This window comes from Acidovorax sp. YS12 (assembly GCA_021496925.1).
In the GTDB taxonomy this organism is placed as follows: Bacteria; Pseudomonadota; Gammaproteobacteria; order Burkholderiales; family Burkholderiaceae_C; genus Paenacidovorax.
Map to the genome: position 1 here is coordinate 4,132,960 of CP053915.1, position 56,387 is coordinate 4,189,346.

At 70.5% G+C, this 56,387-nt stretch carries 50 protein-coding genes and 1 pseudogene (2 of these 51 only partly in view); 27 read left to right on the plus strand and 24 right to left on the minus strand.

Going from position 1 to position 56,387, the window contains the following annotated elements; all coding sequences use genetic code 11:
- A protein-coding gene (locus YS110_18505; protein ID UJB66609.1) for a LysE family translocator crosses the window boundary here: on the minus strand, nt 1-231 show its 5' portion. The gene continues 369 nt to the left of window position 1, outside the view; only the first 231 of its 600 coding nucleotides appear in the window; its start codon is at nt 229-231; its stop codon lies beyond the left edge, outside the window.
- Between the two features lie 128 nt (nt 232-359).
- On the opposite strand from YS110_18505, the gene YS110_18510 reads away from it, so the two are divergent.
- Nucleotides 360-1,829 (plus strand): PLP-dependent aminotransferase family protein, encoded by a 1,470-nt coding sequence (locus YS110_18510; GenBank protein ID UJB66610.1) that lies wholly within the window; start codon nt 360-362, stop codon nt 1,827-1,829.
- A gap of 42 nt (nt 1,830-1,871) precedes the next feature.
- Here YS110_18510 and YS110_18515 read toward each other — a convergent pair whose 3' ends face one another.
- Genes YS110_18515 through YS110_18535 form a run of 5 tightly spaced genes read right to left on the minus strand, consistent with a single transcriptional unit; the run spans nt 1,872 to nt 8,536 of the window.
- Nucleotides 1,872-3,128 carry a histidine kinase gene (locus YS110_18515; protein ID UJB66611.1) on the minus strand — a complete coding sequence of 419 codons (1,257 nt, stop codon included), beginning with the start codon at nt 3,126-3,128 and terminating at the stop codon, nt 1,872-1,874.
- 21 nt (nt 3,129-3,149) lie between these two features.
- Nucleotides 3,150-4,493 carry a flagellar hook-associated protein FlgL gene (gene flgL, locus YS110_18520; GenBank protein ID UJB66612.1) on the minus strand — a complete coding sequence of 448 codons (1,344 nt, stop codon included), beginning with the start codon at nt 4,491-4,493 and terminating at the stop codon, nt 3,150-3,152.
- A gap of 20 nt (nt 4,494-4,513) precedes the next feature.
- Nucleotides 4,514-6,490, minus strand: a complete 1,977-nt coding sequence (flgK, locus tag YS110_18525; protein UJB66613.1) for a flagellar hook-associated protein FlgK — start codon at nt 6,488-6,490, stop codon at nt 4,514-4,516.
- Nucleotides 6,491-6,509: 19 nt separating this feature from the next.
- The gene (gene flgJ, locus YS110_18530; GenBank protein ID UJB66614.1) at nt 6,510-7,409 is read right to left on the minus strand and encodes a flagellar assembly peptidoglycan hydrolase FlgJ; all 900 of its coding nucleotides are present in this window, start codon (nt 7,407-7,409) and stop codon (nt 6,510-6,512) included.
- Between the two features lie 2 nt (nt 7,410-7,411).
- On the minus strand, nt 7,412-8,536 hold the full coding sequence (locus tag YS110_18535) for a flagellar basal body P-ring protein FlgI (GenBank protein ID UJB66615.1): 1,125 nt from the start codon (nt 8,534-8,536) through the stop codon (nt 7,412-7,414).
- On the opposite strand from YS110_18535, the pseudogene YS110_18540 reads away from it, so the two are divergent.
- Both YS110_18540 and YS110_18545 read left to right on the plus strand, forming a co-directional pair.
- Nucleotides 8,445-8,750 (plus strand): annotated as a pseudogene (locus YS110_18540) (DUF1010 domain-containing protein). The gene YS110_18535 and the pseudogene YS110_18540 overlap by 92 nt on opposite strands.
- Nucleotides 8,725-9,696, plus strand: a complete 972-nt coding sequence (locus tag YS110_18545) for a tyrosine-type recombinase/integrase (GenBank protein ID UJB66616.1) — start codon at nt 8,725-8,727, stop codon at nt 9,694-9,696. Before YS110_18540 ends, YS110_18545 begins: the two are co-directional and overlap by 26 nt.
- Before the next feature lie 185 nt (nt 9,697-9,881).
- On the opposite strand, the gene YS110_18550 is transcribed toward YS110_18545, so the two are convergent.
- On the minus strand, nt 9,882-11,348 hold the full coding sequence (locus YS110_18550) for a hypothetical protein (protein UJB66617.1): 1,467 nt from the start codon (nt 11,346-11,348) through the stop codon (nt 9,882-9,884).
- Nucleotides 11,349-11,456: 108 nt separating this feature from the next.
- Between YS110_18550 and YS110_18555 the strand changes: the two genes are divergently transcribed.
- The 5 genes from YS110_18555 (at nt 11,457) to hslU (ending at nt 17,122) form a co-directional block, all read left to right on the plus strand.
- Complete coding sequence (locus YS110_18555; GenBank protein UJB66618.1) at nt 11,457-12,536, plus strand: GTP-binding protein; 1,080 nt, start codon at nt 11,457-11,459, stop codon at nt 12,534-12,536.
- A 220-nt stretch (nt 12,537-12,756) separates the two neighbouring features.
- Nucleotides 12,757-13,248 carry an RNA polymerase-binding protein DksA gene (gene dksA / locus YS110_18560; protein UJB66619.1) on the plus strand — a complete coding sequence of 164 codons (492 nt, stop codon included), beginning with the start codon at nt 12,757-12,759 and terminating at the stop codon, nt 13,246-13,248.
- A gap of 49 nt (nt 13,249-13,297) precedes the next feature.
- The gene (locus tag YS110_18565; GenBank protein UJB66620.1) at nt 13,298-14,986 is read left to right on the plus strand and encodes an STAS domain-containing protein; all 1,689 of its coding nucleotides are present in this window, start codon (nt 13,298-13,300) and stop codon (nt 14,984-14,986) included.
- 190 nt (nt 14,987-15,176) lie between these two features.
- Complete coding sequence (hslV, locus tag YS110_18570; GenBank protein UJB66621.1) at nt 15,177-15,725, plus strand: ATP-dependent protease subunit HslV; 549 nt, start codon at nt 15,177-15,179, stop codon at nt 15,723-15,725.
- Between the two features lie 56 nt (nt 15,726-15,781).
- On the plus strand, nt 15,782-17,122 hold the full coding sequence (hslU, locus tag YS110_18575) for an ATP-dependent protease ATPase subunit HslU (GenBank protein ID UJB66622.1): 1,341 nt from the start codon (nt 15,782-15,784) through the stop codon (nt 17,120-17,122).
- A 96-nt stretch (nt 17,123-17,218) separates the two neighbouring features.
- Here hslU and YS110_18580 read toward each other — a convergent pair whose 3' ends face one another.
- The 17 genes from YS110_18580 to YS110_18660 form a co-directional block, all read right to left on the minus strand.
- Nucleotides 17,219-18,304, minus strand: coding sequence for a sigma-54-dependent Fis family transcriptional regulator (locus tag YS110_18580; protein ID UJB66623.1), 1,086 nt, complete (start codon nt 18,302-18,304; stop codon nt 17,219-17,221).
- Nucleotides 18,305-18,326: 22 nt separating this feature from the next.
- Nucleotides 18,327-19,502, minus strand: a complete 1,176-nt coding sequence (locus YS110_18585; GenBank protein ID UJB66624.1) for an acyl-CoA dehydrogenase family protein — start codon at nt 19,500-19,502, stop codon at nt 18,327-18,329.
- 26 nt (nt 19,503-19,528) lie between these two features.
- Nucleotides 19,529-20,869 (minus strand): ABC transporter substrate-binding protein, encoded by a 1,341-nt coding sequence (locus YS110_18590; protein ID UJB66625.1) that lies wholly within the window; start codon nt 20,867-20,869, stop codon nt 19,529-19,531.
- A gap of 34 nt (nt 20,870-20,903) precedes the next feature.
- Nucleotides 20,904-21,965, minus strand: coding sequence for a branched-chain amino acid ABC transporter permease (locus YS110_18595; GenBank protein ID UJB66626.1), 1,062 nt, complete (start codon nt 21,963-21,965; stop codon nt 20,904-20,906).
- A 3-nt stretch (nt 21,966-21,968) separates the two neighbouring features.
- On the minus strand, nt 21,969-22,850 hold the full coding sequence (locus tag YS110_18600) for a branched-chain amino acid ABC transporter permease (GenBank protein UJB66627.1): 882 nt from the start codon (nt 22,848-22,850) through the stop codon (nt 21,969-21,971).
- Nucleotides 22,847-23,665, minus strand: a complete 819-nt coding sequence (locus tag YS110_18605) for an ABC transporter ATP-binding protein (protein ID UJB66628.1) — start codon at nt 23,663-23,665, stop codon at nt 22,847-22,849. The genes YS110_18600 and YS110_18605 overlap by 4 nt, the downstream gene beginning before the upstream one ends.
- Before the next feature lies 1 nt (nt 23,666).
- Nucleotides 23,667-25,070, minus strand: a complete 1,404-nt coding sequence (locus YS110_18610; protein UJB66629.1) for an LLM class flavin-dependent oxidoreductase — start codon at nt 25,068-25,070, stop codon at nt 23,667-23,669.
- A 22-nt stretch (nt 25,071-25,092) separates the two neighbouring features.
- Nucleotides 25,093-26,343, minus strand: a complete 1,251-nt coding sequence (locus tag YS110_18615) for an SfnB family sulfur acquisition oxidoreductase (GenBank protein UJB66630.1) — start codon at nt 26,341-26,343, stop codon at nt 25,093-25,095.
- A 112-nt stretch (nt 26,344-26,455) separates the two neighbouring features.
- Nucleotides 26,456-27,268 (minus strand): ABC transporter ATP-binding protein, encoded by an 813-nt coding sequence (locus YS110_18620; protein ID UJB66631.1) that lies wholly within the window; start codon nt 27,266-27,268, stop codon nt 26,456-26,458.
- Between the two features lie 20 nt (nt 27,269-27,288).
- Nucleotides 27,289-28,554, minus strand: coding sequence for a monooxygenase (locus tag YS110_18625; protein UJB66632.1), 1,266 nt, complete (start codon nt 28,552-28,554; stop codon nt 27,289-27,291).
- A 12-nt stretch (nt 28,555-28,566) separates the two neighbouring features.
- Nucleotides 28,567-29,883, minus strand: coding sequence for an ABC transporter substrate-binding protein (locus YS110_18630; GenBank protein UJB66633.1), 1,317 nt, complete (start codon nt 29,881-29,883; stop codon nt 28,567-28,569).
- Nucleotides 29,880-30,938, minus strand: coding sequence for a branched-chain amino acid ABC transporter permease (locus YS110_18635; protein ID UJB66634.1), 1,059 nt, complete (start codon nt 30,936-30,938; stop codon nt 29,880-29,882). The genes YS110_18630 and YS110_18635 overlap by 4 nt, the downstream gene beginning before the upstream one ends.
- A 5-nt stretch (nt 30,939-30,943) precedes the next feature.
- Nucleotides 30,944-31,840: a branched-chain amino acid ABC transporter permease gene (locus YS110_18640; GenBank protein UJB66635.1), complete on the minus strand. Its 897-nt coding sequence runs from the start codon at nt 31,838-31,840 to the stop codon at nt 30,944-30,946.
- Nucleotides 31,840-32,679 carry an ABC transporter ATP-binding protein gene (locus YS110_18645; GenBank protein ID UJB66636.1) on the minus strand — a complete coding sequence of 280 codons (840 nt, stop codon included), beginning with the start codon at nt 32,677-32,679 and terminating at the stop codon, nt 31,840-31,842. The genes YS110_18640 and YS110_18645 overlap by 1 nt, the downstream gene beginning before the upstream one ends.
- Before the next feature lie 12 nt (nt 32,680-32,691).
- Entirely contained in the window at nt 32,692-34,110 is a 1,419-nt protein-coding gene (locus tag YS110_18650) for an LLM class flavin-dependent oxidoreductase (GenBank protein UJB66637.1), read from the minus strand.
- 28 nt (nt 34,111-34,138) lie between these two features.
- Complete coding sequence (gene msuE / locus YS110_18655) at nt 34,139-34,717, minus strand: FMN reductase (GenBank protein ID UJB66638.1); 579 nt, start codon at nt 34,715-34,717, stop codon at nt 34,139-34,141.
- Between the two features lie 192 nt (nt 34,718-34,909).
- Entirely contained in the window at nt 34,910-35,272 is a 363-nt protein-coding gene (locus YS110_18660) for a hypothetical protein (protein UJB66639.1), read from the minus strand.
- On the opposite strand from YS110_18660, the gene YS110_18665 reads away from it, so the two are divergent.
- The 19 genes from YS110_18665 to YS110_18755 form a co-directional block, all read left to right on the plus strand.
- Nucleotides 35,271-36,227 (plus strand): sulfurtransferase, encoded by a 957-nt coding sequence (locus YS110_18665; GenBank protein UJB66640.1) that lies wholly within the window; start codon nt 35,271-35,273, stop codon nt 36,225-36,227. The two genes, YS110_18660 and YS110_18665, sit on opposite strands and share 2 nt — an antisense overlap.
- Before the next feature lie 86 nt (nt 36,228-36,313).
- Entirely contained in the window at nt 36,314-37,507 is a 1,194-nt protein-coding gene (locus tag YS110_18670; GenBank protein ID UJB66641.1) for a YeeE/YedE family protein, read from the plus strand.
- A gap of 302 nt (nt 37,508-37,809) precedes the next feature.
- On the plus strand, nt 37,810-38,238 hold the full coding sequence (gene mraZ, locus YS110_18675) for a division/cell wall cluster transcriptional repressor MraZ (GenBank protein ID UJB66642.1): 429 nt from the start codon (nt 37,810-37,812) through the stop codon (nt 38,236-38,238).
- A 9-nt stretch (nt 38,239-38,247) separates the two neighbouring features.
- Nucleotides 38,248-39,177, plus strand: a complete 930-nt coding sequence (rsmH, locus tag YS110_18680; protein UJB66643.1) for a 16S rRNA (cytosine(1402)-N(4))-methyltransferase RsmH — start codon at nt 38,248-38,250, stop codon at nt 39,175-39,177.
- On the plus strand, nt 39,174-39,467 hold the full coding sequence (gene ftsL, locus YS110_18685) for a cell division protein FtsL (protein UJB66644.1): 294 nt from the start codon (nt 39,174-39,176) through the stop codon (nt 39,465-39,467). Before rsmH ends, ftsL begins: the two co-directional genes overlap by 4 nt.
- Entirely contained in the window at nt 39,464-41,209 is a 1,746-nt protein-coding gene (locus tag YS110_18690) for a penicillin-binding protein 2 (protein UJB66645.1), read from the plus strand. The genes ftsL and YS110_18690 overlap by 4 nt, the downstream gene beginning before the upstream one ends.
- Nucleotides 41,210-41,211: 2 nt before the next feature.
- On the plus strand, nt 41,212-42,705 hold the full coding sequence (locus tag YS110_18695; GenBank protein UJB66646.1) for a UDP-N-acetylmuramoyl-L-alanyl-D-glutamate--2,6-diaminopimelate ligase: 1,494 nt from the start codon (nt 41,212-41,214) through the stop codon (nt 42,703-42,705).
- Nucleotides 42,702-44,084 (plus strand): UDP-N-acetylmuramoyl-tripeptide--D-alanyl-D-alanine ligase, encoded by a 1,383-nt coding sequence (gene murF / locus YS110_18700; protein ID UJB66647.1) that lies wholly within the window; start codon nt 42,702-42,704, stop codon nt 44,082-44,084. Before YS110_18695 ends, murF begins: the two co-directional genes overlap by 4 nt.
- Nucleotides 44,075-45,253 carry a phospho-N-acetylmuramoyl-pentapeptide-transferase gene (locus tag YS110_18705; GenBank protein ID UJB66648.1) on the plus strand — a complete coding sequence of 393 codons (1,179 nt, stop codon included), beginning with the start codon at nt 44,075-44,077 and terminating at the stop codon, nt 45,251-45,253. Before murF ends, YS110_18705 begins: the two co-directional genes overlap by 10 nt.
- Nucleotides 45,250-47,016: a UDP-N-acetylmuramoyl-L-alanine--D-glutamate ligase gene (locus tag YS110_18710; protein UJB66649.1), complete on the plus strand. Its 1,767-nt coding sequence runs from the start codon at nt 45,250-45,252 to the stop codon at nt 47,014-47,016. Before YS110_18705 ends, YS110_18710 begins: the two co-directional genes overlap by 4 nt.
- Entirely contained in the window at nt 47,013-48,284 is a 1,272-nt protein-coding gene (gene ftsW / locus YS110_18715) for a putative lipid II flippase FtsW (GenBank protein UJB66650.1), read from the plus strand. Before YS110_18710 ends, ftsW begins: the two co-directional genes overlap by 4 nt.
- A complete protein-coding gene (murG, locus tag YS110_18720; protein UJB66651.1) occupies nt 48,281-49,345 on the plus strand; it encodes an undecaprenyldiphospho-muramoylpentapeptide beta-N-acetylglucosaminyltransferase in 1,065 nt (354 codons plus the stop codon). Before ftsW ends, murG begins: the two co-directional genes overlap by 4 nt.
- A complete protein-coding gene (locus YS110_18725) occupies nt 49,342-50,784 on the plus strand; it encodes a UDP-N-acetylmuramate--L-alanine ligase (GenBank protein UJB66652.1) in 1,443 nt (480 codons plus the stop codon). Before murG ends, YS110_18725 begins: the two co-directional genes overlap by 4 nt.
- Entirely contained in the window at nt 50,781-51,785 is a 1,005-nt protein-coding gene (locus tag YS110_18730; protein ID UJB66653.1) for a D-alanine--D-alanine ligase, read from the plus strand. Before YS110_18725 ends, YS110_18730 begins: the two co-directional genes overlap by 4 nt.
- Nucleotides 51,782-52,576, plus strand: a complete 795-nt coding sequence (locus tag YS110_18735; GenBank protein UJB66654.1) for an FtsQ-type POTRA domain-containing protein — start codon at nt 51,782-51,784, stop codon at nt 52,574-52,576. The genes YS110_18730 and YS110_18735 overlap by 4 nt, the downstream gene beginning before the upstream one ends.
- A gap of 38 nt (nt 52,577-52,614) precedes the next feature.
- Nucleotides 52,615-53,844: a cell division protein FtsA gene (gene ftsA, locus YS110_18740; GenBank protein ID UJB66655.1), complete on the plus strand. Its 1,230-nt coding sequence runs from the start codon at nt 52,615-52,617 to the stop codon at nt 53,842-53,844.
- A 153-nt stretch (nt 53,845-53,997) separates the two neighbouring features.
- Nucleotides 53,998-55,224 (plus strand): cell division protein FtsZ, encoded by a 1,227-nt coding sequence (ftsZ, locus tag YS110_18745; protein ID UJB66656.1) that lies wholly within the window; start codon nt 53,998-54,000, stop codon nt 55,222-55,224.
- A 173-nt stretch (nt 55,225-55,397) separates the two neighbouring features.
- Complete coding sequence (locus tag YS110_18750; GenBank protein ID UJB66657.1) at nt 55,398-56,321, plus strand: UDP-3-O-acyl-N-acetylglucosamine deacetylase; 924 nt, start codon at nt 55,398-55,400, stop codon at nt 56,319-56,321.
- Between the two features lie 6 nt (nt 56,322-56,327).
- On the plus strand, nt 56,328-56,387 hold the 5' end (the start) of the coding sequence (locus tag YS110_18755; protein UJB66658.1) for a hypothetical protein. The gene runs 117 nt beyond the window's last position; 60 of the gene's 177 nt are visible here — the first part of the coding sequence; it begins with the start codon at nt 56,328-56,330; its stop codon lies beyond the right edge, outside the window.

The window sequence follows — 56,387 nt, forward strand, 5'->3', positions numbered from 1 at the left end:
GCCCTTGATGGCCCAGCGCAGCGCGGGCGCGGCCACCACCAGCGCGCCCACGCCGCCCGCGCACAGCAGCAGCAAGGCGCTCCAGCCCACCGGCACCGAGAGCACGAAGCGCAGCGCATGGCGCAGCCCGTGGTTGGCCGCCAGGGCCGTGGACAGCGTGGTGTTCGGCCCGGGGCTGAAGCTCATGGCGGTGGCCAGGAGCAGCAGGGCGGTGAATTCGGCAGTGGGCATGTTGATTTTTGGGGTGCGTGGGCGTTCAATGTAGGGCTTTCACCATTACAGTGCCAATACAGTTTGACTGACAAAAACAACCGCTGTATTGGCCGCCGCATCACTACAGGCCCCGGAGCCTCGCCGCCATGCTGAAACGATCCGCCCAGTCGTCCCTGACCGAACAGCTCGCCGAGCGCTTTGCCGAGCGCATCCGCAACCGGCTGCTGCCCGCGGGCGCGCGCTTGCCCTCGGTGCGCGAGTGCGCGCGCCAGCAGGGCGTGAGCCCGTACACCGTGGTGGCGGCCTACGACCAGCTGCTGGCCCAGGGGCTGGTGGAGGCGCGGCCGCAGCGCGGCTTCTTCGTGCGCGATGCAGCGCAAAAAATGCCCGCAGCGCCCGTCGATCAAGCGCCAGCAGCTCTTAAAAGCATAGTGCGCGAGGCGCCGGGGGCGCAGCCGCAGGCGCCGTCGGGCGCGCGCTTCAACGCCACGGTGCTGATCCGGGGCATGTTCCACCAGGGCTCGAACACGCCGCAGCCGGGCTCGGGCGTGCTGCCCATGGACTGGCTGCAAACCAGCTTTTTGCCCGCCGCCGTGCGCAAGGTCATGGCCGAAGGGGCGCTGCAGGACAGCCTGCTGGGCTACGGCGACCCGCTCGGCACGCCCGCGCTGCGCGCCGCGCTGTCGCACCGCCTGCAGGACCTGGGCGTGCCCGCATCGCCCGCACAGGTGATGACCACGGTGGGCGCCACGCAGGCGCTGGACATCGTCAGCCGCACCCTGCTCAAGGCAGGCGACCCGGTGATGGTCGAGGAGCCGGGCTGGTCGGTCGAGTTCGCCCGGCTCGACGCGCTGGGCATGCGCGTGCTGCCCGTGCCGCGCCGCGCCGAAGGCCCCGACCTGGAGGTGATGGCGCGCTACTGCGAGCTGCACGCGCCCAAGCTGTTCGTCAGCGTGAGCGTGCTGCACAACCCCACGGGCTACAGCCTCGCGCCCGGGCGGGCGCACCAGGTGCTGCAACTGGCGCAGCGCCACGGCTTTCATGTGGTGGAAGACGACACCTACAGCCACATCGCCCCCGGGCACGCCACGCGCCTGACGGTGCTCGACGGCCTGTCACGCAGCATCTACGTGGGCGGCTTCGCCAAGATCCTGGCGCCCGCCTGGCGCATCGGCTACCTGGCCGCGCCCGTGGCGCTGATGGAGCGCCTGCTCGACACCAAGCTGCTGTCCACGCTCACCACGCCGTCGCTGCTGGAAAAGGCGCTGGCCCTGTGCATCGAGCAGGGCCAGCTGCGCCGCCATGGCGAGCGCATGCGCCAGCGCCTGGCCCAGGCGCGCGCGCGCAGCGTGCAACTGGCGCTGGAGGCGGGCTGCACCTTCGCCGCCGAGCCGGGCGGCATGTTCGGCTGGGTCGAAACCGGGGTGGACACCGACGTGCTGGCCCAGCGCATGCTGGACGAGGGCTACCTGCTCGCGCCCGGCGCGCTGTTCCACGCCAGCCGCCAGCCCAGCACGCTGATGCGCATCAACTTCTCCACCACGCAGGACGCGCAGTTCTGGCGCGTATTCCAGCGCGTGCGCGCGCAAACGCTGGAGAAGGTGCAAAAAAGATAGCTGCCAGCGCTTTCCTGGCAAGGGCTGGAGCCTTGTTTGGCTTCAATCCCTGTGCGCGCCGGGCCGTTCCACCTGCAGGTCGCTCAGCACGCGCAGCAGCGCGCGGTTCACGCTCTCCGGATCCATCTCGTGCGTTTCGCACAGGGTGCGCACGACCTTGGCGTCGTCGTGTTCGAGGGCGCAGGCCATCTGCAGCGCGGGCGCGTAGGGGCCGGTCTGCAGCACGATGGCGTCGGCAATGCGGTCCGACAGCGGCAGGCGCCGCAGGATGGTGCCCATGGGCTCGTTCAGCAGTTCGTCGAGCTGCGAGAACAGGCCGGTGAGGTAGACCTCGCGGCGCAGGTTGTGCTCGATGCCGGCTTCCACCAGGCGCTCGGTGAGCCGGGCGCGCAGCACCATGGCTTCGCGGATGGGCTGCAGGTTCGGGTCCTGGCTGGCGTGGGGCAACTGGTTCGCCAGCCAGCGCTGCAGCGTGCCGTAGCCCATCATGACCAGGCCGCGGCGCAGCGAATCGACGCCGGTGCGCAGGCCCAGCGCGGCCGAGTTGGTGTAGACCATGAAGCGGTAGGCCAGCAGCGGCTCCTCGCCCAGGATGTGCTCGAAGGCTTCGAGCGACTGCTCGGCGTCGATGGCCTTCATCAGGCGCAGCACGCTCTCGCGCGCGGGCTGCAGGGGCTGGTGGCGCAGGCCGTAGAGCACGTCTTCGACGGGCCAGCCGGCCACGGCCACGGCGCGGTGCCGGTCCAGGCACAGCGAGGCCAGGGCGAGGTTGGGCAGGTTCTCGTACATCTGCCCGTCGATCAGCGGGCTGGGGCGTGGCGGGGTGGCCGGGCGCTGCACGCCGGTGCCCGGGGTGCGCGGGGCCACCGACTGCAGCGCGGTCACCACGTCCTGCGGCGACAGGTTCAACAGGCTGTTGTCGAAGCAGGTGGCGATGTCGGCGGGCGGCAGCTGCGCCAGCTCGCCGCGCCACACCAGCTTGAGGCCGCGCTGGTGGCCGGCCTGCACGGCGGCGAACAGCGTGGAGTCGGCGAGCCAGTCGCCGCGCACCTCGATCCACGGGCTGCCGCGCGGCGCCTGCTGCAGCAGTTGCAGCAGCAGCTGGCGCGACTGCGGCGAGAGCAGCAGCGGGGGGGAGCTGGCCGACCACAGCTCCTGCAGCGTGCGCAGCAGGTGCGGGGCATCCACGGTGATGGCAGGATCGTCCTGGACATAAAGCTGGACGCCGGCCAGGTGGCGGCTGGCGTTCCACAACGGGCGGTAGCCTAGCGTGAGGCTGCCGAGGACGGATTGCACCATGGAGGGATTGCGCTGGGCGTTTTAGCTGATGTAGTTGAACAGGCTCAGCTTCTGTACCTGGGCGTAGGACTGGAGGGCGGCCTGGTATCCGACCTGGGCGTTCTGGAAGTCGGAAATGCCTTTGATCATATCCAGATCCTCGGCGCGCGAACGGTCGGCTTCGAGCTGGAGCGAGCGGTTTTCCTGGTCGCCGGTGATGCGGTCGGCGCGGTTGAGCAACTCGCCCGCGTAGCCGCGTATGTTGTGCAGGCGCTCCAGGCCCTTGTCGATGTTGGCCAGCGCCTGGCCCACGGCCTGGCTGGCGGCGTTGTTGTTGGCGGCGCCGCCGATGTCGCGGATGGCCGTGTCGATGACGCTGGCGATGCTGGGACTGGTGGTGAGCGTCACGGTGTCGCCCGGGGCGGGCGAGAGCACCAGGTTGCCGTCCTTGTCCTTGGCGGGCGTGGCGCTGATGTTGAACTTGAGCGTGGCGCCGCCGGGGTCGTCGATGCTGACGGGGATGGCGGTCAGCTGGTCGGCCTTCAGCCCGGCCACGGTCTGCGGGCCGGGCGAGGTGTAGTTGGGGTTGTCGCTGCTGATGTCGTAGGTGGCGTCGTAGGTGCCGTCGGGGTTCATCGTCACGCCGGTGAATGTGACGGAGTAGGTGTACGGGTTGGCCGGCGGCGCGGGCTGCTGCAGCAGGTGCGCGTTGGTGACCTGCACGGCGTCGGTGCCGAAGCGGCGCCCGTCTTGCGGGTAGGCCGGGTTGGCGTTGGAGAGGCTGGCGTTGTATACGCCGTCGCGCTGCGGGTCGAACATGAAGGCCGAGTGGCCGTCGAGCGTGAGCGGCACGGTCACGCCGGTGCTGGCGTTCTGGCCAGGCAGGCCGTCGAACTGGTAGTCGGGGTTGCCCGTGAGCGGCCCGAGGAAGGGCGTGAGCGCGCTGCCGAGCGCGCCCAGCAGCGGAATGCCGTTGGTGTCCTTGCGGTTGACCACATCGGTGAGTTGCTCGCGCAGGCTCTGCAGCTGGTTGGCGTAGGTCTTGCGGTCCTCGGGCTTGAGCGTGCCGCCGCCCGCGGCCACCATGATCTCGCGCATGTTCTGCACCAGCTTCACGGCGTCGCCCAGCGTCGATTCGGCCTGGGCCACGGCGTTGCGCTGCACTTCAAGCGCGCGCTGCTCGGTCTGGATGCGGTTGATGCGCGTGAGCGCGCGCTCGGCCTGCGCGGCGGCCACGGGGTCGTCGCTGGGGCGCACCACGCGCTTGCCGGCCGTGAGGTTCTCCTGCAGGCCCGACAGGATGTTCTGGCGCACGTTCAGGTTCTGGCGCGCGTTGTCGTACGTGTTGGCCGTGCCCATGCGGTAGATGGTGAGGCTGTTGCTCATGGTGGTCTCCTGGGGGCGGATCAGCGGCTGACGGTCTGCAGCAGGCTGTCGAAGATGCTCTGGGCAATTTGCAGCATTTTGGCCGATGCCTGGTACGCCTGCTGGTACTGGATCAGCTTGGCCGCTTCCTCGTCGAGGTTGACGCCGGACACCGCCACGCGCTGGCTTTCCAGGCTGTCGGCGATGCTGGTGGACATGTTGGCGGCGTACTGCGCGCTCTGCGTGCGCGTGCCGACCTGCGACATGGCGCTGGCCCAGCCATCCTGCAGCGTGGCGTTGTCGAACATCTGCGCATCGCGCAGGTTCATCAGCGCGCCGGCGTTGCCGGCATTGCGCTTGTAGGCGTCGCCGTACTGCGGGTCCAGCGCGTTGCCGACGTTCACCGTGTCGCCGGTCTTCGGTGTGCCCTGCAGCGTGATCTGCCAGCCGTTGAAGTTGATGGGCTGGCCCGAGACGTAGGGCTGGGCCGTGGCCAGCGTGGTCGGCGGGTTGCTGCCGCGGTTGAGCACGTCGTAGGTGGCCGGCGGCCCGGCATTGAACTGCAGCTGGATGCCGCCGGGGAAGGCGGGCGGCGTGGCCGTGTCGCCATTGGGCGGCAGCACCAGGCCGGGCGGGTTGGGCTGGCCCGTGGCCTTGAGTCCGGCCAATTGCAGCGAGCCCGCGTTGGCCGTGCCCATGGCGGCGTTGATGGGGTTGGCGGCGGCCAGTTCGCTGGGGGCGTTGACCAGCGCCTGGACGTTGGCTGCGGTGTTGGCGAACGGCTTGAACAGGATGCGTTCGCCCGCGTTGCCGGCGGTGGTGACGTTGAAGGTCAGGCCGTCGATCTGCTGGCTGGCCAGGTCGGTCAGGTCGGTGAAGGCGGTGGCCTTGCCGTCCGACAGGCGCACCACCTGGCCTGCGGGCGGGGTGGTGAAGCGCACTTCGTAGTCCGAGGCGGCGAACTGGGTCGGGCTGCTGAAGGCGACGCTGCCCACGCCCGCGCCGCTGCTGTAGCCGGGCGCGCTGGTGGGTACGGCGAACAGGTCCTTGCCGAACTGGCCGTCGAGCGTGAGGCCGAGCTTGTTCTGCTCGTTCATGCTCATGCCGATGGCCTGCGCCATGCGCCCGAGCAGGTTGCGGCCCTCGGCCAGGTCGTTGTTGGCGAAGCGCAGCAGGCCGGTCACTTCGCCGCCGCCGAGCATGCTCTCGTTCAGCTCCAGCGGCGAGGCGCCGGGGCGGTTGAAGTACAAGGCCATCTTGCCGCTGCCGGGGAATTCGCTGGCCTCGCTCACCGACATCGGCGTGGCCGTGGTGCCCAGCACCAGCGGCTGGCTGCCGGCGATGAACAGGCCCACGGTGCCGTCGTCGGCGGGAATCTGCGTGGTCTGGATGTACTGGTTGAGCTCGCGGATGAGCTGGTCGCGCTTGTCCAGCAGGTCGTTGGGCACCTGGCCGTTGCCGGTGGCCGAGGCGATCTGCTCGTTCACGTCGGCAATGTTCTTGGCCAGGCTGTTGATCTTGGTGACGTTGTTCTTGAGCTGCTCGTTGACCGTGTTCTCGATGTCGTAGAGGCGGTCCGCGGCGGAGCGGAAGCGCGCAGCCGTCTCGCCCATGCGCGTCAGCGTCACGGTGCGCGCGGTCATGTCGGTGGGCGAGTTCAGGATGTCCGACAGCGAGCCCAGCATGTCGGAAAGGGCTGTGCCCAGGCCGTCCTTGCCGCCCGAGAACACGTCCTGCATCTGCTCCAGGCGCTGCGCGCGCACCACGTCGGACGACTGCGCCGAGCCCGCCATGGCGGCCTGGCGCGTCAGCAGCTCGTTGTGGTTGCGCAGGATGGTCTGCACGTCCACGCCCTGGCCCACGTAGCCGTTGCCGGTGAACTGGCCCTGCACGGTGACCATCTGCGCCGACTGGCGCGAATAGCCGGGGGTGCTGACGTTGGCGATGTTGTGGCCGGTGGTCTGCAGGGCCACCTGGTTGGCTATCAGGGCGCGGGCGCCGACGTTCAAGAGGCTCATGGTTCAGGTCCTTGGCGTTTCAGGCTTGCGCGCGGCCCACCCGCAGGGTGCTCTGGATGGCGCGGCTGAGCTTGCTGGCGTATTCGGGGTCGGTGGCGTAGCCGGCCTTCTGCAGCTCGGTGGCGTAGGCCACGGCGGAGCCGACCTTGCCGCGCGCCTTCTCGTAGCGCGGGTTGTCGTTGATGAGGCGGGCGTAGTCGCGGAACGAGTCCTCGTAGGAGTCGTAGGCGCGGAACTTGGCCGTGACCTTGCGCGCCACGCCGTTGATGTATTCGGTGGTGGTGACCTCGGCCACCTTGCCGGTCCAGCTCTTGCCGGCCTTGATGCCGAACAGGTTGTAGGCGGCGCTGCCGTCCTTGTGGCGGATCTCGCCCTTGCCCCAGCCGGTCTCGTGGCCGGCCTGGCCGAGCATGAAGCTGGCGGGAATGCCGCTGTCCTGCGCCACGCGCTCGGCCGTGGCGCGGTGGTGCTGCACGAAGGCGTCCAGCCCCTTGGGCGAGGGCGTGGTGCTGTTCTTCGTGCTGGCCGTGCGGCGCAGCGCGCTCGTGTCCAGGCTCAGCGTGGAGGGCACCGACAGCTCGGCCTCGGCGCCGCCCATCTGGCGCGTGAGCTGGCGCTGGATGGCTTCGGTCAGGCCGCCGGGCAGGCCCGACATCTGCACCGACAGCTGCTGGTCGTACAGGTCGTTGGCCAGGTTGCCCTCGGCGCCGTCGAGCAGGCCGGACTTCATCGTCGCCTCGCGCATGCTCTTGATCATTTCGCGCATGAACAGCGATTCGAACTGCTTCGCGGCTTCGCGCGCTGCCTCGGGGCTGTTCTGGCCGGCCTGCACCTTGAGCGCGTTGAGCGCGCGTCCGTCGGCCGCCAGGGCCTGGCTGGCCATGGTGTTGCCGGCAGGCAGGGTGCTGGTGTAGGCCATGGCTAGATCACCTCCAGCTCGGCGTTGAGCGCGCCGGCGGCCTTGATGGCCTGCAGGATGGCCAGCAGGTCCTGCGGCGTGGCGCCCAGGGTGTTGATGGCGCGCACCACGTCGGCCAGTTGCGGCGAGGGCGGCAGCGTCATCATGATGCCGGGCTCCTGCTTGATCTGGATGTCGCTCTTCTGCGCCACCACGGTCTGGCCTTGCGACAGCGGGTTGGGCTGGCTGATGACCGGCGTGCTGCTGATGGTGATGGCCAGGTTGCCGTGCGCGATGGCGCAGGGGCCCAGCGTCACGGCCTGGTTGAGCACGATGGAGCCGGTGCGCGCGTTGATGACCACCTTGGCGGCGGGCGTGGCGTCGGCCACCTGCAGCTCCTCCAGCTCGGCGATGAAGTTGACGCGCGCGCCCGGCTCCAGCGGGGCGTTGACCTGCACGGTGCGCCCGTCCAGCGCCGTGGCCGTGCCCGCGCCCGCGCGGTTGTTGATGGCCTGGGCCACCTTGCGCGCGGTCTGGAAGTCCGAGGCGTTCAGCCCCAGCGTGATGGTGCTGCCCTCGTGCAGCGGCGTGGGCACAGCGCGCTCCACCTGCGCGCCCTCGGGCACGCGGCCCGCGCTCAGGTGGTTGATCTGCACCTTGCTGCCGCCGGCCGACGCGCCCGCGCCGCCCACCACCACGTTGCCCTGGGCCAGGGCGTAGATCTCGCCGTCGGCGCCGCGCAGCGGCGTGGCGATCAGCGTGCCGCCGCGCAGCGACTTGGCGTTGCCGATGGAGGAGACGTTGATGTCGATGAACTGCCCCGGCTGCGCGAACGCCGGCAGCTGCGCCGTGACGATCACCGTGGCCACGTTCTTGAGCTGCGGCGCCGTGGTGCCCGGCGGCAGCGTGATGCCCATCTGCTGCAGGTAGTTCTGCACCGCCTGGGTGGTGATGGGCATCTGCGTGGTCTGGTCGCCCGTGCCATCCAGGCCCACCACCAGGCCATAGCCCGTGAGCTGGTTGCTGCGCACGCCTTGCACGGCAGCCACTTCCTTGATGCGCAGGGCGTGCGCGGGCAGGCTCCAGGCACTGGCCAGCAGTGCCAGCAGCAGCCAGGGGGCGAGACGTGGGAAGGGCAAGGCTCTCATGGCGTTTGATTGTGGTCAGGCAGCGCTTTGGCAAAGCGGCGAAAAGAGGGGGCGAGGGGGCGCTTATCGGCGGGATCGGGCGCGCGGCGGGCTTCACGCCGGGCCCCAGGCATGCCGGCGTGGCTTTCAAGCCTTTTTGGCCTCCGGCGCGCACCAGGCAAGCGCTATCAGCTATCATTTTTTCAACCATGCCGCCGCCAAACACCCCCCCGGAATTGCCCGACGAAGCCCTGCGCTACCTGGCGCACGTGCGCGTGGAAAAGCGCCTGGCCGCGCGCACGCTGGCGCTGTACACGCAGGACCTGCTGCGCCTGCAGCAGTACGCGCAGGCGGCGGGCCTGCCGCTGCTGCAGCTCACCAGCGGGCACCTGCGCCGCTTCATCGCGCAGATGCACGGCGGCGGGCGCAGCGCGCGCGGCATCGCGCTCATCCTCTCGGGCTGGCGCGGCTTCTACCGCTGGGCGGCGCGCCAGGGGCTGGCCGAGCACAACCCTGCGCAGGGCCTGCGCGCGCCCAAGGCGCCCAAGCCCTTGCCCAAGGCCCTGGCGGTGGACGACGCCGTGCGCCTGGCGGATTTCGCGCAGCCCGGCGAAGACCCGTGGGCCGAGGCGCGCGACGCCGCCATGGTGGAGCTGCTGTACGGCTGCGGCCTGCGCGTGGGCGAGCTGGTGGGCCTGGACGTGGCCGCCAGCCCCGCCGCGCACCAGCAGGGGCGCGGCTGGATCGACCTCGACGCGGCCGAGGCCCACGTCTTCGGCAAGGGCAGCAAGCGCCGCAGCCTGCCCGTGGGCCGCGCCGCGCTGGCGGCGCTGCGCGCCTGGCTGGCGCTGCGCGAACAGCCCTTCGGCGCGCGGCTGGCGGACGGCGCGCTGTTCGTGGGCCGGCGCGGCGCGCGCCTGTCAGCCGCGTCAGTGTGGGCGCGCCTGCGCCAGCGCGGCCAGCAGGCCGGGCTGAGCACGCCCGTGCATCCGCACATGCTGCGCCACTCGTTCGCCAGCCACCTGCTGCAGTCCAGCGGCGACCTGCGCGCGGTGCAGGAACTGCTGGGCCACGCCAGCATCACCACCACGCAGGCCTATACCCGGCTCGACTTTCAGCACCTGGCCCGGGTGTACGACCAGGCGCACCCCCGCGCAAAAAAGAAGCCCTCACCCCCCTGAGCGGCTGCGCCGCTTCCCCCCGCTCTCGCGCTTCGCGCGGGCAGGGGGACGATGCCCGCGTGGCGGGGCGGCCCTTGCGCGGCGTCCGCTGGCTTGGGCCGCGTCAGTTTCAGGTGCCGTGCTTTTGCTCCTGTTTCAGGAGCTGCTTGCGCTTTCCTGGCGGGCGTTAGGGTCCGATTTGGTCTTTAATCCGCGGCGGCGCCGGGCAGGCGCACGTGGAATACCGTGCCGCCCTCCGCATCCCCTGCTGCGTCGATGCTGCCGCCCTGGGCCTGCAGCGCCTGGTCGGCCTCGCGCAGGGCCTGGGCGTGCGCCGTGGGCCCGGTGGCCGGGCCGTGGGTGTGGATGGCGATGTGCAGGGCCTGGGGCGCATCGGCGTCGGCGGCGATGCGCAGGGTCTGCCCTTTGGGCGCGCTGGCGATGGCATGGGCCAGCACCTGGCGCAGCGCCTGGGCCAGCGGTTCGGCGGGTGCGGCCAGGGGCAGCGGGGCGGCGCCCAGTTGCAGCTTGAGCGGCAGGCGCTTGCGTTCGAGCTGGGGGCTGAGTTCGGCCGCCAGGTCTTCCAGCAGGTCGCGCACGTCCACGGTGGCGGGCGGCGCGGGGGCGGCGGGCGCGGGCAGGGCCGGGGCGGGAGGCTCCGGCGCGGCGGCCTGTGGTGGTGCGGGTGGCGCGGGTGGCGGTTCTTGCCATGCACCGGGGGCAGGCTGCGCCATGGGGCGCCGCCGCGCACTGCGCCAGGCGATGGCAATCGCCAGGGCCAGCAGCGCCAGCCCCGCGCCGAGGCCGGCCAGCGGCTGGCGCTGGGCGGCGAGCCAGCGCTGCAGGCGCTGCGCGCCAGGCTGCGCCGCCAGGGCCACCACGGGGTGGGCGGGCGCGCTCTGCCAGGCCACCCATTGGACGGCGGTGGGGCCGGGGATCTCTGCCACGCCCTGCGCGGCCGCGGGCTGCGCGGCCAGGTAGGGGGCGAACAGCGCGTGGCCGTGCAGGCTGCCGCCGGGGGGCAGCGCGGCGGCGCCCGCCTGCGCCAGCAGGCTGCCGTCCGGGCGCGCCAGCAGCACCTGGGTGCCCGGGGCGCTGGCCTCCAGCAGCGCGGGCGGCGGGGCGAACGCGCCGGGGTCGAGCTGGGCGATGAGCAGGGCGTAGGCCTGCGGCGCCAGCCGCACGCGCCGCACCAGGGTCAGATGGTCCGCGCTGCTGGCCGTCAGGGTCGTGCGCCCGTCCTGCAGGGGCTGCGCCAGCAGCGGGCGCAGATCGATGCGGCGGCCCAGGTCGGCCGGGGCGGTCGTGGCCAGCACCAGGCCCTGCATGTCCACCAGGGCCAGGCCGCGCAGCGCGGGCTGGCCGCGCAGCGCCTGGTACTGCACGGCCTGGAGGCTGCTCCAGGCGTCGGGGGCCTGCACCAGGTCGGTGGCCAGCTGGTCCAGCGTGCGTTCGCTGGCTTCGAGCACGGCCGAGGCATGGGCCTGGGCCAGGCGCGCCAGCAGGGCCAGTTGCTGGCGCTCGCGCAGCTCCAGCTGGGCCTGGGCATGCCACAGCAGCGCCAGGCCGCCCGCGCCCACGGCCAGGAGCAGCGCCAGGCCGCAGGCCAGGATGCGGGCGCTGGCGGCGTGGATGGCATGGGGGCGGGCGGGGGCGTGCGAGGGGGCGTTCACGTCGGCGGGCCGTCGAAGAGGGAAGGCGCAGTGTAGGGCTTGACAGCTCCGCTACAGTTATTCCATTCCCTGATCCATTCCCCGATCCATCGACTGACAAGGCTTTCCATGTCCCTGATTCCTACCACCATCCTGACCGGTTTCCTGGGCTCGGGCAAGACGACGCTGCTCAAGCGCGTGCTCTCCGAGGCCCATGGCCAGAAGATCGCCGTGATCGAGAACGAGTTCGGCGAGGAGAACATCGACAACGACATCCTCGTGACCGAGTCGAAGGAGCAGATCGTGCAGATGAGCAACGGCTGCATCTGCTGCACCATCCGCGAAGACCTGCGCGAGACGCTGCAGCTGCTGGCGGCCAAGCGGCGCAAGGGCCTGCTGGATTTCGAGCGCGTGGTGATCGAGACCACCGGCCTGGCCGACCCGGGGCCGGTAGTGCAGACCTTCTTCATGGACGACGAGATCGCCGAGTGCTACCTCGTGGACTCCATCATCACGCTGGTGGACGCCAAGCACGCCAGCCAGCAGCTCGACGACCGCCAGGAGGCGCGCCGCCAGGTGGGCTTCGCCGACCAGATCTTCCTCTCCAAGACCGACCTGGTGAGCGCGGCCGAGCAGGAGGCGCTGGTGCACCGCCTCAGGCACATGAACCCGCGCGCGCCCATCGAGGCCGTGCATTTCGGCGAGGTGCCGCTGGCCAAGGTGCTCGACCTACGCGGCTTCAACCTCAATGCCAAGCTCGACATCGACCCCGGCTTCCTCCAGGAAAGCGACCACGACCACGATCACTGCGGCCACGACCACGGGCATTGCACCCATGAACACCACGGCCATGCGCACGGCGCGCATTGCGACCACCCCGCGCACCAGCATGGCCATCACCACCACCATGACGACGACGTGAAGAGCTTCGTCTACCGCGCCGAGCGGCCGTTCGACCCCGCCAAGCTGGAGGATTTTCTCGGCGCGATTGTCAACATTTATGGCCCGCGCATGCTGCGCTACAAGGGCGTGCTGCACATGCAGGGCACCGAGCGCAAGGTGATTTTCCAGGGCGTGCACCAGCTCATGGGCAGCGACCTGGGCCCGCAGTGGGCCGAGGGCGAGGCGCGGCAGAGCCGCATGGTGTTCATCGGCATCGACCTGCCGCAGGACATTCTGCGCCAGGGCCTGGAGCAATGCCTAGTGTGATGACACGGCGCGTGTGTCGCATATCCGACAGCCGGGCCGGGGCCGCGCGGCGGGGTGGCTACAATCGCGCCGCCGCGCACTTACCCGGCGCCCCAGACAGGCTGGGCCGGGTACTTGTGCGCAACGCCCGGGCTTCTTCACGTTTGGCCCGATTGAACGTACCATGCTTGGCCCAGGGGGCGCCCCACGCCTTCCGCCAACGTCAGTGATCCCGAAGACCATGCCTACGACCCTGCAAGCGAAGCCCTCCCCCGCCAAGCGCGACCCCAAGCTGGCGAACAACTGGAAGACCAAGCCCGCCGAGGAGCTGACGGACGAAGAAGTGCTCGCCATGCCCGACAGCGAGTACATGAACGACAAGCAAATGGCGTTCTTCCGCCACAAGCTGGCGCTGCTCAAGCAGGACATGCACCACAACGCCGGCGAAACCACCGAGCACCTGCGTGAGGACACCGTGGTCGTGCCCGACCCGGCCGACCGCGCCACCATCGAGGAAGAGCACGCGCTGGAGCTGCGCACGCGCGACCGCGAGCGCAAGCTGCTCAAGAAGATCGAGCAGTCGATCGCGCGCATCGACGCGGGCGACTACGGCTACTGCGACGAGACCGGCGAGCCCATCGGCGTGGGCCGCCTGCTGGCGCGCCCCACGGCCACGCTGTCGCTGGAGGCGCAGCAGCGCCGCGAGCTCAAGCAGAAGATGTTCGGGGATTGAGCCCGCTGCTGGACCACACAAGGGCCGCAGCACGGAGCGCCACCGCGTCATGAGCAAGGAAGAAACCTCCCCCGGTTTGCTGTCGAAGATGGTGCGCTTCGTGCGCAACCCCACCGTCAACTGGACCGACCTCGACAACCTCGAGGCCGAGCGCGAGAGCCAGTACAGCAAGCAGATGCTCAAGGAGATGATCGAGCGCAAGCGGCGCAACGACTTCGTGCGCCGCCGCGAGTTCGACCAGCTGCGCAAGCTGCGCCAGCGCGACGCCCTCACCGGCCAGCGCACCGAGGACCCCACGGCGCGCCCCTCGTTCTTCCACAGCAGCATGACCTCGCCCGATGACCGGGCCGTGACGCTGAAGAAGATCGACGAGATCGAGGCGCAGATGTCCCAGCAATGGTGGAAGAACAAGCCCGCCCATGGCGCGGCCGCTGCTTCCGCCGCGGGCGATAGGGAGGCGGCCGCGTTCGCGCCCACGGCGCCGCTGACCCTGCCCGGCGCGCTGCCCACCGTGGCGCCGGCTTCGGTCGAGCCGCTGTTCGCCGAGGACGGCGCGCTGTCGGGCGGGCTGTCCGACAGCCTGCCGGCCGCCGCACCGCCGCCGGTGGAAGACATGCTGGCCGATCCGGCGCCAGCGCCCCAGGCACACCAAGAACCGGAGGTATTCGTGCACGAACCCGATCTGGAAGAGGCCGCCATCCGCTTCGCCAGCGGCGACAGCGCCGGAGCCGAGGCCGGGCTGCGCGACGTGCTGGCCCAGCATGCGCAGGACGACCCGCAGCAGCAGTTCGAGATCTGGATGACCCTGTTCGACCTGTACCGGGCGACGGGCCAGCGCGAGAGCTTCGATGCCCTGTCGCTCGACTTCGCCGCGCGCTTCAGCCGCTCGGCGCCGCTGTGGTTCGCCATCTGCGAGCAGCCGGACGCGGCCGAGAGCGCCGATGCGGGCGCTGCCGCGCCGCGCGGCTTCGCCTGGACCGCGCCGGGCACGCTCTCGGCGCAGTCCGTGGCCGCGCTGCAGGCGGCGCTCGGCCGTGCCGTGGCGCCGTGGAACTTTGCCTGGGCGCGGCTCATGACCATCGAGGAAGCGGCGCTGCCCGCCCTCGCCAAGCTGTTCGACCAGTGGGCCGACCAGAACGTGCAGATCCATTTCGCCGGCGTGGAGGCGCTGCACAGCCTGCTGCAGGCCAAGACGCCGTCGGGCGACCGCGCCATCAGCCCGGAATGGTGGCGCCTGCGCATGGCGGCGCTGCGGCTCATGGGGCGCCTGGACGAATTCGAGCTGGTGGCGCTGGACTACTGCGTGACCTACGAGGTCTCCCCTCCGTCATGGGTCGTGCCGCGCTGCAGCTACACGGCGGACGATGGCTCGGTATCGGGCGCGGCCGCGAAGGCGGCGCCCGAGAGCGACTTCATGGCATCCAACTTCGGCCTGCCGTCGCAGATCATGGAGGCCGAGGCGCCGCGCCCGCGCCTGTCGGGCACCATCGACGGCGACGCCGGGCCGCTGCTGGCGCCGCTGGCCGAGATGGCGCGCCCCGGCCAGCCCCTGGTCATCGGCTGCGAACACCTGGTGCGCGTGGACTTTCCCGCCGCCGGCTCGGTGCTCAACTGGGCCGCCGCACAGCAGGCCCAGGGGCAGGCGGTGCAGTTCGTGAACCTGCACCGCCTGGTGGCGGTGCTGTTCAACGTGATCGGCATCAACGAGCACGCCTGGGTTGTCCCCAGAAAAAATTAGGGCATCCCCCTGAGCGGCTTACGCCGCTTCCCCCTTCTTTCTACGCGCTGCGCGCTCCGGGAAGGGGGACGACGCCAGCGCGGCGCGGCCGGCTGAGGCCCTTGCGCGGCGTCCGCTGGCTTGGGGCGCGCCAGTTCATGTGCCGTGCCCTGTCTTGCAATGGGGCGCGGCGCCCCTATCTAGATCGGTTATGGAACAGTTTCACGGCACCACCATCCTCAGCGTGCGCCGCCAGCGGGCGGACGGCAGCATCGACGTCGCCATCGGTGGCGACGGCCAGGTCACCCTGGGCAACATCGTCGTCAAGGGCACGGCGCGCAAGGTGCGCAAGCTCTACCACGGCAAGGTGCTCGCGGGCTTCGCGGGGGCCACGGCCGATGCGTTCACGCTGTTCGAGCGCTTCGAGGCCAAGCTGGAAAAGCACCAGGGCCACCTGACGCGCGCCGCCATCGAGCTCACCAAGGACTGGCGCACCGACCGCGTGCTGCGCCGCCTCGAAGCCATGCTGGCCGTGGCCGACCACAGCGCCTCGCTCATCATCACCGGCAACGGCGACGTGCTCGAGCCCGAGCAGGGCATCGTCGCCATCGGCTCGGGCGGCGCCTACGCGCACTCGGCCGCCAAGGCGCTGCTGGCCAACACCGAACTCGGCGCCGAGGACATCGTGCGCAAGTCGCTGGCCATCGCGGGCGAGCTGTGCATCTACACCAACATGCACCACACCGTCGAAACACTTTGAATTTGATAGCTGCTGGCGCTTTCTGCATAAGCGCTGGAGCCTGATTTGGCTTGAATATGTCCTCCATGACCCCCCAGGAAATCGTCTCGGAACTCGACCGCCACATCGTCGGCCAGGCCGGCGCCAAGCGCGCCGTGGCGATTGCGCTGCGCAACCGCTGGCGCCGCCAGCAGGTCGATGCCAGCCTGCGCGCCGAGATCACGCCGAAGAACATCCTGATGATCGGCCCCACCGGCGTGGGCAAGACCGAGATCGCGCGCCGTCTGGCGCGCCTGGCCGATGCGCCGTTCATCAAGGTCGAGGCGACCAAGTTCACCGAGGTGGGCTACGTCGGCAAGGACGTGGACGCGATCATCCGCGACCTGATCGAGGTGGCCGTGAAGCAGACGCGCGAGGCCGACATGAAGAAGGTGCGCGCGCGCGCCGAGGACGCGGCCGAGGAGCGCATCCTCGACGTGCTGATCCCCCCGGCGCGCAGCGCCGGCTTCGATGCCGCGCGCACCAGCGAGCCCGCGGCCGACAGCACCGCGCGCCAGGTGTTCCGCAAGAAGCTGCGCGAGGGCCAGCTCGGCGACAAGGAGATCGAGATCGACCTCGCCGAGGCGCGCCCGCAGCTCGAAATCATGGGCCCGGCGGGCATGGAGGACATGGCCGAGCAGCTGCGCGGCATGTTCAGCCAGATGGGCCAGGAGCGGCGCAAGACGCGCAAGCTGAAGATCGCCGAGGCGCTCAAGCTGCTGGCCGAGGAAGAGGCCGCCAAGCTGGTCAACGAGGACGAAATCAAGACGCGCGCGCTGCAAAACGCAGAGCAGAACGGCATCGTCTTCATCGACGAGATCGACAAGGTGGCCGCGCGCCAGGAGGCCAGCGGCGCCGACGTGTCGCGCCAGGGCGTGCAGCGCGATTTGCTGCCGCTGGTCGAGGGCACCACGGTGTCCACCAAGTACGGCATGGTCAAGACCGACCACATCCTGTTCATCGCCTCGGGCGCGTTCCACCTGGCCAAGCCCAGCGACCTGATCCCCGAGCTGCAGGGGCGCTTTCCGATCCGCGTCGAGCTGGGCTCGCTCTCGGTGCAGGATTTCGAGGCCATCCTCACGCAGACGCATGCCTCGCTGGTCAAGCAGTACCAGGCGCTGCTGGCGACCGAGGGCGTGGCGCTGGAGTTCACGCCCGAGGGCATCACGCGGCTGGCGCACATCGCCTTCGACGTGAACGAGCGCACCGAGAACATCGGCGCGCGCCGCCTTTCCACGGTCATGGAGCGCCTGCTCGACGAAGTCAGCTTCGACGCCGCCAACCGCGCCGGGCAGACGGTGGCCATCGACGCCGCCTACGTGAACGAGCGCCTGCAGTCGCTGAGCCAGGACGAGGACCTTTCGCGCTTCATCCTGTAGGCGCATCTGCATCTAATTCGATAGCTGCCAGCGCTTGCCAGTAAACGGTTTGGCACTGAAAAGTGCCGCAAACCCTTTGCAGGAAAGCGCGAGAAGCTATGCTTTTTGAGATTGGCGCGGCGGCCCGATCTCGCCCAGGCGGATCAGGCGCGCGCGCACGATGTTGCGGCTCACGCCCAGCAGGCGCGCCACCTCGCTCTGGCTGTAGTGGGCGTAGCGGAAGACCTCGCGGTACAGCGCGTCCTCCACCGCCTGGTGCAGCCCGGGCACGCCCGCCTCGCACAGCCGCCGTATGGCCTGGCGCAGCATCTGCTCGTCGTGCCCGTCCAGGGCGGCGGGCGTGCTGGCGGGCAGCACCACCGGGGCGCGCGTGCCCGCGGCCGGCAGGCGCAGGCTGGCGGCGTCGATGTGCGGGCCGTCGCACAGCAGCAGCGTGCGGTGGATGGCGTTCTCCAGCTCGCGCACGTTGCCCTCCCAGGGCGCGGCCATCAGCAGTTGCTGCGCCTGCGGCGTGAGTTCGGGGCGCGGGTGGCCCAGGCGGCGGCAGTAGGCGTCGATGAAGTAGCGCGCCAGCGGCACGATGTCGCCGGGGCGCTCGCGCAGCGTCAGCACGTTCAGGTGCACCACGTTGAGGCGGTAGTACAGGTCCTTGCGAAAGCGCTTCTCGCGCACCAGCGCCGCCAGGTCCACCGTGGTGGCGGCGACGATGCGCAGGTCCACCGCGATCGCCTGGCTGCCGCCCAGGCGCACCACGGTGCGCTCCTGCAGCACGCGCAGCAGCTTGTTCTGCACCGGCAGCGGCAGGTCGTTCACCTCGTCGAGGAAGATGGTGCCGCCGTGCGCCTTCTCGAACCAGCCGGCCTGCGCGCCGAACGCGCCCGCGAAGGCGCCGCTCTCGTGGCCGAACAGCTCGGCATCGACCAGCGCCTCGGAGAACGCGCCGCAGCTCACGATGACGAACGGCCCGCCGCTGCGCGCGCTGCGCTGGTGCAGGTGGCGCGCGATCAGTTCCTTGCCGGTGCCCGTCTCGCCGCTGATGAGCACGCTGGCGTCGCTGGGCGCCACCTGCGCCACCTCGGCCAGCAGCGCGCGCGAGCGCGGATCCTCGAAGATCCAGTCCAGCGCCGGCCGCTCGGCGGCCGAGGCGGAGGGGGATGGGGGCCAGTGGGGCAGCGTGGCCATGCGTGCGCCTTTCCCGGCCCGCTCAGGAATAGAACGACGGCGCCGGCGCCTCGCCGTTCAGCGCCCAGTCGCCCAGCTCCTGCAGCTTGTAGTCCACCGGGTCGTGCAGCGTCTGCACGCGCAGGTTGCGCCAGAAGCGGTCCAGGCGCAGCGCGCCGTGCGTGGCGCGCGCGCCGGTGGTCTCGAACAGGCGCGCGGCCACGTCCAGCCCGGCGCGCGTGGAGGCGACCTTGGCCGTGGCCACGGCCACCGCTACCTGGCCGCGCTCGGCGGCGGTGAGTGCCGCGCCGCGCTGCCAGGCCAGGTCGAACTGCTGCGCCGCGTGGCGCGCCAGCAGGCGCACGCCCTCCAGCGCCACGTGGAATTCGCCGTAGTGGCGCAGCGTGTACGGGTCCTTGCTGGCCTGCGCGGCGCTGGAGCGGTGCCAGACGCGCGCCTCGTGCAGCGTGTAGTGGCGCGCCTGCGCCAGCGCGCCTTCGGCCAGGCCGAGGAACAGGTGCACGAACACCAGCTGCGCCAGCAGCGGGCGCAGCGCCGAGAACGGGGTGGACAGCGGGCCGGGGTCGAGCAGCAGCTCGCCCTCTTCCACGCGCACCTTCTCGAACAGGGCGCTGCCGCTGTCGGTCTGGCGCTGGCCGAAGCAGTTCCAGTCGCCGTTGAGCGTGATGCCCGCGCGCGCCGTGGGAATGGCGGCGATCAGCAGCTTGCGGCTGGTTTCGTCCAGGCCCGAGGCGACGAGCATCTCCGAGTCCAGCGCGCCGGAGCAGAAGCTTTTCTTGCCCGAGAACTCGACCCAGCCGTCGAAGCGGCGCACGGTGGTGCGGTCGTCCAGCGGGTTCAGCGCGTTGCCCCAGAACCAGTGCTTGCGCGCCGTCTGCTCCAGCCAGGGCTGCCACTGCGCGGGCCGCGCGAACAGCTGCACCGTGGCCAGCAGCAGGTGGTGGAAGCCGTAGACGTGGGCGATGGAGCTGTCGGCCTGCGCGAAGGTGCGCACGGTGTCCAGCACCGTGGCCCAGTCGGCGCCCTGGCCGCCCAGCGCGCGCGGGATGGACAGGGTCAGCAGGCCGCTGGCGCGCAGCGCGTCGCGCTCGGCCTTGGGCGTGCCGCCCTGCGCGTCGCGCGCGATGGCGGTCTCGGCGAACTGGCGCGCCAGGGCTTGCACGGTGTCGTGGGTGGTCGTGGGAAGGGGGGATGTCACGGTGTCTCCGTCAGTGGGAAGGGGGTTCAGTCGTCCTTGCCGTGCGCGCGCGGCGTGATGCCGTGCTCCTTGGCGTAGGCGGCGGACTTTTCCAGGATCAGCGGGCGCAGCAGCGCGTGGTCGGCCTTGATCCAGTCGGTGCGCAGCACCCATTGGCTGCCGTCCCACTGCTGGATGCGCGCGGCGCCGCCGCCCTCGTGGTCCTGCGGCGTGATGTTCAGCGGCTGCAGCAGGCCGTGGAAGCCGATCTCCTTCAGGCGCGCATCGTTCACCACCAGATGCTCCCAGGCCCAGCGGCCCTCCTCGCCGTTGAGCGGGCGCTTGCCGAACTTGCGGTAACCGGTGCGCAGGGCCTCCACCGCCAGCGCGGCGTTGACCAGGCCGATGTTGTAGTTGACCGCGCCGAAGTACCGGGTGTCGCGCAGGTCGCTCTTGCCCTTGTCGAGGATGTGCGTCTTCAGCCGCTTGTGGATGTCGAAGCCGGTGCCGCCGGGGTAGGGCGCCAGCGCCTGGTAGCCCTTGGCGGCCTCGCCCGCCGGGATCACGTCGGACTCCGACCCGGCCCAGACGTCGCCGATGATGCGGTGGGCCGGGAAGCCGAAGCGCTGCGCGGTCTTGATCGCCACCACGGTGGAGACGCCCCAGGTGCGCAGGAAGATCCAGTCCGGCTTGATCTCGCGCACGCGGCGCCACTGCGGCGACTGCTCGTTGCCCGGGTCGGCCACCGGAATCTGGATGTTCTCGAAGCCGTACTTCTTCGCCAGCAGCTCCACGGCGGGCTGGGTGGCGCGGCCATAGGCCGAGTCGTGGTACACGGTGACGATCTTCTTGCCTTTGAGCTTGTCGAGCCCGCCCTCCTTCTGCGCGATGAAGTTGATGCCGGTCGAGGCCTGGCTGTAGTAGCTGAACAGCAGCGGGAAGGCGTAGGGGAACACCGTGCCGTCGATGGATTCGGTGCGCCCGCCCGCCGGGTCGATGAGCGGAATCCTGTCGGCCGCGGCCTTCTCGATCAGCGCGTAGGTGGCGGGCGTGCCGTGGGTGAAGAAGAAGGCCAGCGGCGAGCCGTCCTTGCCCTTCTTCACGCGCTCGTAGACCTCCACCGTGCGGTCGGGGCTCCACTCGGTCTCGAACTCCTCGTACTTGATCTTCACGCCGTCGATGCCGCCCTCCACCTCGTTGATGTAGCGGAAGTAGTCGATGGTGCCGGCCCACCAGAGCGCGCCGCTGGAGGCATACGGCCCGACGCGGTAGGTGGGCAGCGGCACGTACTGCTCGGCGGCGTGCAGCGGCGTGGACGCGAGGCCCAGGCCCAGCGTGGCGGCGAGCGCCAGGGCCAGGGCCTTGCGTGGCAGGAAGAGGTGTTTCATGGCAGGGATTCCTTGGGTTGAAAGGGGAAACGGTTCAATGGGGCGGGGTGGAGAGCCGCGGCGCGCGGGCGCGCCAGGCCGACAGGCGCGCGCGCCAGGGGACGATGCGGTGGCGGTGGAAGTCGGCGGCGAGGCGCGCCATGCCTTCCGGCTCCTTGATGAGAAAGCCGATGATCAGCACGCCGAAGACCACCTTCTGCACGTTCTGCAGCAGCCCGGCGTCGAGCCGCCCGGCGAACAGGCCCTGCGAGACGAAGTCCAGCGCCAGCGGCAGCAGGCAGATGAAGGCAGCGCCGATGAAGTTGCCGCCGATGCTGCCGAGCCCGCCGATGATGGCGATGAACAGGATCTGGAACGAGCGCGTCAGCCCAAAGCTCTGCACGCCCGCCGAGCCCAGGTAGGCGAAGGCCCACAGCGCCCCGGCGACGCCCAGGAAGAACGCGCTCACGGCGAAGGCCAGCACCTTGCCGCGGTGCACGCGGATGCCCGCCACGGCGGCGGCCGTGTCCATGTCGCGGATCGCCATCCAGTCGCGGCCGGTCTGGCTGCGCACCAGGTTCAGCGCCACCCAGGTCAGCAGCGCCACGGTGGCCAGCACCAGGTAGTACCGGCCCAGCGGGTGGTTCAGCTCGAAGCCGAGGAAGCCCAGCCGGGGCGCCGAGATGGTGGCCGAGGAGCTGTGGTTGTAGAACCACGGGAACTTGAGGAACAGCCACTCCAGGAAGAACTGCGCGGCCAGGCTGGTGACCATCAGGTAGAAGCCCTTGATGCGCGCGCTGGGCAGGCCGAACAGCAGCCCGGCCAGCGCCGCCACGAGGCCGCCGCACAGCATCGCCGGCACGAAGTCCAGCCCGGCGCGCAGCACGAAGGCATAGGTGGCGAAGGCGCCCACCGCCATGAAGCCGCCCGAGCCGAGCGAGACCTGGCCCGCGTAGCCGGTCAGCAGGTTCAGGCCGATGCCCGCCAGCGCCAGCACCAGGAACGGCACGAGGATGGCGCTGAGCCAGTATTCGCCGCCCAGCCAGGGCGCGGCGATGAAGGCCGCGGCCAGCCACAGCGGCGCGGGCATGCGGGAGGGGTGTCGTTGTCGCTGCATGGGTCAGACCCTCTCGATGGCGCGCTGGCCGAAGATCCCGGCCGGGCGCACGTAGACGAACGCCAGGGCCAGCGCGTAGGCGAACCAGGCGGAGATGCCGCCGCCGATGTGCGGGCCGATGTAGGCCTCGGCCAGGCTCTCGGCCGCGCCCACGATCAGCCCGCCGGCGATGGCGCCGCCGATCGAGGTGAAGCCGCCGATGATGAGCACCGGCAGCGCCTTGAGCACCACCAGCGAGAGCGAGAACTGCACGCCCTGGCGCGCGCCCCACAGCAGCCCGGCCACCAGGCCGGTGACGCCGGCGACAGCCCAGACGATCTGCCAGATGCGGCGCAGGTCGATGCCGATGGACAGCGCCGCGCGCGTGTCGTCGGCCACGGCGCGCAGCGCGATGCCGGTGCGCGTGCCGTTGAACAGCAGCGCCAGCACGCCCACCAGCGCCACGGCGGCGAGGGCGGCGGCCAGGTCGAACTGGCTGATGAGCAGGCCGCCGATGAACAGCGGCACGTCGTCGATGCCCAGGTCCAGCGCATGCACGTCGGCGCCCATGGCGCCCTGGGCCACGCCCTCGATCACGTAGGACAGGCCCAGCGTCGCCATGAACAGCGTCATCGGGCTGCGGTGCGTCAGCGGCCGCAGCACCAGCCGCTCGATCAGCACCGCCAGCGCCACCAGCGCGGCCACGGTCAGCACCAGCGCCAGCGCGAAGGGCAGGCCCGCCTCCAGCAGCGTGACGAACAGCAGCGCCGCGAACAGCAGGATGGCCCCCTGCGCGAAGTTGAACACGCCGCTGGCCTTGTAGATCAGCACGAAGCCGATGGCCACCAGCGAATACATGGTGCCCGCGAGCAGGCCGCCGATCAGGGTTTCGAGGAACAGGGTCATGGCGATCCTTGCGCGTGCGCCAGGCCCAGGTAGGCGGCGATCACGTCCGGGTTGGCCTGCACTTGGGTCGGCGTGCCGTCGCCCACCTTGCGGCCGTAGTCCAGCACCACGACGTGGTGCGACAGGTTCATGACGATACCGATGTCGTGCTCGATCAGCACCACGGTGGCGCCCAGGTCGCGGTGCAGGCGCGCGATGCAGCGGCCCATCTCCTGCTTCTCGGCCGCGTTCATGCCGGCCATCGGCTCGTCGAGCAGCAGCAGGCGCGGCCCCGACACCAGCGCGCGCGCCAGCTCCACGCGCTTTTGCAGGCCGTAGGGCAACTGGCCCACGGGCGTATGGCGGTGCGCCAGCAGGTCCAGGAAGGCCAGCGTGGCCCCGGCGCGCTCCACGAACCGGGCGGCCTCGCGCCGCGCGCGCGGCAGGCGCAGCGCGTGCTCGATGAACGTGCTGCGGCCATGGCGCGACAGGCCGGCGAGCACGTTGTCCTGCACGCTCAGCCGGTGAAACAGCGCGTTGTTCTGGAAGGTGCGGCCGATGCCGCGCCGCGCGGCGTCGAACGGCTCCATGCGCGCGAACGCCTGGCCGTCGTAGTGGATGCTGCCCGCGTCGGGGGCGTAGACCCCGTTGAGCAGGTTCAGCAGCGAGCTCTTGCCGGCGCCGTTCGGGCCGATCAGCGCGCAGATCTCGCCGCGCCGCACGGCGAACGACAGCCGGTGCAGGGCCTGCACGCCGTCGAAGGACAGCGAGATGCCGCGCACCTCCAGAAGAGGCGCGCCGCCGTCGCTGGCCGGGGCTGCCGTGGGCGCGTGCATGTCAGGCCGCCTTGGCTGCCAGGGCTGCCTGTTCGCGCTTGACCCGCTCGATGTCGCGGTAGCGCGCCGCCGGGTGGTTGTCCGGCAGGTAGGGACCGGCGCCGAAGAGCTTCTCGCGCAGCGTGCCCTCGCGGTAGGCCGTGGGGTAGACGCCGCGGCGCTGCAGCTCGGGCACCAGGTGCGTGACCACGTCCTCGAAGGTTTCGTGCGCCACGGCGTAGGCGAGGTTGAAGCCGTCCAGGTCGGTGGCTTCCACCCACTGCTGCAACTGGTCGGCCACGGTGGCGGCCGAGCCCACGAACAGCGGCCCGAGCCCGCCGATGCTGGCCCACTTCGCCAGTTCCTCGATGCTCCAGGTCTTGCCGCCCTCGGCCAGCTCCTCCACGGCGGAGACGATGGCGTTGGTCTCCACCTTGCGCACGCTGTCGCCCGGCGCGTAGCGGCCGAAGTCGATGCCGGTCCAGCCCGAGGTCAGCACCAGCCCGCCGTCGTACGAGGCGTACTGCTGGTACTCCTTGAGCTTGGCGTGCGCCTTGGCGTCGGTCTCGTCGACCACCAGCGTCACCAGCGCGTAGATCAGCAGCTTGCGCGGGTCGCGCCCGGCCAGGGCGGCGCGGCGGCGGATGTCGCCCACGTAGGCGCGCGTGGTCTCCTGCGTGGGCGTGGAGATGAACACCAGCTCGGCATGCTCGGCCGCGAAATCCTTGCCCGCGTTCGACGCGCCGGCCTGGAACAGCACCGGCGTGCGCTGCGGCGAGGGCTCGCACAGGTGGTAGCCCGGCACCTCGAAGTACTTGCCCTTGTGGCCGATCTCGTGGATCTTCTCCGGCAGGGCGAACACGCCGCGCGCGCGGTCGCGCACCACGGCGCCTTCCTCCCAACTGCCCTCGAACAGCTTGTACAGCACCTCGACGTACTCGGCCGCCACCTCGTAGCGGTTGTCGTGGCGCTGCAGGCCGCCCTGGCCGATGTTCTTGGCGCCGCTCTCCAGGTACGAGGTGACGATGTTCCAGCCCACCCGGCCCTGGGTGTGGTGGTCGGCCGTGGCCAGGCGGCGCGCGAAGGTGTAGGGGTGCTCGAACGAGGTCGAGGCCGTGATGCCGATGCCCAGGTGCTGCGTGGCCGCGGCGATGGGGTTGGCCAGCTGCAGCGGGTCGTTGACCGGAATCTGCACGCCGCCCTGGAAGGCGTGGGCGTTGCTGCCCTTGTACACGTCGTAGTAGCCGATCACGTCGGCGATGAACACGGCATCGAAGATGCCGCGCTCCAGGATGCGCGCCAGGTCGGTCCAGTAGGCGACGTCCTTGTACTGCCACGAGCGGTCGCGCGGGTGGCGCCACAGGCCGGGCGACTGGTGGGCCACGCAGTTCATCTCGAACGCGTTGAAGCGGATGGGCTTGCTCATGAGGGGGCTCCCGGTGGGGGTGTCAGTTCCAGGCGTTGCGCGGCGGGTTCACGCCGTTGAGGTAGAAGTTGCCGACGTGGAAGTACTTCCAGCGCACCGGGTCGTGCAGCGTGTGCACGCGGGCGTTGCGCCAGTAGCGGTCGAGGTTGTGGTGCACCAGCGTGGCGCGCGTGCCGGCCAGCTCGAACAGGCGGTTGGTGGCCTCGATGGCGATGTGCGTCGTCAGCACCTTGGCCTCGGACGTGGCGGTGGTCGCCTCGGCCACGCTCTGCGCGCCGGGCGCGGCGGCGGCGCGGTCGATGGCGTGGCCCGCGCGCTCCAGCAGCGCCTCGGCGGCGTGCAGCTTGATCTTCAGGTCGCCGATGGCCTGGATGGTGAACACGTCCTCGGCGGCGCTGTCCTTGCCGCTGTCGATCCACGGGCGGCTCTGGGTGCGCACGAAGCGGATGGTCTCCTCGATGGCCTGGCGCGCGATGCCCACGTCGATGGCCGCCTGGATGATCTGCGACACGGCGCCGGCCACGGTCTGGTTCTCGAACGCCTTGATGGCGATGGCGCGGCTGCGCGGCACGCGCACCTGCTCGATCTTCACGCCGCCCGAGGCTGTGGTGCGCTGGCCGAAGCTCGACCAGTTGTTGCTCACCGTCAGGCCCGGCGCGTCGCGGTCGGCGAACACCAGCACGCCTTCGCCTTCCTCGGTCACGGCGACGATGGGCACGATGTGCGCCAGCAGCGCGCCGGTGGTGTAGAACTTCTCACCGTCCACCACCACGTCGTCGCCGTCCACGCGGGCGCGGGTCTCGAAGGCGGTGACGGTCTTGCTGTGCAGTTCCGAGAAGGCGTTGCCCAGGCGGTGGCCGCGCAGCACCAGGCCGAACAGCTCCTGCTTCTGCGCCTCGGTGCCGTCGGCGTCGATGTGGCCGACCAGCGCCAGGTGGTTGTGCGCGATCTGGGCGATGCTGGAGTCGCCTGCGGCGATCAGCGCGCTGACCTTGGCGATGGTGGCGTACGAGGCGCCCAGCCCGCCGTAGGCCTTGGGCACGTTCAGCGCCCACAGGCCGCTTTGCGAATAGGCGTCCAGCTCGTCGAGCGGCAGGTAGCCCTCGCGGTCGCGCAGCCCGGCCTCCTGGGCGAACTGGTCGCGCAGGCGCTCGGCGATGGCGATGGCCTCGGCCTCGCTGCGGATGACGTGCGCGGGCGCCGTGGGGCGCGGGCGCGGCGCGAAGGGCGCGGGGGAGTTGACGCGGGGGCGTTCGAGGGTGGCGGCGGTCATGGCGGGTCCTTTCAAGGGGGTGAACGGGTTTTTGGAGAAAAATCGGCCTCCAGCGCTTGCCCATAAAGCGCTAGTAGCTATGGAAAAAGGAGTGATTGCGTGCGCGCGGGGGCTATGCGGCGGCCAGTTCGGGCGCTTCTTCCGCCACGCCCTGGCCGAAATAGAAGTGCTGGATGTCCTCGCGCTGGCGCAACGCCTGGGCCGTGCCGTGCAGCACCGAGCGCCCGGCGTCCAGCACGGTGGCGCGGTCGGCGTACTGCAGCGCCACGGTGGAGTTCTGCTCGGCCACGAGGATGGACAGGCCCTGCTCCTGGTTCAGGCGGCGCAACTGCCGGAAGATGTCCTGTACCACCAGCGGCGCCAGGCCCATCGACGGCTCGTCGAGCACCAGCAGGCGCGGCGCGGCCATGAGCGCGCGGCCAATCGCCGTCATCTGCTGTTCGCCGCCCGAGGTCAGGCCCGCCGGGCTGCGGCGGCGCTCGGCCAGGCGCGGGAAGGCGGCGTACACGCGCTCCAGCCCGGCGGCGATCTCGCGGCGGCGCGCGCCGCGCCCGATGCCGCCGGTGACCAGGTTCTCCTCCACCGTCAGGTGCGCGAAGCAGCGCCGCCCCTCCAGCACCGGCACCAGCCCGCGCCGCACCAGCGCGGCGGGGCCGAGGGCGGCCACGTCCTGGCCGTCGAAGTGGATGGCGCCGCTGCGCACCTGGCCGCGCTCGGCCGGCAGCAGGTGGGACACGGCCTTGAGCGTGGTCGATTTGCCCGCGCCGTTGGCACCCAGCAGGGCGTGGATCTCGCCCGGGCGCACCTCCAGGCTCACGTCGTGCAGCGCGACGATGGCGCTCTGGTAGACCGCCTCGATGGCGGCGATGCGCAGCAGCGGCGCGGGGGCCGCGGCAGGCACGGGGGGAAACGTAGACACGCCCATGGTTCGCATCCCTTCGCGCGTCAGGCCGCGGCCTTGGCGCCGGTGCGCTGGCCGGCGCCGATTTGCCACACGTAGGGCGGCTCGGTGCCGTTGACGTGCCAGTCGCCGACGATGCGCGCCTTGTAGATCACCGGGTTGTGCGAGGCGATGGTGCGCGCGTTGCGCCAGTGCCGGTCCAGCGACTTGCTGGCGCTGGCCGCCGAGGCGCCCAGCGCGTTGAAGAACTGCGTGGTGGCGCGCAGCACCAGCTCGGAGATGGCGATCTGGCCCTGGGCCGACTCCAGCTCGGCGTCGATGTTGGCCTGCTTCTCCTCCTCGGGCGTGCCCTGCCAGTGCGCGTCGTAGGCGCGCTGCGCGGCGAAGGCGGCGCGGATGGCCGTCGCCTCGGCCGCGTAGGCGGCGGCCGCGACTTCGCCCACCACCTGCTGCACCTGCACGTCCTGCGCCACGGCGCTGGCGTTGCCGGTGCTGAAGACGCGCCGGCGCTCGCGCACTTCGCTGCCCGCGTCGCGCGTGGCGGCGCGTGCGATGCCGGCCAGCGTGGCCAGGTGGAACAGCTGGTAGAAGGCGGTCTGGTACTTGAAGCGGCTGGCGAAGGGGAAGATGTGGGCCTCGTCCACCTCGGCGTTGTCGTAGACCGAGGTGCCGCTGCCCGTGGTGCGCTGGCCGAAGCCGTCCCAGTCGTCGTGGTGCGTCACGCCGTCTTGCCGGGCGCGCACGGCGGCGATCACGTCCAGGCCGTTGCCGTCCCCCGGGCCGTCGCGCCGCGCGAACAGGTCGATCCAGTCGGCGAAGATGCTGCCGGTGCTGTAGAACTTGCGCCCGTTCACCACCCAGCGGCCGTCGGGCTTTTGCGACACGCGCGTGATGACCTCGCCGATGGCCACGTTGCCCACTTCGGTCCAGGCGTTGCCCACCAGGTCGCCGTCGGCGAAGCGGCGCAGCCAGACGGCATTGGCCGCGTCGCGCGGTGCGTTGAGCCGGTCCTCGACGAAGGCGAAGTGGCCGCGCAGCGCCTGCACGATGTTCGAGTCGGCCTCGCCCAGCTCGATCAGCAACTGGAACAGCTGCGGCAGCGTGGCGCCGTCGCCGCCGTATTCCACCGGCACGCGCAGCGCGCCGAAGCGTGCCGCCTTCAGCCAGCCGATGGCCTCGTGCCCGAGTTCGCGCTGCTGCTCGCGCTGCAGCGCCGTGGCGCGGATGCGCTCGATCACCGGGCGGTACTTGGCGGCGATGCGTTCATAGTCCGCGCCAAGCAGGGAAGGGGAGTGTGTGGTGGTGCTCATGGGGTCGCTCCTTCAGTCGTCGATGCTCTTGCGCACCTTGACGTTCTTTTCCTTGGCGTAGGCCAGCGAAGACTTTTCGATGACGGGGCGCAGCAGCTTCCAGTCCGGCGCGATCCAGTCCGAGACCACGTTCCACTTGCCGCCGTCCCACTGCTGGAAGGCCACGCGGCCGTCGCCCTCGTGGTTGTCCCAGGTCACGTTGATGGAATGGAACAGGCCCTTGGCGCCCAGCGCGGCGGCGCGCGCCTCGTCGATCTTCAGGTTCTCCAGGCCCCAGCGCACCTCGTCGCCGGTGAGCGTGCGCTTGCCGAACTTCGCCTGCGCGATGCGGATGGCCTCGACGTTCAGGATGCCGTTGAGCACGCCCAGGTTGTGGTACACGCTGCCGATGCGCTTCTTGTCCTGCAGGTTGCCCTTGCCCGCGTCGTACACGGTTTTCTGGATGTCCTGCAGCACCGGGTACTGCGTGCCCGGCGCCACCGAGGTGATGGCGACGTAGCCCTTGGCGGCGTCGCCTGCGGGGATCACGTCCTCCTCGGAGTTGGACCAGATGTTGCCCACGATGCGGTCGGCCGGAAAGCCCGTCTTCTGCGCCGTCTTGAGCGCCACCGGGTTCATCACGCCCCAGCCGCGCAGCACCACGTAGTCGGGCTTGGCGCGGCGGATCGTCAGCCACTGCGACTGCTGCTCGTTGCCGGGGTGCGGCACCTCGATCTGCTGGACGGTGAAGCCGTACTGCTTGGCCAGCAGCTCGTAGATCGGGATCGTCTCCTTGCCATAGGGCGAGCCGTGGTACAGCACCACGATCTTCTTGCCCTTGAGCTTGTCGTTGCCGCCGACCTTGGTGCCGATGTAGTTGACGATGCCCGAGGTCTCGCTGTACGGGTTGACCAGCAGCGGGAAGATGTACTTGAACACGCGCCCGTCGGTGGTGTCGGTGCGGCCGTGGTTGATGGTGAGCAGCGGCACCTTGTCGGCCGTCACGCGGTCGATCAGCGCGTAGGCGATGCCCACCGACAGCGGGTTCCAGGTGGCGATGCCGGGCTTGGTCTTGAGGCGCTCGTACACCTCCACACCGCGTTCGACCTCGTACTGCGTCTCGCCTTCCTCCCAGGTCAGCTTGACGCCGCCCACGCCGCCGTCGCGGGTGTTGACGAGGTTCAGGTAGTCGATGAAGCCGCCGAAGAAGCCGGTGCCGCCAGCGGCGTAGGGGCCGACGCGGTAGCTCTGCAGCGGGAAGAACTGTTCGTCGGCCTGCGCGGCCTGCGTGCCGGTCAGGGCCAGCGCGCCGGCCAGCAGCGCGGTCTTGAGTTTGCGGGTGAGGGTCATGGTGTGGAATCTCCTGAACGGGAAAGGGAGTGAAACGCGCGGCGCCACAGGGCGGCCAGCCCCTGCGGTTCCGCGATGAGGAAGGCGACGATGAGGACGCCGAGGACGATGCGCTGGCTCAGGTCGAGCACGCCCGAGTCGAACCAGTTGCCAAAGAGAAAGCTGCCCGCGCGCGACAGCAGCAGCGGGAACACCACGATCAGCGCCGCGCCCAGGAAGGCGCCGCGGATGGTGGCCAGGCCGCCGATGATCACGATGAACAGGATCTGGAACGAGCGGTCCAGGTTGAAGCCCGCGGGCTCCACCGTGCGCAGGTAGACGAAGCCCCACAGCACGCCTGCCACGCCGATGACGAAGGACGAGACGGCGAAGGCCAGCAGCTTGGTGCGCAGCACCGGCACGCCGGTAACGCGCGCGGCCAGCTCGTGGTCGCGGATGGCGACGAAGTGGTGGCCCGTGGGCGTGTTCACCAGGCGCCAGACCAGCGCCGTGAGGAGGCTCACGATGGTCAGCGCGAACAGGTAGCGCAGCGCCGGCGTGTCGAACACGAAGCCGGCCACGGCCAGCGGCGGCGCGTCGATCACGCCCGAGGCGTTGTGGTTGCTGAACCAGCCGAACTTGGTCAGCGCCCACTGCACGAAGAACTGCGCCGCCAGCGTGGACACGGCCAGGTAGAAGCCGCGCAGCCGCAGGCTGGGCAGCCCGAACACCACGCCCACCGCCGTGGCCGCCAGCCCCGCCAGCACGATGCTGACGGGCAGCGGCAGCCCCGGCACGCGCAGGTTGAAGTTGTAGGCCGCGAACGCGCCCACGGCCATGAAGGCGGCCGAGCCGAGCGAGAGCTGCCCGGCGTAGCCCGTGAGCAGGTTCAGCCCCACGGCGGCGAGCGACAGCGCCAGGAACGGAATCAGGATGGCATCGAACCAGTAATCGGTGGCCACCAGCGGCACAGCGATGTAGGCGATGGCCAGCCAGGCCAGCGGCGTGGCCCAGGCGGGCCATCGCCATGCGGCGGTGGCCGGGCGGGCCGGGAGGGATGTGACGGCGGTGTTCATGGGGTTCAGGCCCTTTCCACCAGGCGCTGGCCGAACAGGCCGCCCGGTTTGACCAACAGGAATGCCAGCGCCGCCACGTAGGCGAACCAGCCCTCGATGCCGCCGCCGACGAAGGGGCCGAGGTAGACCTCGGCCAGCTTCTCCAGCGCGCCCACGACCAGGCCGCCGACGATGGCGCCCAGGATCGAATCGAAGCCGCCCAGCACCAGCACCGGCAGCGCCTTGAGCACCACCAGCGAGAGCGAGAACTGCACGCCCAGGCGCGCGCCCCACAGCAGCCCGGCCACCAGCGCGATGACGCCCGCCGCCGCCCACACCGTGGCCCAGATGCGCGGCAGGCGCAGGCCCACGGCCAGCGCGGCGAAGGTGTCGTCGGCCACGGCGCGGAAGGCCAGTCCGGTGCGCGTGAAGCGGAAGAAGGCCGACAGCAGCGCCACCATCAGCGCCGCGATGCCCGCTGCCGCCAGGTCGAAGCTGGAGACCAGCACGCCCGCGAACTCCAGCGGCGTGTCGGCAAGCCCCAGGTCCAGCTCGTGCACCTGCGTGCCCCAGAGCAGCTGGGCCACGCCCTCGATCACGTAGGACAGGCCCAGCGTGGCCATGAACAGCGTGATGGGCGGCTGGTTCACCAGCGGGCGCAGCACGGCGCGCTCGATCACCAGGCCCAGCAGCAGCATGAGCGCGAAGGTCAGGCCCAGCGCCAGCGCGAAGGGCACGCCGCGCTCGACCAGGCTCACGAAGGTGAGCGCCGCGAACAGCAGCTGCGCGCCCTGCGCGAAGTTGAGCACGCCCGAGGTCTTGTAGATCAGCACGAAGCCGATGGCCACCAGCGCATACATGACGCCCGAGAGCAGCCCGCCGATCAGCACCTCGGCGAAGAAGGCGAAGTCGAAGGCTTCCATCACGCGGCCTCCTGCGTGCTGGCGCTGTCTTCGTGGGCCACGCCCAGGTAGGCGTCGATCACGGCCGGGTCGCCGCGCACCTCGGCGGGCGTGCCGTCGGCGATCTTGCGGCCGTAGTCGAGCACCGCCACGCGGTCGGACAGGCCGAGCACCAGGCCGATGTCGTGCTCGATCAGCACGATGGCCGTGCCCCACTGGTCGCGCGCGGCGCGCACCAGTTGGGCCATCTGCGCCTTCTCGGTCACGGTCATGCCGGCCAGGGGTTCGTCCAGCAGCAGCAGGCGCGGCCGTGCCACCAGCGCGCGCGCCAGCTCCACGCGCTTTTGCAGGCCGTAGGGCAGGGTGCTGGCGGGGCGGTCCTGCACGTCGGTAAGGCCCAGGAAGCGGATCACCTCGCCGGCCCGGCCGCGCGCATCGTCGCGCTCGCGCCGGGCGCGGCCCAGGCCGATCACCTGCTCCGCGAAGCTGGCGCGCGTGTGCGCCACGCGGCCCAGCGCGATGTTGTCGCGCACGCTCAGGCCACGGAACAGCGCCAGGTTCTGGAAGGTGCGCGCCACGCCCAGGTGGGCCAGCCGCGCCGTGGGCACCTTGGCGAAGGCGCGGCCTTGCAGCACGACCCGGCCCCGGTCCGGCCGGTACAGGCCGCTAATGACGTTGACCAGCGAACTCTTGCCGGCGCCGTTGGGGCCGATGATGGCGCGGATCTCGCCCGGCGCCACGCGCAGGTCGATGCCGTGCAGCGCGTGGATGCCGCCGAAGGACAGGTCGATGCCCTGCAGTTCGAGCACCGCGTCTGCGGTGTCATGCCGTGGGGAAAGGCTGGGAGGGGCGCTGGGCATGGCGTTGCCTGTTCAAGCCCAGGAGGCGGCGGGGCCGCTCGCGTCGGCCACGCTTTCCTTGCCCACGTAGTGGCGGCGCCAGTGGGTGGCGGGGTGCGAGTCGCGTGTCTTGCCGTCCTTGTCGCCCAGCAGCTTCTCGCGCAGCGTGCCCTGCGCGTAGCGGGTCTGCACGCGCCCGCGCTTGCGCAGCTCGGGCACCACGAAGTCGATGAAGTCGGTGGTCGATGCGGGCGTCACGGCGTAGGCCAGGTTGAAGCCGTCCACGCCGCCTTCGTCCACCCAGCGCTCCAGCTCGTCGGCCACCTTCTGCGGCCCGCCGACCACGACTGGCCCCAGGCCGCCGATGGAGCGCTGGCGGATCACCTCGCGCACGGTCCATTCCTTGCCGTCGGCGGCGAGCGACTCCAGCGTGGTGCGCAGGCTGTCGTTCTCCACCGCCTGCAGGGGCGTGTCGGGATCGAGTGAGGCGAAGTCCAGCCCGGTCCAGCCGCCGTAGAGCGCCAGCATGCCCGTGGGGCTGGCGTAGGACAGGTATTCCTCGTGCTTGCGCTGCGCTGCTTCGTCGGAGGGGCCGGTGATGACGGTGAGCAGCGTGAAGATCTTGAGCGCGTCCGGCTCGCGCCCGGCGGCCGCCACTTCCGCACGGATCTTGTCGGTGAGCACGCGCGCCGATTCCGGGCTGGTGGCCAGGATGAACATGGCCTCGGCATGGCGCGCGGCGAAGGCGCGGCCGGCCGTGGAGGCGCCGGCCTGGAAGATCACTGGCGTGCGCTGCGGCGAGGGCTCGGTCAGGTGGAAGCCCGGCACCTTGAAGTACTTGCCCTCGTGCTGGATCGGGTGCACCTTGGTGGGGTCGGTGAAGATGCCGCGCTCCTTGTCGCGCAGCACGGCGCCCTCTTCCCAACTGCCCTCCCAGAGCTTGTAGATCACCTCCATGTATTCCTCGGCGAGGTCGTAGCGCTCGTCGTGGGGGATCTGCTTGTCCAGCCCGATGTTGCGCGCCGCCGAGTCGAGGTAGGACGACACCACGTTCCACGCCACCCGGCCCTTGGTTAGGTGGTCGAGCGTGGACAGGCGCCGCGCCAGCAGGTAGGGGTGCTCGAAGGTCACCGCCGCCGTGACGCCGAAGCCGACGTGCTGGGTCACCGCCGCCATGGCCGAGATCGCGCCGAAGGGGTCGTTCACCGGCACCTGCGCCGCGTCCTGCAGCGCGCCTTCGGCGGAGCCGCGGTACACGTCGTAGACGCCCACCACGTCGGCGATGAACAGCGCGTCGAACACGCCGCGCTCCAGCTCGGTGGCGAGATGCGTCCAGTATTCCAGGTCGTTGTAGCGTGAGGCCTGGCTGGCGGGGTGCCGCCACGTGCCGGCGGCCTGGTGGCCGACGCAGGTCATGTCGAAGGCGTTGAGGATGATGCGTTTCTTGGTCATGGGAGCCTCTGCGGGAAGGGGGGATGCGTCAGGCGGCCAGGCGGGCGGCTTCGGCTACGGGCCGGGTCGGGCCCGCCGTCACCACGGGCACGGCGCGCGCCACGGACAGCGCGATGCGCTCGTACAGCGCCGCGCTGCCGATGGCGTAGCCCTTGAAGTCCTGCTCCGAGGCGTACACGCCCAGCGGCAGGGTGCGCGCCTGGAAGAAGCTGAACAGCGGGCGCAACTGGTGGTCGATGACCAGCGCGTGCCGGTCGCTGCCGCCGGTGGCGGCCAGCAGCACGGGCGTGTCGATCAGCGCGTCCTGGCCGACGAAGTCGAACAGGTGCTTGAACAGCCCGCTGTACGACGCGCGGTACACCGGGCTGGCGACCACCAGCACGTCCGCCGACTCGATGGCCGCGATGCGCCGCTCCGCCGCCGCGGGCAACTGGCTGCGGTACAGCGCGCCCGCCAGGTGCGGGGCCAGCTCGTCGAGCGTGATGACCTCGGCCTCGATGGGCAGCGCCTCGCCCAGCGCGGCCACGATCTGCTCGGCCAGCACCAGCGTGCGCGAGGGCTTCTGCAGGCTGCCCGAGACGGCGACGACCTTGTACGTTTTGCTCATATCCATCATCCTTTTCTTTCCTGTGGGACCGGGTGTTCTGGAAATCACCAGTTGCCGGGTTGGGGAAAGTCTGGGGCTTTTGGCGGGGTGCCCGTTCGTATAAATACGATGATGGATATGCGGATTTTTATTGTTCTTAACTTGTTGAAATAAAAGGGATTTTTCTGTTTTTGAAAATCGCTTTCACATGCCTCACGGGAGCGCCTGCTGGTTTGAAAGCAATTTGCTGAAAAGCTGCGCAATATCCAGCGTGCGTGCCGTGGGTGCGCTTTGGCGGTAATTCCTGAAATTCGCGCGCGCGTAGGAGGGGGGCGGAAATTCAAGATTGATAGCTGCAAGCGCTTGTCCAGCAAGCGTTTGACCATGAAAAGTTAATGAAACGCTTTGCTGACAAGCGCTAGCAGCTATGTTTTTTGATAGACCATGCCGCTCCCTCAAGGGCGGTTGCGTATGGCGGTTTTTGTATATGGATAGCCGTTTTGATTTCTTGTCGTTGTATGTGGCCGCTCCTACAGTGCGCTGCATACACCACAGCCCGAACGAAAGGACGACCATGACCGCCACTTCCGCAACCTTCCGGGCGCTGCGCCGCCGCCGGCTCGGCGCCCCGCTGCTGGCCCTGGCCGCACTGGGCAGCGCCTGGGCCGCCACGCCCATTCCCGCCGGGCCGCTGGTCTCGACCGAATGGCTGGCGCAGAACCTGGACAACGCCAGGCTGCGGCTGATCGAGGTCAGCGTGAACCCCGGCGTCTACGAGCGCGCCCACATTCCCGGCGCCGTCAATTTCTCGTGGCACAACGACCTCAACGACAAGGTGCGCCGCGACATCGTCGGCAAGGAGGCGTTCGAGGCGCTGCTGTCCAAGGCCGGCGTCGGCCCCGACACCACCGTGGTGCTGTACGGCGACACCAACAACTGGTTCGCTGCCTGGGGCGCCTGGGTGTTCGACATCTACGGCGTCAAGGACGTGAAGCTGCTCGACGGCGGGCGCAAGAAGTGGGAGGCGGAAAACCGCGCCCAGGACAACCGCGCGCCCAGCTTCGCGCCCACGGCCTACAAGGTGGCCCGGACCAGCCCGGAACTGCGCGCGCGCCTGGCCGATGCGCTGGCCGCCGCCGAGGGCCGCAACGGCGCGCGGCTGGTGGACATCCGCTCGGCGGACGAATACTCCGGCAAGGTGTTCGCGCCGCCCGGCGTGCCCGAGCTGGCCATCCGCGCCGGCCACATTCCCAGCGCCGTGAACGTGCCCTGGGGCCAGGCGGTGCAGGCCGACGGCACCTTCAAGACACCCGAGGAGCTGAAGAAGGTCTACGGCGCCGTGGGCATCGACGGCAGCAAGCCCATCATCACCTACTGCCGCATCGGCGAGCGCTCCAGCCACACCTGGTTCGCGCTGAAGAAGCTGCTGGGCTACGACGTGCGCAACTACGACGGCTCGTGGACCGAGTACGGCAACGCCGTCGGCGTGCCCATCGACAACCCCAGCGGCACCGTGTGGGCGGCCAAATGAAATAAACAAGGCGATGGCGACATGGCCATCGCCGCGAACCCGTTGTCTCCTCAGCTCTTTGCCCGCCTCCGCGCGGGCTTTTTTTCATGACGCTCCAACAACCCCATTTCGTGCTCCTGCCGGCTGCCGTGCTGGCCGTGGCCGCCACCCTCGCGCAGCGCCAGGACGGCGCGCCCACCCTTCTGTTCGCGCTGGCGGCGGGCACCGCCCTCGGCCTGGCGCTGCAGCGCGCGCGCTTTTGCTTCTACTGCCATGCGCGCGACTGGTTCGGGCAGCGCGACCCGCGCGGCCTGCTGGCCATCGTGCTGGCCCTGGCCGTGGGCCTGCTGGGCTACACCGTGGTGCTGGGCGGCTGGATGCCCGTGGCCACCGGCGGCGGCCTGCCGCCGGACATGCACATCGGCCCCGTGAGCTGGGTGCTGGCGCTGGCCGGGCTGGTCTTCGGCGCGGGCATGGTGGTGTCGGGCTCGTGCATCAGCGCGCACTGGTACCGGCTGGCCGAGGGCTCGCCCGTCGCGCCCTTCGCGCTCGCCGGCACGGCGCTGGGCTTCGTCGCCGGCTTTCTCACCTGGAACCCGCTGTACAGCCTGGCCGTGGCCGATGCGCCCGTGGTCTGGCTGCCGCACTACCTGGGCCATGGCGGCGCGCTGCTGCTGCAGCTGGGCGTCCTGGCCGCGCTGGCGGCCTGGCTGTGGCGCGGCTTCGCTGCCCAGGCGCCGGCCCCGGCCGCGCCCGCCGGCGTGCCGCCCCTGGGCGCCGCGTGGCGGCGCCTGTGGCGCGGGCGCTGGAGCTACTGGACGGGCGGCCTGGCCGTGGGCCTGATTGGCGCGTTCGCCATCGTGCGCATGAAGCCCCTGGGCGTAACGGCCACGCTGGGCAGCGCCGCGCGCGCTCAGGCGCAGGCGTGGGACTGGATTCCGCTGCGGCTGGACGGCCTGGACGGCTTCGCCGGCTGCGCCACCGCGCCCGCGCAGGGCGCGTGGGCGCCCCACGCCCTGCTGCTGCTGGGCCTGGTGGCGGGCGCCTTCATCGGCGCGCTGGCCAGCCGCCAGTTCGCGCCGCGCTGGCCGCGCCCCGGCGACGCCGCGCGCGGCCTGGCCGGCGGCGTGCTGCTGGGCTGGGGCGCCATGACGGGCCTGGGCTGTACCATCGGCACCCTGCTGTCGGGCATCATGGCGGGGGCGCTGTCGGGCTGGGTGTTCGGCGCGTCGATGTTCTTTGCCCTCTGGGCCGGCCTGCGCCTGCAGGCCCGCGCGCGGCGGGCCGCCGCCGGCGCCTGACCCGCTCCCCGCAGGGCCGCCGCCCGGATCGCGCGGCCCGGTTTCCCGGGGAAAAGTGAAAAACCTTGAGGAATCACTTGCATTGCTTTTCCTAAGTCCCTATTGGGTAAGGATTTTTGCTGCCCCCGTGCGTTCACTTTCAAGGCTAAGTCCTTGATTTCATTGCAAAACTTTGTAGCGCCGCCCCACGCTGGGGAGGCTTTTCCTGCTACAGTGCAAAAAAGTGCAATGAAGTGGTGAAAAGTGCCATTGCCGCCCAGAAAACGCGGCGCGCAAGGCATCCAGTGGCGGGGTTCAAATCAGTGTTTCAAGGGGCGTCATCGCTAAGTCTCGATGCGAAGGGTAGGCTATCCGTGCCTACCCGGCACCGCGACGCCCTCACGCAGCAGGCGGGCGGCCAGCTCACCATCACCAAGCACCCCGACGGCTGCCTCATGGTGTTCCCGCGTCCCGCGTGGGAGGAATTCCGCGAGCGCATCGCCAAGCTGCCCATGTCGGCCCAGTGGTGGAAACGCATCTTTCTGGGCAACGCCATGGACGTGGAGATGGACGGCACCGGCCGCGTGCTGGTGTCGCCCGAACTGCGCGAGGCTGCCGGCCTGGCCAAGGACGCCGTGCTGCTCGGCATGGGCAACCACTTCGAGCTGTGGGACAAGGCCACCTACGACGCCAAGGAGGCCGCGGCCATGCAGGCCGAGATGCCCGACGTCTTCAAGGACTTCTCTTTCTGAGGGCTGCGCATGAACCAGCCCTTGCTGCACACCACGGTCTTGCTTGATGAGGCGGTCGACGCCTTGCTCGGGCGCGACCCCGCGCGCGCCGATGGCGCCTGGATCGACGCCACCTTTGGCCGCGGCGGGCATTCGCGCCTGATCCTGCGGCGCATGGGCGCGCAGGCGCGCCTGCTGGCCTTCGACAAGGACCCCGAGGCCATCGCCGAGGCGGCGCGCATCGCGGATGCGCGCTTCGCCATCCGCCACGAAGGCTTTCGCCACCTGGCGGACCTGCCCGCGGGCAGCGCCGACGGCATCCTGATGGACCTGGGCGTGAGCTCGCCCCAGATCGACGCGCCGGAGCGCGGTTTCAGCTTCCGGTTCGATGGCCCGCTGGACATGCGCATGGACACCACGCGCGGCGAAAGTGTGGCCGAGTGGCTGGCCACGGCCGAGCTTGGGCAGATTGCGGAGGTGATACGTGACTACGGCGAAGAACGGTTTGCTGGCCCCATTGCAAAGGCGATTGTTGCGCGGCGCCAGGAGCGCGGACCTCTCACAGGCACTGCCGAGCTGGCCGGCCTCGTGGCTGGCGCGGTCAAGACCCGCGAGGCAGGCCAGAACCCTGCCACGCGCACGTTCCAGGCTTTTCGGATTTTCATCAATGCCGAGCTGGAGGAACTGCGGCAGGCGCTAGCGGCCAGCCTGCCGGTGCTGCGTCCGGGCGGGCGCCTGGTGGTCATCAGCTTCCACTCGCTGGAGGACCGCATCGTCAAGCAGTTCATTGCGCAGCATGCCAAGGAGGTCTATGACCGCCGCGCGCCCTTTGCGCCGCCGCAGCCCATGCGGCTGAAGGCGCTGGAGCGCGTCAAGCCGGGCGATGCGGAAGTGGCGGCGAACCCGCGCGCGCGCAGCGCCGTGATGCGCGTGGCCGAGCGCACGGAGGTGCCGGCGTGATCAGGCTCAACCTGGTGTTGCTGCTGGCGGTGGTATTGAGCGCGCTGTATCTGGTGCGCATGCAGTACGACTCGCGCCTGCTCTACACCCAGCTCGACCGCGCCAAGGCCGAGGCGCGCCAGCTCGAAACCGAGCACCAGCGCCTGCAGGTGGAAAAGCGCGCCCAGGCCACGCCGCTGCGCGTGGAGCGCATTGCGCGCGACAACCTGCACATGCGCACGGCCACGCCGGCCATCACGCTGTACGTGAACGACAGCGCCCCGGCCGCCAGCGCGGGAGGCACGCCGTGAGCCGCAGCGTGCGCTACACCTCCAGCCCCCTGCTGGCGAGCAAGACGCCCGTGGGGCGCAGCCGCTTCATCGTCGCGGCGATCGCGCTGGGCTTCATCGGCCTGGGCGTGCGCGCGGCCTACGTGCAGGTGTACGCCAACGACTTCTTCCAGCGCCAGGGCACGGTGCGCTTTACGCGCACGCTGGAGCTGCCGGCGAACCGCGGGCGCATCCTCGACCGCAACGGGCTGATCCTGGCCTCCAGCGTCCCGGCGGCGAGCATCTGGGCCATCCCCGAGGATGTGGACGAGGGCGACCCGGCCGTGCGCGCCCAGCTCAAGGAGCTGGCGCGCCTGCTCGACATGCCGCTGTCCACCCTGGTCACGAAGATGGCCGAGGACGACAAGACCTTCATGTGGCTCAAGCGCCAGCTCGACTGGGACCTGGGCCAGCGCATCGTGGGCCTGGGCATCAAGGGCATCTACCTGCGCAAGGAATACAAGCGCCAGTACCCCGAGGGCGAGTCGGCGGCCCACGTGGTCGGCTTCACCAACGTCGAGGACCATGGCCAGGAGGGCATGGAGCTGGCGTTCGACAAGCAGCTCGCCGGCAAGCCGGGCTCGCGCCGCGTCATCAAGGACCGCATGGGCCGCGTGGTCGAGGGCGTGGGCGACGACGTGCCGCCCGTCGATGGCCAGGACCTGCAGCTCTCCATCGACTCCAAGGTGCAGTTCTTCGCCTACCAGAAGCTGCGCGACACCGTGGCCGCGCACAAGGCCAAGGCCGGCAGCGTGGTGGTGCTCGACGCGCACACGGGCGAGCTGCTGGCGCTGGCCAACTACCCGAGCTACGACCCCGGCAAGCGCCAGCACCTCACGGGCGAGCAGCTGCGCAACCGCGCCATCACCGACACCTTCGAGCCTGGCTCGACCATGAAGCCCATCACCATCGGCCTGGCGCTGGAGAGCGGCCGCGTGCGCCCCGGGACCATCGTGGACACCACGCCGGGGCGCGTCACCATCACCGGCTCGACCATCTCCGACACGCACAACTACGGCGTGCTCACGGTGGAGGGCGTGATCCAGAAGTCGAGCAACGTCGGCACCACCAAGATCGCCATGCAGATGCCCGCGCGCGAGATGTGGGAGACCTTCTCGGCCGTGGGTTTCGGCCAGAAGCCGCAGATCGGCTTTCCCGGCGCCGTGGGCGGGCGCCTGCGCCCGTACAAGGGCTGGCGCCCGATCGAGCAGGCCACCATGTCGTACGGCTACGGCCTGTCGGCCAGCCTGTTCCAGATGGCGCGCTCATACACCGTGTTCGCCAACGGCGGGCGCGTCATTCCCGCCACCATGCTCAAGACCGGGCAGGAAGCGGTCGGCGTGCCGGTGTTCTCCGAGCGCACGGCCGACCAGGTGCGCAAGATGCTGCAGATGGCCGCAGGCCCTGGCGGCACCGGCCAGAAGGCGCAGACCGTGGGCTACTCGGTCGGCGGCAAGTCGGGCACGGCGCGCAAGCAGCAGGGCAAGGGCTACGCGGCGGGCAAGTACCGCGCCTGGTTCACCGGCATGGCGCCCATCGACAACCCGCGCATCATCGTCGCCGTGATGATCGACGAGCCGAGCAATGGCGTGTTCTACGGCGGCGCCGTGGCCGCGCCGGTGTTCAGCGAGGTGGTGCAGCAGACGCTGCGCATGATGGGCGTGGCGCCCGACATGGCCGTCAAGCCGCAGATCGTGGCCAACGCTGCCGAGGAGCCGCTGTGAGCATGCAGACCCTTGCCACCCCGCAGGAGGCCGTGGCCTTCCTGCGCGCGCGCGTCACCGGCACGCTGCAGACCGACAGCCGCCAGGTACGGCCCGGCGACGGCTTCATCGCCTGGCCCGGCGCCGCCACCGACGGCCGCGCCCACGTGGCCGGTGCGCTGGCGCGCGGCGCGGCCGCCTGCCTGGTGGAGCAGGACGGCGTGGCGCCCTTCGCCTTCGCGGGTGCACACATCGCCGCGCTGCGCGGCCTGAAGGCCGCCACCGGGCCGATCGCCGCCGAATGGTTCGGCCACCCCACGCAGTCGCTCCAGGTGCTGGCCGTGACCGGCACCAACGGCAAGACCAGCAGCGCCTGCTGGCTCGCCGACGCCATTCAAGCGCTATCGAAACAAGAGCTGCCAGCGCTTGCTGGGTGTGCCCTGGTGGGCACTTTGGGCATTGGCGTGCCGCCGTGCCTGGAGTCCACCGGCATGACCACACCCGACCCGGTGCGCCTGCAGCGCGCGTTCCGCGCGTTCGTTGACCAGGGGCTGGGCCACTGCGCCATCGAAGCCTCGTCCATCGGCGTGGCCGAGCAGCGCCTGGCGGGCACGCGCATCCGCGTGGCGCTGTTCACCAACTTCACGCAGGATCACCTCGACTACCACGGCAGCATGGACGCCTACTGGCAGGCCAAGGCCGCGCTGTTCGACACGCCGGGCCTGCAGGCCGCCGTGGTCAACACCGACGACACACAGGGCGCGCACCTGCACACGCAGCTTGCCGCGCGCCCGCTCGACCTGTGGAGCTATGCCCTGCACCGCCCCGCGCGGCTGCAGGCGCAGGACATCGGCTTCGCCGACGGCGGCCTGCGCTTCGCCGTGGCCGAGGGCACGCAGCGCGAATGGCTGCAGACGCGGCTCATCGGCCAGTACAACGTGTCCAACCTGCTCGGCGTGATCGCCGCGCTGCGCGCGCTGGGCGTGCCGCTGGCGCAGGCCGTGCGGGCCTGCGCCGCGCTGTCCCCGGTGCCCGGCCGCATGGAGCAGATCGCTTTGCCCGGCCAGCCCCTGGTGGCCGTGGACTACGCGCACACGCCCGACGCGCTGGCCCAGGCCCTGGCCGCGCTGCGCCCCGTGGCGCAGGCGCGCGGTGGCCGTTTGTGGTGCGTGTTCGGCTGCGGCGGCAACCGCGACGCCAGCAAGCGCCCGCTGATGGGCGCGGCCGCGCAGCAGGGCGCCGACGCCGTGCTGGTGACCAGCGACAACCCGCGCGGCGAAGCGCCGCAGGCCATCATCGGCCAGATCCTGCAGGGCATGGCGCCCGGCGCCCGGGCCGAACCTGACCGCGCCGCCGCCATCGCCCAGGCCGTGGCGGGGGCGGACGCCGCCGACGTGGTGCTGATCGCCGGCAAGGGCCACGAGGACTACCAGGAGGTGCAGGGCGTGCGCCACCCGTTCTCCGACATGGCGCAGGCGCGCCAGGCGCTGGCCGCGCGCCAGGGAGGTGCTGCATGACGATGACGCTGCAACAAGCATGGGCATGGATCGCCGCGCGCGTGCCGCAGGCGCGCCTGGCGGGCGATGGCGCGTTGCCCATCGTGCGCGTGCACACCGACACGCGCACGCTGCAGCCGGGCGACCTGTTCGTCGCCCTGAAGGGCGAGCGCTTCGACGCCCATGACTTTCTGCCCCAGGCGCGCGCAGCCGGGGCTGTGGCCGCCGTGGCGCATGGCGGCCTGGCGGCCGCGGGCCTGCCCGGTATCGAGGTGCCCGACACGCTGGCCGCCCTGGGCGCGCTGGCCGCTGGCTGGCGCGGCCAGTTCAGCCTGCCGCTGATTGCCGTGACCGGCAGCAACGGCAAGACCACCGTGACGCAGATGCTCGCCAGCATCCTCGCCGCGCACGCGGGCGAGGCCGCCTTTGCCACGCGCGGCAACCTGAACAACGCCATCGGCGTGCCGCAAACGCTGCTGCGCCTGCAGGCCGCGCACCGCATCGGCGTGGTGGAGCTGGGCATGAACCACCCGGGCGAGATCGCCTACCTGGCCGGCCTGGCACGCCCCACCGTGGCGCTGGTGAACAACGCGCAGCGCGAGCACCTCGAATTCATGCAGACCGTGCAGGCCGTGGCTGAGGAAAACGGTGCCGTGCTGCCGGCGCTGCCGCCCGACGGCGTGGCCGTGTTCCCGCACGGCGACGCCTACACCGCGCTGTGGCGCGGCCTGGCGGCGGGCCGCCGCTGCATCACCTTCGGTGGCGATGGCGCCGACGTGCGCTGCCTTCATGCCCAGTGGCAGGGCGACGCTTGGCAGGCCACGCTGCACACGCCCCAGGGCGCCATCCGCACGGCGCTGCACATCGCGGGCCGCCACAACGTCGCCAATGCCCTGGCCGCCACGGCCTGCGCGCTGGCGGCGGGCGTGGCCCTGGATGCCGTGGCCCAGGGCCTGGCGGCGTTCGCGCCCGTGGCGGGGCGCTCGCGTGCGCTCGGGCTGTATTGCCAGGGGCGCCGCGTCACCGTGGTGGACGACTGCTACAACGCCAACCCCGACTCCATGCATGCCGCCATCGAGGTGCTGGCCGAGCTGCCCGCACCGCGCTGGCTGGTGCTGGGCGACATGGGCGAGGTCGGCAGCCAGGGCCCGCAGTTCCATGCCGAGGCCGGCGCGCATGCGCGTGCGCGGGGCATTGAGCGGCTGCTGGCGCTGGGCGAACTGAGCGCGCACGCGGCGCGGGCCTTCGGCCCCGGCGCGCGGCATTTCGACGACAAGGACGCACTGCTGGCCGCGCTGCGCGCGGCCCTGCCCGAAGCGGGCAGCGTGCTGGTGAAGGGATCGCGATTCATGAAGATGGAACAGGCCGTGCAGGCCTTGCAGGAGGCCGCATGCTCTTGATGCTGGCGCAATGGCTGCAGGGCCTGTCGCCCGAATTCGGATTCCTGCGGGTGTTCCAGTACATCACCTTCCGCGCGGTGATGGCGGCGCTCACGGCGCTGCTGATCGGCCTGCTCGCGGGGCCGAAGGTCATCCGCATGCTGCGCGCGCTGAAGATCGGCCAGCCGATCCGCGGCTACGCCATGCAGACCCACCTGAGCAAGAGCGGCACGCCGACCATGGGCGGGGTGCTGATCCTGGCCTCGCTGGCCATCTCCACGCTGCTGTGGTTCGACCTGTCGAACCGCTTCGTCTGGATCGTGCTCACCGTCACGCTGGGCTTTGGCGCCATCGGCTGGGTGGACGACTGGCGCAAGGTGGTCAACAAGGACCCCGAGGGCATGCGCTCGCGCGAGAAGTATTTCTGGCAGTCGGTGATCGGCCTGGTGGCCGCGCTGTACCTGGTGTTCAGCATCTCGGAGAGCTCGAACGCGCGCGTGTTCGAGCTGTTCCTGGCCTGGGTGCAGTCGGGCTTCTCGCTCGACCTGCCGCCCAAGGCCGGGCTGCTGCTGCCGTTCTTCAAGGAAGTCAGCTACCCGCTGGGCGTGCTCGGCTTCGTCATCCTGACCTACCTGGTCATCGTCGGCGCGAGCAATGCCGTGAACCTGACCGACGGCCTGGACGGCCTGGCGATCATGCCGGTGATCCTGGTCGGCGCCGCGCTGGGCGTGTTCGCCTACGTCACGGGCAACGCCGTGCATGCCAAGTACCTGCTGTTCCCGCACATCCCGGGGTCGGGCGAGCTGATGATCTTCTGCGCCGCCATGGCCGGCGCGGGCCTGGCCTTCCTGTGGTTCAACGCGCACCCGGCGCAGGTCTTCATGGGCGACGTGGGCGCGCTGGCGCTCGGCGGCGCCCTGGGCACCATCGCCGTGATCGTGCGCCAGGAGATCGTGCTGGCCATCATGGGCGGCATCTTCGTCGTCGAGGCGCTGTCGGTGATGCTGCAGGTGGGCTGGTTCAAGTACACCAAGCGCAAGTACGGCGAAGGCCGGCGCCTGCTGAAGATGGCGCCGCTGCACCACCATTTCGAGAAAAGCGGCTGGAAGGAGACCCAGGTGGTCGTGCGCTTCTGGATCATCACCATGCTGCTGTGCCTCATCGGCCTGACAACCTTGAAGCTGCGATGACGAACCCCGACGACGCACTTCACCCCCTCCCGCCCGCCGCAGACCCTGCGGCGTCGGCATGTCTTGCAGACCCTGCGGCGCCGCCGCTTTCGGCTGCGCAGGAAGCCGCCGCGTTCGTGGCGAAGATCTTCGCCGAGCCGGTGGCCGAGGCGCCCGTGCAGGAAGCGCAGCCGCAGGCAGAGGCGCAGGAGCAGGAGCAGGCGCCCATCTTTGCCCCCGTGCCGCAGGACTGGCCTGCGCAGGCCGAACAGCCGCTGCACGGCCAGCGCGTGCTGGTGCTGGGCCTGGGCGCCTCGGGCCTGGCGATGGCGCGCTGGTGCGCGCGCTGTGGCGCGCAGGTCACGGTGGCCGACACGCGCGCCGCGCCGCCGCAGCTTGCCACGCTGCGCGCCGAGCTGCCGCAGGCGCGCTTCATCGGCGGCGCGTTCGACGCGGCGCTGGTGCAGGACCAGGCGCTGGACGCCATCTACCGCTCGCCCGGCTTGGCACCGGCCGCGCTTGCTCCTGTTTTGGAAGCTGCTCGCGCTTGTCAGGTAAGCGTTTGTGGCGAATTGGACCTGTATTCGCAAGCGCTGCGCGCCTTGTGCACGCAGCACGGCTACGCGCCCGCCGTGCTGGCCGTGACCGGCACCAATGGCAAGACCACCGTCACCTCCCTCACCGGCCAGCTGGTGCAGCACGCGGGCCGCAGCGTGGCCGTGGCGGGCAACATCGGCCCGACGCTGCTTGACACGCTGGCCGCGCGCATCGCCGCGCAGGATTTGCCCGAAGCCTGGGTGCTGGAGCTGTCGAGCTTCCAGCTCGACGGCGTGCAGGGCTTCGAGCCCACGGCGGCCGTGGTGCTCAACCTCACGCAGGACCACCTCGACTGGCACGGCGGCATGGCCGCCTACGGCGCGGCCAAGGCGCGCATCTTCGGCCAGACCGGGCTGATGGTGCTGAACCGGGAGGACCCGGCGGTGATGCAGATGCTGCCCGAGCCGGTGCGCGTGAAGCTGCAGAAACCGCAGTTGCGCGCCCATGTCACGTTCGGCGCCGACCTGCCGCAGCGCCCGGGCGACTTCGGCATCGAAACCGTCAACGGCATGGCCTGGCTGGTGCGCGCGCACCAGGCCGACGAAACGGCCAAGCGCGCCAGGCTGCACGAGGAGCCGCTGCACCTGCAGCGCCTGATGCCGGCCGACGCGCTGCGCATCCGCGGCCGCCACAACGCCTGCAACGCACTGGCCGCGCTGGCCCTGGCGCAGGCGGCGGGCTGCGCGCTCGGCACCATGCTCTACGGCCTGCGCGCGTACCGGGGCGAGCCGCACCGCGTCGAGTCCGTCGGCGTGGTCGGCGGCGTGGAGTATTTCGACGACAGCAAGGGCACCAACGTCGGCGCCACCGTGGCCGCGCTCGCGGGCCTGGGGCCGGAGCGGCGCCTGGTGGTCATCCTCGGCGGCGACGGCAAGGGCCAGGACTTCGCGCCGCTGGCCGCGCCCATGGCGCGCCACGCGCGCGCGGCCGTGCTGATCGGGCGCGACGCGCCGCACATCGCCGCCGCGCTGCAGGACACCGGCGTGCCGCTGCTGCCCGCCGCCCGCATGGAAGATGCCGTGCAGCAGGCCGCCGCGCAGGCCCAGCCGGGCGACGCGGTGCTGATGTCGCCGGCCTGCGCCAGCCTCGACATGTTCAGGGACTACGCGCACCGCGCCCAGGTGTTCGTCGATGCCGTACGCGCGCTCGCGCAGGCGCAGGGGCAGGAACTGGAGGGCGGCCTGTGACCACCACCGCCACCCCCGGCCTGCTGCAGCGCATCGGCGCCTGGTTCGGCGCGCTGCCCGCCAAGGCCGCCGACCGCCTGCCGGTGCGCGTGGGCGGCATGGAATACCGCCAGACCACGGCCACGCCCGCGCACGTGCTGGGCTTCGACCAGGCGCTGGTCTGGGTGGTGGTGGCGCTGCTGGCCTGGGGGCTGGTGATGGTGTACTCGGCCTCCATCGCCATGCCGGACAACCCGCGCTTCGGCAAGATCGCGCCGCTGCACTTCCTGGTGCGCCACGTGCTGGCGCTGGCCATGGGCTTCGTCGCAGCGCTGCTGGCGTTCCAGGTGTCGATGAAGACCTGGGAGCGCGTTGCGCCCTGGCTGTTCGTCGCCTCCATCCTGCTGCTCATCCTGGTGCTGATCCCGCACGTCGGCACGGCGGTGAATGGCGCGCGGCGCTGGCTGTCGCTCGGGGTGATGAACTTCCAGCCCTCGGAGCTGGCCAAGTTCGCCGTGCTCGTCTACGCCGCCGACTACATGGTGCGCAAGATGGACGTGAAGGAAAACTTCTTCCGCGCCGTGCTGCCCATGGGCGCGGCGGTGGCCATCGTCGGCGCGCTGCTGCTGGCCGAGCCCGACATGGGCGCGTTCATGGTGATCGCCGTCATCGCCATGGGCATCCTGTTCCTCGGCGGGGTGAACATGCGCATGTTCGTCCTCATCGGCACGGTGCTGGTGAGCGCCTTTGCGCTCATCGTCATGACCAGCCCGTGGCGGCGCGAGCGCATCTTCGCCTACCTCGACCCGTTCAGCGAGGCGCACGCGCTGGGCAAGGGCTACCAGCTCTCGCACTCGCTCATCGCCATCGGGCGCGGCGAGGTTTTCGGCGTCGGCCTGGGCGGCAGCGTGGAAAAGCTGCACTGGCTGCCCGAGGCGCATACCGACTTCCTGCTCGCGGTGATCGGCGAGGAGTTCGGCCTGGTGGGCGTGCTCGCGCTCATCGTGCTGTTCCTGTGGCTCACGCGGCGCATCATGCAGATCGGCCGCCAGGCCATCGCGCTGGACCGCGTGTTCTCCGGCCTCGTGGCGCAGGGCGTGGCGGTGTGGCTGGGCTTCCAGGCCTTCATCAACATGGGCGTGAACCTTGGGGCGCTGCCCACCAAGGGGCTGACGCTGCCGCTCATGAGCTTCGGCGGCTCGGCCATCCTGATGAACCTGATCGCGCTGGCGGTGGTGCTGCGCGTGGATTACGAAAACAAGCTGCTCATGCGTGGAGGCCACGTATGAGCCAGAAAACCGCGCTCATCATGGCCGGCGGCACCGGCGGCCATATCTTCCCCGGCCTGGCCGTGGCGCAGGCGCTGCGCGCGCGCGGCTGGCGCGTGCACTGGCTGGGCACGCCCGGCAGCATGGAGTCGCGCATCGTGCCGCCGCAGGGCTTCGCGTTCGAGGCCATCGACTTCTCCGGCGTGCGCGGCAAGGGGCTGGCCACGCTGGCGCTGCTGCCGCTGCGGCTGCTGCGCGCCTTCTGGCAGGCGCTGGCCGTGGTGCGCCGCGTGCGCCCCGACGTGGTGCTGGGCATGGGCGGCTACGTCACCTTCCCCGGCGGCATGATGGCCGTGCTGGCGGGCAAGCCGCTGGTGCTGCATGAGCAGAACTCCGTCGCCGGCATGGCGAACAAGGTGCTGGCGGGCGTGGCCGACCGCATCTTCACCGCCTTCCCCGGCGTGCTGAAAAAAGGCCAGTGGGTCGGCAACCCGCTGCGCGAGGCCTTCCTGGCGCAGCCCGCGCCGGCCGCGCGCTTCGCCGGGCGCAGCGGGCCGCTGCGCCTGCTGGTGGTGGGCGGCAGCCTGGGCGCCAAGGCGCTGAACGAGATCGTGCCGCAGGCGCTGGCGCTGATGCCCGAGGCCGCGCGCCCGCAGGTCACGCACCAGAGCGGCGCCGCGCAGATCGACGCGTTGCGCGCCCATTACGCCGCCGCCGGCGTGCAGGCCGACCTGACGCCGTTCATCGACGACACCGCCAGCGCCTTCGCGCAGGCCGACGTGGTGGTCTGCCGCGCGGGCGCCAGCACCGTGACCGAGCTGGCCGCCGTGGGCGCGGCGGCGGTGTTCGTGCCCTTCCCGGCGGCGGTGGACGACCACCAGACCACCAATGCCCAGTTCCTGGTGCAGGCAGGCGGCGGCTGGCTTGTGCAGCAGCGCGACCTGACGCCTGGCGGACTGGCCCAGATGCTACAAAACATGGAGCGCCCCGCGCTTGTCCAGCGGGCGCAAAACGCCAAAAACATGCAAAAAACCGAAGCCACCGCCGCGGTGGTCGCGGCCTGCGAGGAGCTGGCCACATGAAACACGCCATCCGCCACATCCACTTCGTCGGCCTGGGCGGCGCCGGCATGAGCGGCATTGCCGAGGTGCTGCACAACCTGGGCTACCAGGTGTCGGGCTCCGACCTGTCGGACAGCGCCACGCTGCGCCGCCTGCAGGGCCTGGGCATCGCCACCCACGTGGGCCACGACGCCGCCCACGTGCAGGGGGCCGATGCCGTGGTCACCTCCACGGCGGTGCAGGGCGACAACCCCGAGGTGCTGGCCGCGCGCGCGCGCAAGATTCCCGTGGTGCCGCGCGCGCTCATGCTGGCCGAGCTGATGCGCCTGCGCCAGGGCGTGGCCATCGCCGGCACGCACGGCAAGACGACGACCACCAGCCTGGTCACCAGCGTGCTGGCCGAGGCCGGGCTGGACCCCACTTTCGTCATCGGCGGGCGCCTGAACAGCGCCGGCGCCAACGCGCGGCTGGGGCAGGGCGAGTACATCGTGGTCGAGGCCGACGAGTCCGACGCCTCGTTCCTCAACCTGCTGCCGGTGATGGCCGTGGTCACCAACATCGACGCCGACCACATGGAGACCTACGGCCACGACTTCGGCCGGCTCAAGCAGGCGTTCGTGGACTTCCTGCACCGCATGCCGTTCTACGGCGCGGCCATCCTGTGCGTGGACAACCCGGGCGTGCGCGAGATCCTGGCCGACGTGGCGCGCCCCGTCACCAGCTACGGCTTCGGCGAGGACGCGCAGGTGCGCGCCGTCAACGTGCGTGCCGACGCCGGGCGCATGCGCTTCACCGTGCAGCGGCGCAACGGCGTGACCCTGCCCGACCTGGAGGTGGTGCTGAACCTGGCGGGCGAGCACAACGTGCTCAACGCGCTCGCGGCCATCGCCGTGGCGGTGGAGCTGGGCATTTCCGACGATGCGGTGCTGCGCGCGCTGGCCGGCTTCACCGGCGTGGGGCGGCGCTTTCAGCGCTACGGCGACCAGCCGGCGCGGGCGGAAAACGGCGGCGGCCACTACCAGCTCATCGAGGACTACGGCCACCACCCGGTGGAGATGGCCGCCACGCTGGCGGCGGCGCGCGGCGCTTTCCCCGGGCGGCGCCTGGTGCTGGCGTTCCAGCCGCACCGCTACAGCCGCACGCGCGACTGCTTCGAGGATTTCGTCAAGGTGCTGGGCCAGGCCGACGTGGTGCTGCTGACCGAGGTCTACGCGGCGGGCGAGGCGCCCATCGTCGCCGCCGACGGGCGCTCGCTGGCGCGCGCGCTGCGCGTGGCGGGCCGCGTCGAGCCCGTGTTCATCGACGACGTGGCCGAGCTGCCGCGCGCCATCGTGCAAAGCGCGCGCGCGGGCGACGTGGTGCTGTGCATGGGCGCGGGCTCGATCGGCGCGGTGCCTGGGAAGGTGGCCGAACTGCTACAGAATAGTGAGCTGCTGGCGCAGGATGGGAAAGCGTTATGAGCCAATTTGATCCTCAATCCGACACCGGATTCAACGCCGCGGCCCTGGGCAAGGTGGCCGTGCTCATGGGCGGCGATTCGTCCGAGCGCGAGGTGTCGCTGATGTCCGGCGGCGGCGTGCTGCAGGCGCTGCGCGCGCGCGGCGTGGATGCGCACGCCTTCGACCCGGCGCACGCCAGCCTGGCCGACCTCAAGACCCATGGCTACACGCGCTGCTTCATCGCGCTGCACGGCCGCCATGGCGAGGACGGGACGGTGCAGGGCGCGCTGGAGCTGCTCGGCATTCCCTACACCGGCTCGGGTGTGATGGCGTCGAGCATCGCCATGGACAAGATCATGACCAAGCGCATCTGGCGCTTCGAGGGCCTGCCGACGCCGGACTGGCGCCTCGTCGCCAGCGCCGCCGAAACCGCGCAGGCCCTGGCCGCGCTGGGTGCGCCGATGATCGTCAAGCCTTCGCGCGAAGGCTCCACCATCGGGCTGACCAAGGTCACCTCGCCCGGCCAGTGCGAGCAGGCCTACCGCCTGGCCGCGCAGCACGACCCCGAGGTGCTGTGCGAGCAGTTCATCGACGGCGACGAGACCACCTGCCCGGTGCTCGGCCAGGGCGCCGGCGCTGCGGCGCTGCCGGTGATCCGCATCGTCGCGCCCGAGGGCAACTACGACTACCAGAACAAGTACTTCACCGACGTGACGCAGTACCACTGCCCGAGCGGCCTGCCCGAGGCCGAGGAGCGCGCCATCCAGCGCCTGGTCGAGCGCGCCTACCGCACGCTGGGCTGCCGCGGCTGGGCGCGCGCCGACATCATGGTGCGCGCCAGCGACCGCCAGCCCTTCCTGCTGGAGATCAACACCTCGCCCGGCATGACCGGGCATTCGCTCGTGCCCATGTCGGCGCGCGCGGCGGGCACCAGCTACGAAGAGCTGTGCCTGCGCATCCTCGCCAGCGCCTCGCTCGACGCGCTGCAGAACACCGCCGACACGGCCCTGGGAGGCGCATGAACGCTCCGCTGCCCGCACCGCTGGACGTCAGGCTCATGAACTGGACCGCCTCGGCCCTGTTCGTGTGCTGCGCCGCGCTCGTGCTGGCAGCGGGCGCGCGCTGGCTGCTGGGGCGCCCGGCATTCGCCATCCACCGCATCGTGGTGCAGGGCGACCTGGTGCACAACAACGCGGTCGGCCTGCGCCCCATGGTCATGCCCAGCCTGGCGGGCAACTTCTTCACGGTGGATCTGGAGGCCGTGCGCGCGGCCTTCGAGCAGGCTCCCTGGGTGCGCAGCGCCCAGGTGCGGCGCGAATTCCCCAGCGGCCTGCGCGTGGTGCTGCGCGAGCACGACGCCGTGGCCCTGTGGGGCGCCGAGTCGGAATCCAAGCTGCTCAACGGCGATGGCGAGGTCTTCGAGGCCGAGGCCGACGACGAAGAGCAGGACAGCCTGCCGCGCCTGCAGGGGCCGCAGGGCCAGGCGGGCGAGGTGCTGGCCATGTACCGCCGGCTGGCGCCGGTGTTCGAGCCGCTGGGGCTGGAGCTGGACGAGTTGCAGCTTTCCGGGCGCGGCGGCTGGCGCGCGCTGCTCGACAGCGGCGCGGCGGTGGAGCTGGGCGGCGGCACGCCCGAGGCCGTGGTGGCGCGCACGCAGCGCTTCGCGCGCACGCTGGCGCAGGTGGCGCAGCAGTACCGGCGCAGGCCGGAGGCGCTGGAGTCGGCCGACCTGCGCCACGAGGGCGGCTACGCCGTGCGTCTGCGCGGCGTGACCACGGTGAGCGACGAACAGGCAGCGAAAAAGGTGCGCTGAGGCGCCACGGGACAACGAAACAGAGGGCACACAGGCATATGGCAAGAGAATACAAAGACGTGGTCGTAGGGCTGGACATCGGCACCGCCAAGGTCATGGCCGTGGTCGCCGAGGTGCTGCCCGGCGGCGAGCTGAAGCTCGCGGGCCTGGGCGTGGCGCCGAGCAACGGCCTCAAGCGCGGCGTGGTCGTGAACATCGACGCCACGGTGCAGAGCATCCAGCAGGCGCTGAAAGAGGCCGAGCTGATGGCCGACTGCAAGATCCAGCGCGTCTACACCGGCATCACCGGCAGCCACATCCGCGGCCAGAACTCGCGCGGCATGGTGGCCATCAAGGACAAGGAAGTCACCGCCACCGACGTGGCACGCGTGGTGGAGACGGCCAAGGCCATCAACATCTCCAGCGACCAGCGCCTGCTGCTGGTGGAGCCGCAGGAGTTCGTGATCGACGGGCAGGACGTGAAGGAGCCCATCGGCATGAGCGGCATCCGCCTGGAGGCCAACATCCACATCGTCACCGGCGCGCAGAGCGCGGCCGAGAACATCATCAAGTGCGTGCGCCGCTGCGGCCTGGAGGTGGAGCAGTTGATGCTCAACCCGCTGGCCAGCAGCCAGGCCGTGCTCACCGACGACGAGCGCGAGCTCGGCGTGGCCGTGGTGGACATCGGCGCGGGCACGACCGACGTGGCCATCTTCACCGGCGGCGCGATCCGCCACACGGCGGTGATCCCGGCGGCGGGCGACCTGATCACCAGCGACATCGCCATGGCGCTGCGCACTCCGACCAAGGATGCCGAGGACATCAAGGTGGAAAGCGGCTACGCCAAGCAGCTGCTGGCCGACCCCGAGGCCCAGGTGGAGGTGCCCGGCCTGGGCGACCGCGGCCCGCGCCTGCTCAGCCGCCAGGTGCTGGCGGGCGTGATCGAGCCGCGCGTGGAGGAGATCTTCTCGCTCGTGCACCAGGCCATCCGCGACTCGGGCTACGAGGAAGTGCTGTCCTCGGGCATCGTGCTCACGGGCGGCAGCTCGGTCATGCCGGGCATGGTGGAGCTGGGCGAGGACATCTTCCTCAAGCCCGTGCGCCGCGGCATCCCGAAGTATTCGAGCGCGCTGGCCGACATGGTGGCGCAGCCACGCGCGGCCACCGTCATGGGCCAGCTCGAGGAGGCGCGCCAGGCGCGCCTGCGCGGCTTCAAGGTGGCGGCCAAGAGCGGGTCGATGAAGACCGCGTTCGGCCGCTTCAAGGACTTCATCGTGGGGAACTTCTGACCATGCCCCTCGACTGGAACTGGTTCGTGCGCGCGGGGCCCGCGCGCCGCTCGCGGCGGTGCGGCACCGGGCCACCGCCCATGGGGCGCTCGCCCCCCCCACCTCTTTTACCCCAGGCACATTGTTTTTCAGAGTAGTTTCAGGAGCACCCACATGACCATCGAAATGATCGAGTCCGAAGAGTTCAACCAGGGCACGCAGATCAAGGTGATCGGTGTCGGCGGCGGCGGCGGCAACGCCGTCGAGCACATGATCGCGCGCGCCGTGCAGGGCGTGGAATTCGTCTGCGCCAACACCGACGCGCAGGCCCTCACGCGCAGCACGGCGCACCGCCACATCCAGCTCGGCGGCAGCGGCCTGGGCGCGGGCAGCAAGCCCGAGAAAGCGCGCGAGGCCGCCGAGAGCGCCGAGGCCGAGATCCGCCAGGCCATCCAGGGCGCGCACATGCTGTTCATCACCGCCGGCATGGGCGGCGGCACGGGCACGGGCGCCGCGCCGGTGATCGCGCGCATCGCCAAGGACATGGGCATCCTCACCGTGGGCGTGGTCACCAAGCCCTTCGAGTGGGAAGGCAGCCGCCGCATGAAGAATGCCGACGACGGCCTGTCCGAGCTGGAGAGCAACGTCGATTCGCTGATCGTCGTGCTCAACGAGAAGCTCATCGAGGTGCTCGGCAACGACATCACGCAGGAGGAAGCCTTCGCCCATGCCAACGACGTGCTGAAGAACGCCGTGGGCGGGATCGCCGAGATCATCAACGACTACGGCCTGGTGAACGTCGACTTCGAGGACGTGCGCACCGTGATGGGCGAGCCCGGCCGCGCCATGATGGGCACGGCCACGGCCAGCGGCCCGGACCGCGCGCGCATCGCCGCCGAGCAGGCCATCGCCTGCCCGCTGCTCGAAGGCATCGACCTCTCGGGCGCCAAGGGTGTGCTGGTGCTGGTTACGGCCGCCAAGGGCAGCCTGAAGATGGCCGAGTCGGGCCAGGCCATGAGCACCATCAACGCCTATGCCGCGCCCGATGCGCACGTCATCTACGGCGCGGCCTACGACGACACCCTGGGCGACGAGATCCGCGTCACGGTGGTGGCCACCGGCCTGTCGCGCCCCAACGTGCGCCGCCAGCCCATGCAGGTGGTGCAGGGCGCGCTGCGCACCGGCACCGACAACATCCCGTACCCGATGCCCATGGCCGGTGGCGCGGGCCCGGCGCTGGGCGGCGCGGGCGGCGTGGCGGGCGCCGATTACGGCAGCATGGCCGTGCCCAGCGTGTGGCGCAACAACCGCACGCAGGCGGCGGCGCGCGTGGACGCGCTGTCCTCGGGCGGCATGGACGACCTGGAAATCCCGGCGTTCCTGCGCAAGCAGGCCGATTAGGCCGGCTGAGTGCACGGCGTGCCCGCATGCGCGGGCTGCCGTGGCGCCGTCCAACCCGCTGGCGTGCCAGCGGGTTTTCTTTTTTGTGCGGTGCTGGCGTGGCCCGGGGCCATGGCCGGCATAGCCGGCGTCAATCGGCCCGCAGGCACCCCGGCTACTAAAATCATCGGCCTATGCTCCAGCAACGCACCATCAAGACCCTGACCCGCGCCGTGGGCGTGGGCCTGCACAGCGGCCAGCGGGTCGAGCTGACCCTGCGGCCGGCCCAGCCCGATACGGGCATCGTCTTTCGCCGCGTGGACTTGCCGGAGCCGGTGGACATTCCCATCAGCGCCACGGCGGTGGTCGATACGCGCATGGCCTCGACCATCGGCGCGGGCGGCGCCAAGGTGCACACGGTGGAGCACATCATGTCGGCCTGCGCGGGCCTGGGGCTGGACAACCTCTACATCGACATCACCGCCGAGGAGGTGCCGATCCTCGACGGCTCGTCGGCTTCGTTCGTGTTCCTGCTGCAAAGCGCGGGCGTGGAATTGCAGAAGGCACCCAAGCGCTTCATTCGCGTGATCCGGCCCGTCGAGGTGCGTGAGGGCGAGGGTGCGCAGCTGAAGTGGGCGCGGCTCGAGCCATACCACGGCTACAAGCTGCGCTTCGAGATCGACTTTGCCCATCCGGCGGTGGATTCCACCGGCCAGTGCGTGGAGTTCGACCTGGGCCATGGCAACTACGCGCGCGACATCGCGCGCGCGCGCACTTTCGGCTTCACGCGCGACGTGGAGATGCTGCGCGCCAACGGCCTGGCGCTGGGCGGCGGGCTGGACAATGCCATCGTCATGGACGACTACAAGGTGCTCAACAGCGATGGCCTGCGCTACGACGCCGAGTTCGCGCGCCACAAGATCCTCGACGCCATGGGGGATCTGTACCTGGTAGGCAAGCCGCTGCTGGCGGCCTACAGCGCCTTCCGCTCGGGCCACGCCATGAACAACCAGCTGCTGCGCGCGCTGCTGGCGCAGCCCGATGCGTGGGAGATCACCAGCTTCGACAGCGAGCGCCAGGCCCCCGCAGGGTTCGCCCAGCCCGTGGGCGCCTGGTAGCCGGGCATGCTGCTTTTCCGCTGGATCGTCACCTTGCTGCTGCTCATGGCGGGGGTGTCTTTCGTG

Coding starts and splice junctions, on each gene's coding strand:
- YS110_18510 (UJB66610.1), top strand. CDS start 360: ATGCTGAAACGATCCGCCCAGTCGTCCCTGACCGAACAGCTCGCCGAG.
- YS110_18515 (UJB66611.1), bottom strand. CDS start 3,128: ATGGTGCAATCCGTCCTCGGCAGCCTCACGCTAGGCTACCGCCCGTTG.
- flgL (UJB66612.1), bottom strand. CDS start 4,493: ATGAGCAACAGCCTCACCATCTACCGCATGGGCACGGCCAACACGTAC.
- flgK (UJB66613.1), bottom strand. CDS start 6,490: ATGAGCCTCTTGAACGTCGGCGCCCGCGCCCTGATAGCCAACCAGGTG.
- flgJ (UJB66614.1), bottom strand. CDS start 7,409: ATGGCCTACACCAGCACCCTGCCTGCCGGCAACACCATGGCCAGCCAG.
- YS110_18535 (UJB66615.1), bottom strand. CDS start 8,536: ATGAGAGCCTTGCCCTTCCCACGTCTCGCCCCCTGGCTGCTGCTGGCA.
- YS110_18545 (UJB66616.1), top strand. CDS start 8,725: ATGCCGCCGCCAAACACCCCCCCGGAATTGCCCGACGAAGCCCTGCGC.
- YS110_18555 (UJB66618.1), top strand. CDS start 11,457: ATGTCCCTGATTCCTACCACCATCCTGACCGGTTTCCTGGGCTCGGGC.
- dksA (UJB66619.1), top strand. CDS start 12,757: ATGCCTACGACCCTGCAAGCGAAGCCCTCCCCCGCCAAGCGCGACCCC.
- YS110_18565 (UJB66620.1), top strand. CDS start 13,298: ATGAGCAAGGAAGAAACCTCCCCCGGTTTGCTGTCGAAGATGGTGCGC.
- hslV (UJB66621.1), top strand. CDS start 15,177: ATGGAACAGTTTCACGGCACCACCATCCTCAGCGTGCGCCGCCAGCGG.
- hslU (UJB66622.1), top strand. CDS start 15,782: ATGTCCTCCATGACCCCCCAGGAAATCGTCTCGGAACTCGACCGCCAC.
- YS110_18580 (UJB66623.1), bottom strand. CDS start 18,304: ATGGCCACGCTGCCCCACTGGCCCCCATCCCCCTCCGCCTCGGCCGCC.
- YS110_18590 (UJB66625.1), bottom strand. CDS start 20,869: ATGAAACACCTCTTCCTGCCACGCAAGGCCCTGGCCCTGGCGCTCGCC.
- YS110_18595 (UJB66626.1), bottom strand. CDS start 21,965: ATGCAGCGACAACGACACCCCTCCCGCATGCCCGCGCCGCTGTGGCTG.
- YS110_18600 (UJB66627.1), bottom strand. CDS start 22,850: ATGACCCTGTTCCTCGAAACCCTGATCGGCGGCCTGCTCGCGGGCACC.
- YS110_18605 (UJB66628.1), bottom strand. CDS start 23,665: ATGCACGCGCCCACGGCAGCCCCGGCCAGCGACGGCGGCGCGCCTCTT.
- YS110_18610 (UJB66629.1), bottom strand. CDS start 25,070: ATGAGCAAGCCCATCCGCTTCAACGCGTTCGAGATGAACTGCGTGGCC.
- YS110_18615 (UJB66630.1), bottom strand. CDS start 26,343: ATGACCGCCGCCACCCTCGAACGCCCCCGCGTCAACTCCCCCGCGCCC.
- YS110_18620 (UJB66631.1), bottom strand. CDS start 27,268: ATGGGCGTGTCTACGTTTCCCCCCGTGCCTGCCGCGGCCCCCGCGCCG.
- YS110_18625 (UJB66632.1), bottom strand. CDS start 28,554: ATGAGCACCACCACACACTCCCCTTCCCTGCTTGGCGCGGACTATGAA.
- YS110_18630 (UJB66633.1), bottom strand. CDS start 29,883: ATGACCCTCACCCGCAAACTCAAGACCGCGCTGCTGGCCGGCGCGCTG.
- YS110_18635 (UJB66634.1), bottom strand. CDS start 30,938: ATGAACACCGCCGTCACATCCCTCCCGGCCCGCCCGGCCACCGCCGCA.
- YS110_18640 (UJB66635.1), bottom strand. CDS start 31,840: ATGGAAGCCTTCGACTTCGCCTTCTTCGCCGAGGTGCTGATCGGCGGG.
- YS110_18645 (UJB66636.1), bottom strand. CDS start 32,679: ATGCCCAGCGCCCCTCCCAGCCTTTCCCCACGGCATGACACCGCAGAC.
- YS110_18650 (UJB66637.1), bottom strand. CDS start 34,110: ATGACCAAGAAACGCATCATCCTCAACGCCTTCGACATGACCTGCGTC.
- msuE (UJB66638.1), bottom strand. CDS start 34,717: ATGAGCAAAACGTACAAGGTCGTCGCCGTCTCGGGCAGCCTGCAGAAG.
- YS110_18665 (UJB66640.1), top strand. CDS start 35,271: ATGACCGCCACTTCCGCAACCTTCCGGGCGCTGCGCCGCCGCCGGCTC.
- YS110_18660 (UJB66639.1), bottom strand. CDS start 35,272: ATGGTCGTCCTTTCGTTCGGGCTGTGGTGTATGCAGCGCACTGTAGGA.
- YS110_18670 (UJB66641.1), top strand. CDS start 36,314: ATGACGCTCCAACAACCCCATTTCGTGCTCCTGCCGGCTGCCGTGCTG.
- rsmH (UJB66643.1), top strand. CDS start 38,248: ATGAACCAGCCCTTGCTGCACACCACGGTCTTGCTTGATGAGGCGGTC.
- YS110_18695 (UJB66646.1), top strand. CDS start 41,212: ATGCAGACCCTTGCCACCCCGCAGGAGGCCGTGGCCTTCCTGCGCGCG.
- murF (UJB66647.1), top strand. CDS start 42,702: ATGACGATGACGCTGCAACAAGCATGGGCATGGATCGCCGCGCGCGTG.
- YS110_18705 (UJB66648.1), top strand. CDS start 44,075: ATGCTCTTGATGCTGGCGCAATGGCTGCAGGGCCTGTCGCCCGAATTC.
- YS110_18710 (UJB66649.1), top strand. CDS start 45,250: ATGACGAACCCCGACGACGCACTTCACCCCCTCCCGCCCGCCGCAGAC.
- murG (UJB66651.1), top strand. CDS start 48,281: ATGAGCCAGAAAACCGCGCTCATCATGGCCGGCGGCACCGGCGGCCAT.
- YS110_18725 (UJB66652.1), top strand. CDS start 49,342: ATGAAACACGCCATCCGCCACATCCACTTCGTCGGCCTGGGCGGCGCC.
- YS110_18730 (UJB66653.1), top strand. CDS start 50,781: ATGAGCCAATTTGATCCTCAATCCGACACCGGATTCAACGCCGCGGCC.
- YS110_18735 (UJB66654.1), top strand. CDS start 51,782: ATGAACGCTCCGCTGCCCGCACCGCTGGACGTCAGGCTCATGAACTGG.
- ftsA (UJB66655.1), top strand. CDS start 52,615: ATGGCAAGAGAATACAAAGACGTGGTCGTAGGGCTGGACATCGGCACC.
- ftsZ (UJB66656.1), top strand. CDS start 53,998: ATGACCATCGAAATGATCGAGTCCGAAGAGTTCAACCAGGGCACGCAG.
- YS110_18750 (UJB66657.1), top strand. CDS start 55,398: ATGCTCCAGCAACGCACCATCAAGACCCTGACCCGCGCCGTGGGCGTG.